The 47,155-nt window shown below is 71.0% G+C and carries 41 protein-coding genes; 20 read left to right on the top strand and 21 right to left on the bottom strand.

All coding sequences use genetic code 11. The features are described 5' to 3' along the window. Positions 1-107 precede the first annotated feature (107 nt). From katG to ACFT4A_RS38105, 5 genes are all read right to left on the bottom strand, one after another. Positions 108-2,333 (bottom strand): catalase/peroxidase HPI, encoded by a 2,226-nt coding sequence (gene katG / locus ACFT4A_RS38125; RefSeq protein ID WP_382840021.1) that lies wholly within the window; start codon positions 2,331-2,333, stop codon positions 108-110. A 51-nt stretch (positions 2,334-2,384) separates the two neighbouring features. Next, positions 2,385-2,822 (bottom strand): Fur family transcriptional regulator, encoded by a 438-nt coding sequence (locus ACFT4A_RS38120; protein WP_382840018.1) that lies wholly within the window; start codon positions 2,820-2,822, stop codon positions 2,385-2,387. A 152-nt stretch (positions 2,823-2,974) separates the two neighbouring features. Then, positions 2,975-3,940, bottom strand: coding sequence for an HpcH/HpaI aldolase/citrate lyase family protein (locus ACFT4A_RS38115; RefSeq protein ID WP_382840015.1), 966 nt, complete (start codon positions 3,938-3,940; stop codon positions 2,975-2,977). Then, the gene (locus ACFT4A_RS38110) at positions 3,930-5,150 is read right to left on the bottom strand and encodes a CaiB/BaiF CoA transferase family protein (RefSeq protein ID WP_382840012.1); all 1,221 of its coding nucleotides are present in this window, start codon (positions 5,148-5,150) and stop codon (positions 3,930-3,932) included. The genes ACFT4A_RS38115 and ACFT4A_RS38110 overlap by 11 nt, the downstream gene beginning before the upstream one ends. A gap of 119 nt (positions 5,151-5,269) precedes the next feature. Continuing rightward, positions 5,270-6,193, bottom strand: a complete 924-nt coding sequence (locus ACFT4A_RS38105) for a LysR substrate-binding domain-containing protein (protein ID WP_382840010.1) — start codon at positions 6,191-6,193, stop codon at positions 5,270-5,272. A gap of 176 nt (positions 6,194-6,369) precedes the next feature. Here ACFT4A_RS38105 and ACFT4A_RS38100 point away from each other — a divergent pair, with 176 nt between their 5' ends. Then, complete coding sequence (locus ACFT4A_RS38100; protein WP_382840008.1) at positions 6,370-7,707, top strand: CitMHS family transporter; 1,338 nt, start codon at positions 6,370-6,372, stop codon at positions 7,705-7,707. Positions 7,708-7,731: 24 nt separating this feature from the next. Here ACFT4A_RS38100 and ACFT4A_RS38095 read toward each other — a convergent pair whose 3' ends face one another. Next, entirely contained in the window at positions 7,732-8,601 is an 870-nt protein-coding gene (locus ACFT4A_RS38095; protein ID WP_382840006.1) for a hypothetical protein, read from the bottom strand. 146 nt (positions 8,602-8,747) lie between these two features. On the opposite strand from ACFT4A_RS38095, the gene ACFT4A_RS38090 reads away from it, so the two are divergent. Then, a complete protein-coding gene (locus ACFT4A_RS38090; protein ID WP_382840004.1) occupies positions 8,748-10,193 on the top strand; it encodes a glyceraldehyde-3-phosphate dehydrogenase in 1,446 nt (481 codons plus the stop codon). A gap of 65 nt (positions 10,194-10,258) precedes the next feature. On the opposite strand, the gene ACFT4A_RS38085 is transcribed toward ACFT4A_RS38090, so the two are convergent. Beyond that, on the bottom strand, positions 10,259-13,420 hold the full coding sequence (locus tag ACFT4A_RS38085; protein WP_382840002.1) for an RICIN domain-containing protein: 3,162 nt from the start codon (positions 13,418-13,420) through the stop codon (positions 10,259-10,261). 217 nt (positions 13,421-13,637) lie between these two features. Between ACFT4A_RS38085 and ACFT4A_RS38080 the strand changes: the two genes are divergently transcribed. Genes ACFT4A_RS38080 through ACFT4A_RS38065 form a run of 4 tightly spaced genes read left to right on the top strand, consistent with a single transcriptional unit; the run spans position 13,638 to position 19,185 of the window. Then, positions 13,638-15,179 (top strand): ABC transporter substrate-binding protein, encoded by a 1,542-nt coding sequence (locus ACFT4A_RS38080; protein ID WP_382840000.1) that lies wholly within the window; start codon positions 13,638-13,640, stop codon positions 15,177-15,179. 13 nt (positions 15,180-15,192) lie between these two features. Continuing rightward, positions 15,193-16,119, top strand: a complete 927-nt coding sequence (locus tag ACFT4A_RS38075; protein ID WP_382839998.1) for an ABC transporter permease — start codon at positions 15,193-15,195, stop codon at positions 16,117-16,119. Between the two features lie 14 nt (positions 16,120-16,133). Then, positions 16,134-18,179 carry a dipeptide/oligopeptide/nickel ABC transporter permease/ATP-binding protein gene (locus tag ACFT4A_RS38070; RefSeq protein ID WP_382839995.1) on the top strand — a complete coding sequence of 682 codons (2,046 nt, stop codon included), beginning with the start codon at positions 16,134-16,136 and terminating at the stop codon, positions 18,177-18,179. After that, positions 18,172-19,185 carry an ABC transporter ATP-binding protein gene (locus ACFT4A_RS38065; RefSeq protein ID WP_382839993.1) on the top strand — a complete coding sequence of 338 codons (1,014 nt, stop codon included), beginning with the start codon at positions 18,172-18,174 and terminating at the stop codon, positions 19,183-19,185. Before ACFT4A_RS38070 ends, ACFT4A_RS38065 begins: the two co-directional genes overlap by 8 nt. Before the next feature lie 9 nt (positions 19,186-19,194). Here ACFT4A_RS38065 and ACFT4A_RS38060 read toward each other — a convergent pair whose 3' ends face one another. Continuing rightward, the gene (locus tag ACFT4A_RS38060) at positions 19,195-20,346 is read right to left on the bottom strand and encodes an XRE family transcriptional regulator (protein ID WP_382839991.1); all 1,152 of its coding nucleotides are present in this window, start codon (positions 20,344-20,346) and stop codon (positions 19,195-19,197) included. A gap of 292 nt (positions 20,347-20,638) precedes the next feature. On the opposite strand from ACFT4A_RS38060, the gene ACFT4A_RS38055 reads away from it, so the two are divergent. The 5 genes from ACFT4A_RS38055 to ACFT4A_RS38035 all read left to right on the top strand — a co-directional run bounded on the left by ACFT4A_RS38055 (position 20,639) and on the right by ACFT4A_RS38035 (position 24,537). Beyond that, the gene (locus tag ACFT4A_RS38055; protein ID WP_382839989.1) at positions 20,639-20,830 is read left to right on the top strand and encodes a hypothetical protein; all 192 of its coding nucleotides are present in this window, start codon (positions 20,639-20,641) and stop codon (positions 20,828-20,830) included. Between the two features lie 107 nt (positions 20,831-20,937). Continuing rightward, the gene (locus tag ACFT4A_RS38050; RefSeq protein ID WP_382839987.1) at positions 20,938-21,501 is read left to right on the top strand and encodes a MauE/DoxX family redox-associated membrane protein; all 564 of its coding nucleotides are present in this window, start codon (positions 20,938-20,940) and stop codon (positions 21,499-21,501) included. A gap of 68 nt (positions 21,502-21,569) precedes the next feature. Next, positions 21,570-22,124, top strand: a complete 555-nt coding sequence (locus ACFT4A_RS38045; RefSeq protein ID WP_382839984.1) for a hypothetical protein — start codon at positions 21,570-21,572, stop codon at positions 22,122-22,124. Then, positions 22,121-24,034 (top strand): ABC transporter ATP-binding protein, encoded by a 1,914-nt coding sequence (locus tag ACFT4A_RS38040; RefSeq protein ID WP_382839982.1) that lies wholly within the window; start codon positions 22,121-22,123, stop codon positions 24,032-24,034. The genes ACFT4A_RS38045 and ACFT4A_RS38040 overlap by 4 nt, the downstream gene beginning before the upstream one ends. Then, positions 24,025-24,537: a S26 family signal peptidase gene (locus ACFT4A_RS38035; protein ID WP_382839980.1), complete on the top strand. Its 513-nt coding sequence runs from the start codon at positions 24,025-24,027 to the stop codon at positions 24,535-24,537. Before ACFT4A_RS38040 ends, ACFT4A_RS38035 begins: the two co-directional genes overlap by 10 nt. Positions 24,538-24,570: 33 nt before the next feature. Here ACFT4A_RS38035 and ACFT4A_RS38030 read toward each other — a convergent pair whose 3' ends face one another. The 5 genes from ACFT4A_RS38030 to ACFT4A_RS38010 all read right to left on the bottom strand — a co-directional run bounded on the left by ACFT4A_RS38030 (position 24,571) and on the right by ACFT4A_RS38010 (position 29,106). Further along, positions 24,571-24,744, bottom strand: a complete 174-nt coding sequence (locus ACFT4A_RS38030; protein ID WP_382839978.1) for a CsbD family protein — start codon at positions 24,742-24,744, stop codon at positions 24,571-24,573. A 213-nt stretch (positions 24,745-24,957) separates the two neighbouring features. Beyond that, positions 24,958-26,316, bottom strand: coding sequence for a S8 family serine peptidase (locus ACFT4A_RS38025; RefSeq protein ID WP_382839976.1), 1,359 nt, complete (start codon positions 26,314-26,316; stop codon positions 24,958-24,960). 288 nt (positions 26,317-26,604) lie between these two features. Then, positions 26,605-26,985 (bottom strand): antibiotic biosynthesis monooxygenase family protein, encoded by a 381-nt coding sequence (locus ACFT4A_RS38020; protein ID WP_382839974.1) that lies wholly within the window; start codon positions 26,983-26,985, stop codon positions 26,605-26,607. Positions 26,986-27,132: 147 nt separating this feature from the next. After that, a complete protein-coding gene (locus ACFT4A_RS38015) occupies positions 27,133-27,807 on the bottom strand; it encodes a class I SAM-dependent methyltransferase (protein WP_382839971.1) in 675 nt (224 codons plus the stop codon). Positions 27,808-27,996: 189 nt separating this feature from the next. Then, positions 27,997-29,106: a serine hydrolase domain-containing protein gene (locus ACFT4A_RS38010; RefSeq protein ID WP_382839969.1), complete on the bottom strand. Its 1,110-nt coding sequence runs from the start codon at positions 29,104-29,106 to the stop codon at positions 27,997-27,999. 172 nt (positions 29,107-29,278) lie between these two features. Between ACFT4A_RS38010 and ACFT4A_RS38005 the strand changes: the two genes are divergently transcribed. Next, the gene (locus ACFT4A_RS38005; protein ID WP_382839967.1) at positions 29,279-30,031 is read left to right on the top strand and encodes a YoaK family protein; all 753 of its coding nucleotides are present in this window, start codon (positions 29,279-29,281) and stop codon (positions 30,029-30,031) included. 42 nt (positions 30,032-30,073) lie between these two features. Here ACFT4A_RS38005 and ACFT4A_RS38000 read toward each other — a convergent pair whose 3' ends face one another. After that, on the bottom strand, positions 30,074-31,756 hold the full coding sequence (locus tag ACFT4A_RS38000; RefSeq protein ID WP_382839965.1) for a hypothetical protein: 1,683 nt from the start codon (positions 31,754-31,756) through the stop codon (positions 30,074-30,076). Between the two features lie 147 nt (positions 31,757-31,903). Here ACFT4A_RS38000 and ACFT4A_RS37995 point away from each other — a divergent pair, with 147 nt between their 5' ends. After that, positions 31,904-33,283 carry a GH1 family beta-glucosidase gene (locus tag ACFT4A_RS37995; RefSeq protein WP_382840023.1) on the top strand — a complete coding sequence of 460 codons (1,380 nt, stop codon included), beginning with the start codon at positions 31,904-31,906 and terminating at the stop codon, positions 33,281-33,283. Positions 33,284-33,419: 136 nt separating this feature from the next. Then, the gene (locus ACFT4A_RS37990; RefSeq protein ID WP_382839963.1) at positions 33,420-34,247 is read left to right on the top strand and encodes an SAM-dependent methyltransferase; all 828 of its coding nucleotides are present in this window, start codon (positions 33,420-33,422) and stop codon (positions 34,245-34,247) included. Between the two features lie 16 nt (positions 34,248-34,263). On the opposite strand, the gene ACFT4A_RS37985 is transcribed toward ACFT4A_RS37990, so the two are convergent. Together ACFT4A_RS37985 and ACFT4A_RS37980 are read right to left on the bottom strand one after the other, a co-directional pair. Next, on the bottom strand, positions 34,264-35,178 hold the full coding sequence (locus ACFT4A_RS37985; RefSeq protein ID WP_382839961.1) for a helix-turn-helix domain-containing protein: 915 nt from the start codon (positions 35,176-35,178) through the stop codon (positions 34,264-34,266). A gap of 107 nt (positions 35,179-35,285) precedes the next feature. After that, on the bottom strand, positions 35,286-35,516 hold the full coding sequence (locus tag ACFT4A_RS37980) for a DUF397 domain-containing protein (protein WP_382839959.1): 231 nt from the start codon (positions 35,514-35,516) through the stop codon (positions 35,286-35,288). A 295-nt stretch (positions 35,517-35,811) separates the two neighbouring features. On the opposite strand from ACFT4A_RS37980, the gene ACFT4A_RS37975 reads away from it, so the two are divergent. The 6 genes from ACFT4A_RS37975 to ACFT4A_RS37950 all read left to right on the top strand — a co-directional run bounded on the left by ACFT4A_RS37975 (position 35,812) and on the right by ACFT4A_RS37950 (position 42,756). Next, a complete protein-coding gene (locus tag ACFT4A_RS37975) occupies positions 35,812-36,018 on the top strand; it encodes a hypothetical protein (RefSeq protein WP_382839957.1) in 207 nt (68 codons plus the stop codon). 46 nt (positions 36,019-36,064) lie between these two features. Further along, positions 36,065-36,613, top strand: coding sequence for a hypothetical protein (locus ACFT4A_RS37970; protein WP_382839955.1), 549 nt, complete (start codon positions 36,065-36,067; stop codon positions 36,611-36,613). Positions 36,614-36,801: 188 nt separating this feature from the next. Next, entirely contained in the window at positions 36,802-39,537 is a 2,736-nt protein-coding gene (locus tag ACFT4A_RS37965) for a SpoIIE family protein phosphatase (RefSeq protein ID WP_382839953.1), read from the top strand. A 128-nt stretch (positions 39,538-39,665) separates the two neighbouring features. After that, on the top strand, positions 39,666-41,030 hold the full coding sequence (locus tag ACFT4A_RS37960) for an FAD-dependent oxidoreductase (RefSeq protein WP_382839951.1): 1,365 nt from the start codon (positions 39,666-39,668) through the stop codon (positions 41,028-41,030). Between the two features lie 148 nt (positions 41,031-41,178). Then, positions 41,179-41,673, top strand: coding sequence for a lamin tail domain-containing protein (locus ACFT4A_RS37955; protein WP_382839949.1), 495 nt, complete (start codon positions 41,179-41,181; stop codon positions 41,671-41,673). Positions 41,674-41,775: 102 nt separating this feature from the next. Beyond that, positions 41,776-42,756: an alpha/beta fold hydrolase gene (locus ACFT4A_RS37950; RefSeq protein WP_382839947.1), complete on the top strand. Its 981-nt coding sequence runs from the start codon at positions 41,776-41,778 to the stop codon at positions 42,754-42,756. Position 42,757: 1 nt separating this feature from the next. Here the strand turns inward: ACFT4A_RS37950 and ACFT4A_RS37945 are convergent, their stop codons facing one another. The 5 genes from ACFT4A_RS37945 to ACFT4A_RS37925 form a co-directional block, all read right to left on the bottom strand. Further along, a complete protein-coding gene (locus tag ACFT4A_RS37945) occupies positions 42,758-44,299 on the bottom strand; it encodes an FAD-dependent monooxygenase (RefSeq protein ID WP_382839945.1) in 1,542 nt (513 codons plus the stop codon). A 101-nt stretch (positions 44,300-44,400) separates the two neighbouring features. After that, on the bottom strand, positions 44,401-44,775 hold the full coding sequence (locus ACFT4A_RS37940; protein WP_382839943.1) for a hypothetical protein: 375 nt from the start codon (positions 44,773-44,775) through the stop codon (positions 44,401-44,403). A gap of 53 nt (positions 44,776-44,828) precedes the next feature. Further along, entirely contained in the window at positions 44,829-45,350 is a 522-nt protein-coding gene (locus tag ACFT4A_RS37935; protein WP_382839941.1) for a roadblock/LC7 domain-containing protein, read from the bottom strand. Positions 45,351-45,388: 38 nt separating this feature from the next. Continuing rightward, the gene (locus tag ACFT4A_RS37930) at positions 45,389-46,255 is read right to left on the bottom strand and encodes a hypothetical protein (protein WP_382839939.1); all 867 of its coding nucleotides are present in this window, start codon (positions 46,253-46,255) and stop codon (positions 45,389-45,391) included. Then, on the bottom strand, positions 46,252-46,656 hold the full coding sequence (locus tag ACFT4A_RS37925) for a hypothetical protein (protein WP_382839937.1): 405 nt from the start codon (positions 46,654-46,656) through the stop codon (positions 46,252-46,254). The genes ACFT4A_RS37930 and ACFT4A_RS37925 overlap by 4 nt, the downstream gene beginning before the upstream one ends. Between the last annotated feature and the right edge of the window lie 499 nt (positions 46,657-47,155).

The raw sequence follows: 47,155 nt of genomic DNA, 5'->3' as shown, positions 1-47,155 counted from the left end.
GACCTTCTTCCACAGGACCGGCGAGACCTCGTAGCCGTAGAGGCGGTCGAGGATGCGGCGGGTCTCCTGGGCCGACCGGCCCGGGGCGTTCTGTCAGGCGGGGGTGATCAGACCAGGTCGAACCGGTCCAGGTTCATGACCTTGACCCACGCGGCGACGAAGTCGTTCACGAACTTCTCCTTCGCGTCGTCGCTCGCGTAGACCTCGGCGAGCGCGCGCAGCTCGGAGTTCGAGCCGAAGACCAGGTCGGCGCGGGTGCCGGCCCACTTGACCTCGCCGGTGTCGGCGTCGCGGCCCTCGAACGTGGTCTGGTCCTCGGACGTCGACTTCCACGTGGTGCCCAGGTCGAGCAGGTTGACGAAGAAGTCGTTGGTCAGCGAACCGGGCGTCTTGGTGAAGGCACCGAGCGGGGACTGCTGGTAGCCGGCGCCCAGGACACGCAGGCCGCCGACCAGGACGGTCGTCTCGGGCGCGCTCAGGGTGAGCAGGTTCGCCCGGTCCAGCAGGAGGAACTCGGCCGGCAGGCGGTTGCCCTTGCCGTGGTAGTTGCGGAACCCGTCGGCGGTCGGCTCGAGCGCCTCGAAGGACTCGGCGTCGGTGTGCTCCTCCGTCGCGTCCACACGGCCCGCGGCGAAGGGAACCTGCACCTGGAAGCCGGCTTCCTTGGCGGCCTTCTCGACCGCGGCGGAGCCACCGAGGACGATCAGGTCGGCGAGGGAGACCTTCTTGGCACCGGCGCCGGAGTTGAACTCCTCCTGGATGCCTTCCAGGACGCGCAGGACCTGGGCGAGCTCGTCGGGCTCGTTGACCTCCCAGCCGCGCTGCGGCTGCAGGCGGATGCGGGCGCCGTTGGCACCGCCGCGCTTGTCGCTGCCGCGGAAGGTGGACGCCGAGGCCCATGCGGTGGACACCAGCTGCGAGACGGACAGGCCCGACTCGAGGAGCTTGGTCTTGAGGGTCTCGATGTCCTCGGCGCCGATGGTCTCGCCCTCGGCCTCGGGCAGCGGGTCCTGCCAGATCAGCGTCTCCTCCGGGACCTCCGGGCCGAGGTACAGGGACTTCGGGCCCATGTCACGGTGAGTCAGCTTGAACCAGGCGCGGGCGAAGGCGTCCGCGAACTCCTGCGGGTTCTCGTAGAACCGGCGGGAGATGGGCTCGTAGATCGGGTCGAAGCGCAGCGACAGGTCGGTGGTGAGCATCTTCGGGCGGTGCTTCTTCGACGAGTCGTGGGCGTCCGGGACGATCTCCGGGGCGTCCTTGGCGACCCACTGGTTGGCGCCGGCCGGGCTCTGCTCGAGCTCGTACTCGAACTCGAAGAGGTTCTTGAAGAACCCATTGCTCCACTGGGTGGGCGTGGTGGTCCAGGTGACCTCCAGGCCGGAGGTGATGGCGTCCCCGCCCTTGCCCGTGCCGTAGGTGCTGCGCCAGCCGAGACCCTGCTCCTCCATGGAGGCGGCCTCGGGGTCGGCGCCGACGTTGTCGGCGGGACCGGCACCGTGGGTCTTGCCGAAGGTGTGGCCACCGGCGATGAGGGCGACGGTCTCCTCGTCGTTCATCGCCATGCGGCCGAACGTCTCACGGATGTCGCGGGCCGCGGCGATCGGGTCCGGGTTGCCGTTCGGGCCCTCCGGGTTGACGTAGATGAGGCCCATCTGGACGGCGCCGAGCGGGTTCTCCAGCTCGCGGTCGCCGGTGTAGCGCTTGTCGTCGAGCCAGGTGGTCTCGGGGCCCCAGTAGACGTCCTCCTCGGCCTCCCAGACGTCGGCGCGGCCACCGGCGAAGCCGAAGGTCTCGAAGCCCATCTGCTCCAGGGCGACGTTGCCGGTGAGGATCAGGAGGTCGGCCCAGGAGATGGACTGGCCGTACTTCTTCTTGACCGGCCACAGCAGACGGCGGGCCTTGTCGAGGTTGCCGTTGTCCGGCCAGCTGTTGAGCGGGGCGAAGCGCTGCTGGCCGGCGCCGGCGCCGCCGCGGCCGTCGCTGATGCGGTAGGTGCCGGCGCTGTGCCAGGCCATACGGATCATCAGCGGGCCGTAGTTGCCGAAGTCGGCGGGCCACCAGTCCTGCGAGGTGGTCAGCACCTCGGCGATGTCCCGTTTGACGGCGTCCAGGTCGAGGTTCTTGAAGGCCTCGGCGTAATCGAAGTCCCCACCGAGCGGGTTGGCCACCTCGGGGTTCTTGGCAAGGATCTTCAGGTTGAGCCGCTCGGGCCACCACTGGCGGTTGCCACCGCCCTGGGTCGGGTGGAGGGCGCGACCGTGCGCGACCGGGCAGCCGCCTCCCGTCTCCTCCGACTTCGGTTCGGTGACGATCGCGTCGTGGTTCTCAGTCATGGAAATCCTTCCGGAGGGGGTGGATCACGGTGCTCGGGTGGATCACATTGCTCAGGAACTGCGTGCGGTGGAACAGGCGGGGCACAGGCCCCAGTAGATGACCTCGGCCTCGTCGACGGCGAAGCCGCGGTCGTCGGACGCGGTCAGACAAGGGGCGTGGCCGACCGCGCAGTCGACGTCAGCGACGGCCCCGCACGAGCGGCAGACGAGGTGGTGGTGGTTGTCGCCGACCCGTCCCTCGTAGAGGGCCGGGCTGTTCGGCGGGTCGAGGCGACGTATGAGTCCGGCCGCGGTGAGTGCGTGGAGTCCCTCGTACACGGCTTGGACGGAGATGTGGCCGACGCGGCCGCGGACCTCGGAGGCGATGACCTCGGCGCCGAGGTGTTCACCGTCCCGCACGGTCTCGAGCAGCGCGACGCGGGCGGCCGTCACCCGCAGGCCGGCACCGCGGAGCTCTTCGGCGGTGGTCGGGTTCCCGGATGCGGTCATGCCGGACAACCTAACGGCACAAACACGAGCGGTTCAAGAAAACGAACGGTTCAATTTTGGTGTCGTCTTCGTGAGGCCTTGTGTGGCGGGCCTCATCGCAGGGTTGTGAACTCCGTCACAGTGATTGTGCCGTGAGGTTCTGTCGGCGGATGTCAGCTGTGTGCGTGGCGTGTCAGCACCGCTCGCGCCGTCGCCGCCATGGCCTCGTCGACCATCTGGCCCTCGAAGGTGAGCGCGCCGGTGCCGGTGCGCTGGGCGGACTCCACGGCGGCGATGAGGCGGGCACAGCGGTCGAGTTCTTCGGGGGTGGGGGCGAAGACCTCGTTGATCACCGAGACGTGGGTCGGGTGGATGGCCATCATGCCGTCGTAACCGAGGGCACGGTTCTGCTCCGCGAAGGCGCGCAGGCCCGTGAGGTCCGCGATGTGCGTCCACAGTCCGGTCACGGGGTACGGCGCTCCGGCGGCGCGGACATCGAGCAGGACGCGGGAGCGCAACGCCAGTGTCTCGGTGCCCTCGGGGCTCCAGCGGTAGCCGACGGCGCGCTCCACGTCGCCTCCGGGTGCGGTCAGCGCGCCGGCGTGTGCGACCCGGCGGGCCGCGGCGGCGATGTCGTAGGCGTCGTGGAGCGCGCGGGCCGACTCCAGCAGGGGGACGAGGGCCGTCGTGCCGACGGGGAGGCCGTGTTCCTGTTCGCACCAGGTGATCAGGCGGTCGGCGAGGCGTATGTCGGCGGCGGTGCGCACTTTCGGCAGGACGATCCCGGCCGTTCCGGGGCGTACGACGGCACGCAGTTCCTCGGCGGCGGTCCAGTCGTCGAGCGGGTTGATCCGGACGAACAGGGGCATGGCGCCGACCGGTTGCGCGGCGGCCTCCGCCAAGGCCTCGGTGACCCGGGCGCGGGCGAGTGGCTTGTCGGGCGCGGGCACCGCGTCCTCCAGGTCGAGGATGACGGCGTCGGCACCGGCCGCGCGGGCCTTGGGGAGCCAGTCGGTGCGATGACCGGGGACGAAGAGGAGGGAGCGCAGAGGGGTCGTGGCGCGCAGGGGTGTCGTCGCATGCAGGGGTGCCGTGGCGCGCGCCTCGCCGCTCGCATGTGTTGCGGGGTCAGACGGCATCGTTCTTCTCCAGGGCCGCGAGTTCCTCGTCGCTGAGTCCGAGCCAGTCCCGGTACACGAGGTCGTTGTCCTGGCCGAGTGCGGGGCCGGTGCGCCAGACGCGGCCGGGGCGTTGCCGGAAGTGCGGGATGACCGCCTGCATACGCACCTCGCCCAGGTCGGGGTCGTCGACGGTGACGATGTCGTCGCGCTCGGCGTAGACGGGGTCGGCGGCGATGTCGGCCGCGTCGAACACCCGGGAGGCCACGACCTCGGCGCGGGCGAACGCCTCCAGGCACTCGGCCTCGGAGCGCTCCGCCACCCAGGCCCGCAGACCGTCGTCCAGCTCCCCGCGCCGTGCGTGCTGTTGCTCCGACGTGGCGAACTCCTCCTCCGGCAGGCCCAGCAGCCGGGCCACGTTGCGTACCGAGCGCAGGGTCGCTGACGTGACGGTGATCCACTGCTCGTCGCGGGAGCGGTAGGTGTTGATCACGGCGGCGGGGGCGACCGCCAGCTGGTTGCCGGAGCGCTGCGGCACCGTGCCCAGCTGGTCGTGGACGATGACCTGCCACTCGACGAGCCGGAAGAGGGGCTCGAACAGGGCGAGGTCGATCCACTCGCCGTCGAAGCCGGGGTCGTGATCACGCCGGTGGAGGGCGGCGAGGACGGCGTAGGCGCCCATCAGGCCGGTCACGGCGTCGCCGTGCGAGAAGCCGGTGTGGACGGGCGGGCCGTCGGGGGAACCGGTCAGGTGTACGACGCCGCTGCGGGCCTCGCCCATCTTGCCGAAGCCGGGGGCGTCGGCCTGGCTGGAGGTGGCGCCGAAGCCGGAGATCTGCAGCAGGACCGCCCGGGGGTTGATCCGGTGCACGGCCTCCCAGTCGAGACCCCAGCTGCGCAGCCGCCCGGCACGCAGGGTGACGATGACGACGTCCGCCCAGGCGACGAGGCGGTGGGCGACCGCACGGGCGGCCTCGTGGTGCAGGTCGAGGGTGACGGAGCGTTTGTTGCGACCGGCGACCTTGAACCACAGGGGAACGCCGTCGCGCCGGGGCCCCATCGCCCGGGCGGCGTCGCCGGCGCCCGGGGGTTCGACGTGCACGACGTCCGCGCCCTGGTCGGCGAGCATCGAGCCCGCGAGCGGGCCGGCCACCACATGGGCGAACTCGACCACCTTCAGCCCGCGCAACTGTCCCTGCCCGGTGGCGTTCGGCTTGTCCTTGTCCGACACGGATGCGTCCCCTCGGCTCAGCTGCTGGTTCTTCAGACTGCCGAGACGCGGAAATGCCTGTCCAGCAAAAGAACGCCATCAATCAATGCGGAAGCCGCATGAATGGGGTCCGGGACGGCTCAGGCCCAGGACACCCCGGGCGGCAGTTCCCTGCCCTGGGCGCGGAAGTCCTCGAGCGTCTCCAGGAAGCGCTCGGTGACGCGCGGGAGGGTGCGCCGGGCCCGCAGGGCGATGTCCAGGCGGCGGTCGACCACGGGGTGGACGAGCGGCCGGAAGACGAAGGGCCCGGTGCCCAGCAGGGGCAGGACCAGGGCGGGCAGCGCGCTCACGCCTAGGCCGGCGGCCACGAGCCCGCCCACGGTGGCGACGCTGCCGGCCTCCGCCGCGGGCACGGCGTGCGCGTCGACCTGGCCGAACGCGGCATCGGTCAGCCGGCGCACGCTCGAGTCGCGTCCGACGGCCAGGAACGGTTCGCGAGCCAGGTCCGCCCAGCCGACCTCGTCGTGCGCGGCGAGCGGGTGGTCCTCGCGCAGGACGGCGACGAAGCGGTCCCGGACCAGGGGGCGGTGTTCCAGCCGCTCCGGGGGCACCCCGACGGTGGTGATCGCGAAGTCCGCGTCGCCGGACAGGACGCGGTTCAGCACCGCGCGTTCCAGACCGTCCAGCAGGCGTACGGACACCCGCGGCCGGTCCTGCCGGAAGCCGGAGATGACCTGCGGGAGCAGCACCGCGGCGACGGAGGGCAGGGTGGCGACGGCGACGGTGCCGGACTCGCCGAGCAGGAAGCGGTCCAGCTCCTTCATCCCGGCCCGGTGGGCGCTGAGGATCTGCTCGGCGATCCGCAGCGCTTCCGTACCTGCGGCGGTCAACTGCACGTTGCGGGTGTCGCGTTCGAGGAGTTGGGCTCCGACCTGCCGTTCCAGGTCGGCGACCGCGCGGCTGAGGGACGACTGCGCGACGCCCAACCGGGCGGCGGCCGCGGTGAAACTCGTCGCCCGGGCGACGGCCGCGTACGCCGAGAGCTGGCGCAAGGTGGCTTCCATGGCCGGGAAGCGTACGTCAGCGCGGGGCGATTGATGCGTGGATCGCATGAACAGATCCCGGTTTGATGCTGGACATGGATCTTCCGGCGCTCGGACACTCTCGGCTATCCCCGTACGCCCCGCTCTTCGCCACCGAGAACCGCCGGGGACCGCGACCCGAGAAAGCGAGCGTCACCATGCAGGCAGCCCTGGGCTTCGCCACGATCGCCCTGTTCCTGGTGCTCACCATGACCAGACGCGTCTCGGTCCTGGTCGCGCTGGTGGTGCTCCCGGTGCTGGCGGCGCTGGCGGGCGGCTTCGCGGGTGAGCTGGGCGGGATGGTGCTCGACGGGCTGTCGAAGGTGGCGCCCACCGGCATCATGATCGCTTTCGCTGTTCTGTACTTCAGCCTCATGGTGGACGCGGGCCTGTTCGATCCGCTGATCCGCGGTCTGCTGCGGATGGCGCAGGGCGATCCGCTGCGCATCACCGTCGCCACGGCCGTCCTGACGCTGTGCGTGGCCCTGGACGGCGACGGGGCTTCGACGTTCCTCATCACCGTCTCGGCGCTGCTGCCCGTCTACCGGAAGCTGGGCATGAGTCCGCTGGTGCTGTCCGGGGTCGTCTGCCTGGGTGCGGGCGTGATGAACATGGTTCCCTGGGGCGGGCCGACGGTGCGTGCCATGGCGGCGCTGAAGCTGGAGAGTTCGGACGTCTTCACGCCGGTGCTGCCCGCGATGGGCTTCGGCATCGCGTGGGTCCTGGTGGCGGCCTGGCTGATCGGCCGCCGGGAGCGGAAGCGCCTGGGCGCGCTCGCGGTGCCGGGCCGGGAGGCCGTCGCCGACGAGCCGGTTCCCACGACCGCGACCGCGACCGGCGACGGCCCCGGCGCGGTCCGGGTGGCGGAACCGCCGCGGCTCTGGCTGACCGTCTTCAATCTGCTGCTGACCGTCGTCCTCGTCGTCTCCCTGATCCTGGAGGTCATGCCGCTGCCGGTGCTGTTCGTCCTCGGGTTCGCGGTGGCCCTCCTGGTCAACCACCCCACGTGGGAACAGCAGCAGGCGCTGCTCGACAAGCACGCGAAGAACGTCGTCCTCGTCACCACGATGATCTTCGCGGCCGGAGTGCTCACCGGTGTCCTGACCGGGACCGGGATGATCGACGCGATGGCCGAGGCGCTCGTGTCCGTGATCCCGGGCTCCCTGGGCGGCCATCTGCCGGTGCTGGTGGCCGTCACGGGCATGCCGCTGAGTCTGGTCTTCACCCCGGACGCCTACTACCTCGGGGTTCTGCCCGTCCTCGCCGAGACGGCGCACGGCTTCGGCACCGACCCGGCGGAGGTCGCCCGGGCCGCCATCCTCGGCCAGATGACGACGGGATTCCCGCTCAGCCCGCTCACCGCCTCCACCTTCATCCTGGTCGGCATGAGCGGCGTCCAGCTCGGCGAGCACCAGCGCTTCATCTTCCGCTGGGCCTTCGCCACCACGCTCGTGATGACCGCCGGCGCCCTCCTCACCGGCGCTCTTTCCCTCTGACGGAGGGTCAGGCGTTCGTGGAAGTCAGGCGTTCGTGGAGCTCAGGCGTTCGAGCTTGGCGGCGGCCGTCGCGGCCTTGCGATCGGCTTCGCGGACGCGGCGGTCGGCCGTGCGCACTCGTTCCCTGGCCGACCGCTGAGCGAAGCGGGCCTGCTCATGCTCACTCCTGGCGCGTTCCAGTTCCTCGGTGAGTTCGTCGACTCGCCGCTGCAGGCGGTCCACCTGCGCTGTCGCCTCGTCCGCGGCCCGGCCTGCGGCCGCCGCCTCGTCCCGCAGCGCCCGCCGTTCCCGCTCGGCGGTCTCGGCGTCCCGCCGGGCCTCGGCCAGCCGCCGCGTCCCGTCCGCCTTGCGGTCCGGGCGGGAAGGGGCGGCTGGGCGACGCCGGGCCCCGGCGTCCTGCGTGACAGCACGCTCCCCCACGGCCGGAAAGCCGACGGTGGCACTGAGCGGCTTGACCAGCCGGCCGCTCGCCCAGGCCTGGGCGGCTTCGGGGTCGGCCAGAACGGCGTGCAGGGTGTTCTCGACCTCGCGCAGCACGCCCTCGCCGACCGGGTGACCGGCCTCCGCGGCGAGCTGCCGGGCCTGGGCGGACAGGGCGCGGACGATCGCGTGCTGCTGCCGGCTCAGCTCGCGCAGCTGTGTGCCGTCCAGGTCGCGGTGGGCCTGCCGCAGCCCCTCCCCCAGGCGGAGCAGGGGCTCGACCTCGCCGGGGAGGCCGCGGACCAGGAGGTTGCCGACCCAGGCGGCGAGGCTGGGCTTGCGCAACGCGCCGATCCGCTCGGCGAGGTCCCGGTCACCGGCGGTACGGGCGGCGGCGACGGCCGAGGCGCGGGCCGCGGTGAACTCCTCCGGCCGCAGGGCGTACAGCTCGTCGGCCACGGCGTCGTACTCCATGAGCGTCCCTTTCGCGCGGAAGCTCCGTTTCGATCGTCTCAGGCCACGCCGTCCGGGGCTCGCGGGAGGTTCCGGAGGTACCCCGTTCATGATCGGGAAATCGACGGTTTAACATATGAGCGCCGCCTAGCTCGAAAGATGGATCTGTGACTGTCAACGACGACTCGTTCACCAACTGGAAGAACCGCGAGGAGATCGCGGAGTCGATGATCCCGATCATCGGGAAGCTGCACCGGGAGCGGGACGTGACGATCCTGCTGCACAGCCGCTCCCTGGTGAACAAGTCGGTGGTCAGCATCCTCAAGACCCACCGGTTCGCCCGGCAGATCGCCGGCGCGGAGCTCTCCGTCACCGAGACGCTGCCGTTCCTGCAGACTCTCGCCGCGCTGGACCTCGGTCCGTCGCAGATCGACATCGGCATGCTCGCCGCGACGTACCGCGAGGACGACCGCGGCCTGTCGATCGCCGAGTTCACCGCCGAGGCCGTCGCCGGTGCCACCGGGGCCAACAAGATCGAGCGCCGCGAGGGCCGTGACGTCGTCCTCTACGGGTTCGGCCGCATCGGCCGGCTCGTGGCTCGGCTGCTCATCGAGAAGTCCGGCTCGGGCAACGGTCTGCGCCTGCGGGCCATCGTCGTCCGCGGTGGAGGCGACCAGGACATCGTCAAGCGCGCCTCGCTGCTGCGCCGCGACTCGATCCACGGCCAGTTCCAGGGCACGATCACCGTCGACGAGGCGAACAGCACGATCGTCGCCAACGGCAACGAGATCAAGGTCATCTACGCGAACGACCCGTCCGAGGTCGACTACACGGCGTACGGCATCAAGGACGCCATCCTCATCGACAACACCGGCAAGTGGCGCGACCGCGAGGGCCTGTCGGAGCACCTGCGCCCGGGCATCGACAAGGTCGTGCTGACCGCGCCCGGCAAGGGCGACGTCCCGAACATCGTCCACGGCGTCAACCACGACACGATCAAGCCGGACGAGCAGATCCTGTCCTGCGCGTCGTGCACCACGAACGCGCTGGTGCCGCCGCTGAAGGCGATGGACGACGAGTTCGGGGTCCAGCGGGGCCACGTGGAGACCGTCCACTCGTTCACCAACGACCAGAACCTGCTGGACAACTACCACAAGTCCGAGCGCCGGGGCCGCAGCGCGCCGCTCAACATGGTCATCACCGAGACCGGTGCCGCCTCCGCCGTCTCCAAGGCGCTGCCCGAGCTGAAGGCGAAGATCACCGGCAGCTCCATCCGGGTGCCGGTGCCGGACGTCTCCATCGCGATCCTCAATCTGCAGCTCGCGCGGGAGACCACCCGCGAGGAGGTGCTCGACTACCTCCGTGACGTCTCCCTGACCTCGCCGCTGAAGCGCCAGATCGACTTCATCAGCGCCCCGGACGCGGTCTCCAGCGACTTCATCGGCTCGCGTCACGCCTCGATCGTCGACGCCGGCGCCACCAAGGTCGAGGGCGACAACGCGATCCTCTACCTCTGGTACGACAACGAGTTCGGCTACTCGTGCCAGGTGATCCGTGTCGTGCAGCACGTGTCCGGCGTGGAGTACCCGACGTACCCGGCTCCGGCGGTCTGATCCCCGGCCTGAAGGGTTCTTCGACGCGGGGCGTGCCAGGACGGCACGCCCCGCGTCGTCGTGTGTCAGGAGCGGGTCAGCTCGATCCGGTACTGCCGGGTCCCCGAGCCGTCCTCGCTGCTCACGGTCACGACAGCTGCCCGTGACGCCTCCTTGCGGACGGTCACGGTCGCGTACGGGTCACGGGACGTCGCGGTGATGCTCGCCCGGTCCGGGCGGTCGGAGGTCACGCGGTAGGTCGTCCGGTCCGGGTCGAAGCCGCCGACCGGCACACCGTCGACCTCGATCGCGGCGGCCCCGGCGTCCGAGGAGGTCCCCGGCGCCTTGGCGCGCAGCTCGATCTCTCCGAGGGTGATGTAGCCGCCCGGGCGGGCCGTCATGACCACGCGTACCCCGGTCACCGGGCCGGTGGCGCGCACCGGGACGTCGACCACAGGTGTGCCCTCGGTGCCTACGGCGGCCTCGTCGCTCGCGTCGGTCCAGGTGCCGTCGGCCCCGCGCACCTGCACCTTGAGGGACTGCGCGAAGCTGAGGTTGCCGCCGTCGCGGTGGAAGTGGGTGACGACCCGGGTCAGATCGCGCGCCTCGGGCAGGGTGAAGGTGATGGCGTCGGACGGGTTCTTCGTGCCTGACCTCCAGTTCGACCAGGCCTTCTCGGACGTGTTCCCGTTGCGCAGGCCCTCGGCGGAGTAGCCGCTCTCGGTGTACGTCGCGCCGGCCGTCACGCCCTCGTCGAGCGCGGAGTTCGTGTCCCGGGGTGCGGTGACCTGGACGCGTACGGCCGCCGCTGCCGTCGTTCCGCCGGGGACCTGGGCGGTGCCGCGCAGGGTGACCACCCCGGCGTCGTCGAACGCGCCGTCGGGTGCGGCGTCCCAGATGACCGGGAGGTCGGCCGTTCCGCCGTGCCGTCCGACGCCGGTGACCGTGCTGGGCAGGTCGGGGCGTCCGCCGGTGTAGGTCTTGGCGCGGGCCGGGAGCGTCGAGGCGATGGTGTCCACGGTGACGACCGCTTCGGCCCGGACGGTCCGGCCGAGCGCGTCGGTCGCCCGGCCCTTGACCCGGACGGTTCCGGGCTTGCCCCACCGTGACTCGGAGGGCAGCGTCCACCGCACGGGGAGCGATCCCCGGGCACCGTCCCGGTAGACGGGTGTCACGGTCCCGGGCAGTTCGGGCGTACGGCCGGGGACGGTGAACGCCTTGGCCTGCTGGGTATGGAGCACCGTCTCATCGGTGACTGCCCATCGCTGGTTGGCGTTGGAGGTCGGGAGGAAGGCCGATACGCGGGCGCCGTCCGCCGTCGACTGACCGACGACGTCGAGCAGTCGGCCCGTGGCGGCGTTGACGAAGGTCCAGGTGCCGTCCCCGGTGGTCGACATGATCCACTGCGCGGCCGGGGTGTCGCTCTCCTCCAGCACCGCCTCGTTGTCGCGCACGGCGAGTCGCGTGCCCGTGGCGGCGTTGACGAGGGCGTAACGCTCACGATTGCCGTCGCCCCTGGTCAGCTGCTTCACGGACCACAGCTGGGACTTGGCGGCCGGGTCGGGCGTACGGACGACGACGCCGTTGCCTTCGGCGGACGGGGCCAGGGACTTGCCGCTCTGGGCTCCCGCGAGGCGGTAGACGTGGCCGGGCTGGACGAGTGCGGCGTCCTTGTCGGTACCCGAGACACCATCGACGAGGAAGCTCGTGACCGACTTCGCGGGGACGGTCAGCGTGGCGGCATCGTCCTTCACCTTCACCGGTGTGCCGCGGACCAGGGCGCCGTCGGCGCTGGTCACGACGGGCGTCACCTTGGCGCCGGGTGCGACGCGTCCGAAGCGCGAGAGGTCCAGGGTCACGGCGCGCGGGGCCGTTCCACTGTTGACGTGCACGACGGTCGCTCCGCGGCCGGACTTGCGTACGGCGGCGACGCTGGAGGGGTCGTCGGCCTTCACGAAGTGGTCGCCGGGGCGGATGTGGTGGGTGAAGTTGCGCAGGGTGTGGAACTTGGTGTTGGCCCGGATCGGGCAGCGCTCCAGGGTGTCCTGCGCCGTGCAGTTGAACGGGATGTGGATGCTGCCCCAGTTCTTGCCCGCCTGTGCCTGGGGGATGGAGTCCTCCACGGGCTGCCACAACACCCAGGCGGACGGCTCCAGTTCGCGGATGTCCTCGACGACCCGGGTGGCGATGCCGAGCCCCGGTTCCATGCCGGTGAAGTCGGTGCCGGTCCCCCAGGTGCCCTCCACCTCGCTCATCCAGAACGGCCGGTCGGCGGCCTTGGCGCTGTCGCGGGCGCTGGTGCGCATGCCGGTGCCGTAGGTGTGCACGTTGAGCTGGTCGACGGCCGCCCGGGCGGAGCTGTCGTAGGCGTTCCAGTTGCGGACGAAGGTGCTCGGATTGGTCTCGTCCATGGCGGAGACGGTGGCGCGGGTCTGCGCCTTGTCGAGGGCGCGGCGCACCGCCAGGACGACCTTCTGCTGGAGTTCCGGGCCGGCGTGGGCGCCCTCCTGGCGGCCGCCGGTGGGTTGTCCGTCGGGGCCGATCTGGGTGCCCCAGTAGTTGGTGTTGGGCTCGTTGAGCGGGGCGAGGGTGTCGAACTTGATGCGGTGCTTCTTCTCCAGTCGCTCCGTCACCTTGACCAGGTAGGCGGCGAAGTCGTCGACGCGATCCGGTCGTATCTGGTCGGTGTTGGCGTCGAAGCCGCCCGAGACGTAGCCGCTGACGGTCTGGAACCAGGGCGGCGAGTTGCTGAATGCCTCCCACTTGGTCACCTTGTTCTTGACCCGGTCCACCCACCAGCGCTGCCCGGGGTCGGCGGACCAGTCCCAGTGGTCGGGGTCGTCGGGGTTCCACCAGTCGGTGTCCTCCCTGGTGGTGCCCGCCGGGGCCTTCCAGAAGCCGTCCATCGTCGCGCCGGTCTTCATGTAGTCCTTGCGGACGTCGGGCGCGTTGCCACCGCCGATGTTGTAGCGCGCGATGTTGAGGCGGAGGCCGTCCTCGCCGAACAGCATGTCGGCGAGCTTCTGGCGGATGGGTTCCGGGTAGCGGCCCGTGATGTTGGCGAACCAGACGAGGCTCGTCCCCCACCCTTCGAACTCCTGCTGCCGGTAGGACGGGTCGATCCGTACCGTGACCGCGCTGCCGGGCGGTTCGGCGGCAGCGGCGGGAGGCGCGGTCACGAGTCCCGCGCCGAGGACGAGCGGGACGGCGACCGCCAGGGCCGGGGCGAGGCGATGTCTGCTGGACATGGATTCCCTTCGGGAGTGAACAGAACCGCGCAGAACCAATCGAGTTTCCCGAATGTTTTAGGACGGCAATCAACACGTCAAGAGGTGGGGCGAGTTGGGAACCGACGCACACCCCTTGACGCGTTCCGCCTCGCCACCCCAATAATGACCATCCATACGCCGTCCACATATCTAAACGACGTTCTCTGTTGTGTACGCGAGCGAGTACGGAGGCGCAGTGACCGGTTTATGCACCACCCGCAGTCGTCCGATCGCCGCCTCCCTCGCCGCCCTGCTCGCCGTCTCCGGCTGCTCGGTGGCCGGTGCCGACCCCATCGGCGGCGGTCCGGGAACCCTGCGCATCGTCCTGCCCGAGGAACCGCCGACTCTCGAACCCTGTGACGCCTCGCTGACCGCGACGGGCCGGGCCACCCGGGCCAACATCACGGAGGCGCTCACCGAGCGCGAACCGTCCACCGGACGCCTGGAACCCGCCCTCGCCACCAAGTGGACCCGGGATGCGGCCACTTCGTGGACCTTCACCCTCCGCAAGGGTGTCACCTTCCACGACGGGACGCCCTTCACGGCGGCCGCCGCCGCGTTCTCCATCCAGCGCGCCACGGATTCCGGCATCGACTGCAACGTCGACGGCTACATCTTCGCGGACAGCGAGCTGACCGCCACACCCGTCGACGACACCACGCTACGGGTCACCACTTCGAAACCCGACCCGATCCTGCCGCTGCGCCTGTCCTTCGTCGAGATCGTGCCGACGAGCACCGACCCCGACTCCCGGGTGCGCGAGCCGGTCGGCACGGGGCCCTACCGCATCGACGACTGGAACCAGGGCCGTCACCTGCGGCTGAAACGCTTCCCCGGCTACTGGGGGAAGGCTCCCGAGTTCGCCGCGGCCACCTACGTCTGGCGCGCCGAGGGCAGTGTGCGCGCGGCCATGGTGACCAACAACGAGGCGGATGTCGCGATCGGGCTCGCCCCCGAGGACGGGGCCGGTGACCGCGCGGTCGAGTTCGCCACCAACGAGGTGTCGTACCTGCGGATGGACGCCACCGAGCCGCCCCTGGACGACATCCGGATCCGACAGGCCGTCAACTACGCGATCGACCGTGAGGGCCTGGTCACCGCTGTCTTCGCGGGCCGGCCGACCGGGCAGCTCGTGTCGAAGGGCGTCACCGGCTACAACCCGGGCATCAAGCCATGGCCGTACGACCCGGAACGGGCCCGACGACTCGTCGCCGAGGCCCGCGCCGACGGAGTCCGCACCGACGCCACCCTCACCCTCATCGGCCGCAACGGCATCTACCCGAAGGCCGCCGAGGCGATGGAGGTCGTCCAGGACGGGCTGATCAAGGCCGGGCTGAAGGTCAGGATCAAGATGCTCGACGTCAACGCCTGGCTGGAGTACCTGCTGCGTCCCTTCCCCGCCGGCGACACCGGACCCACCCTGCTCCAGGCCCAGCACGGCAACCAGGCGGGCGACGCCGCCTTCACGATGGGGCAGATCTACGGCAGTGAGGGCGCCCAGAGCAGCTACGGCACCGAGGCGCTCGACACGCTCATCGAGGAGGCGCAGCTCGCCTCGGGCGGGAAACGGCAGAAGGCGTTCGCGGACGCGTTCACCCATCAGAACGACGAGGTCGTCCGGGACGCCGTCATGGCCAACATGACCGGACTGCTGGCCCTCTCCCCCAAGGTCCGCTACCGGCCCGACTCGGCCACCAACGACGAGATGCGGCTCGCCGACATGCGCCGCGCGGACTGAGGGAGGACCTCACGTGCTGACCTTGCTGCGCCGCCGCGCGGTCTCCAGTGTCGTCCCGCTGCTCGTGGTGGTCCTCGGAGTCTTCTTCCTGGCCCGCCTCACCGGGGACCCCGCCAACCTGTATCTGCCGCTGAGCGCGACGCCCGAGATGCGGGCCGAGTTCGCCGCCCGCAACGGCCTGGACGACCCGCTGATCACCCAGTTCGGCGACTATCTCGCCCAGGTCGCCCACCTCGACTTCGGCGAGTCGCTGCGCACCGCCCAGCCGGCGGGCGAGGCCGTCCTGCGGGCCTTCCCCGCGACACTCCAGCTGGCCGGCTGGACGATGCTGCTCGCCATCGTGGGCGCGGTGGTCATCGGCAGTCTGGCGGCCTACCGCCCGAACTCGGCGACCGACCGGATCGCGAGCTTCCTGTCCTCCACGGCCGCCAGCGTGCCCGACTTCTGGATCGCCATCATGGGGGTGCTGGTCTTCGCGGTCACCCTGGGCTGGCTGCCCACCTCCGGCACGAGCGGCGCGGCGGCGTGGGTGCTGCCCGTGGCCACGCTGTTCATCCGCCCGTTCGGCGTGCTGGTCCAGGTGGTGCGCGGCGCCATGGTCTCGGCGCTGTCCGCCCCGTATGTGAAGGTGGCGCGCGGCAAGGGGGCCTCCGAACTCCGGGTGGTCTTCGGGCACGCTCTGCGCAACGCCGCCGCACCGGCACTGACCGTCGCGGGCGATCTGGCCGTGGGGCTGGTCAACGGGGCGGTCGTCGTCGAGACGATCTTCGGCTGGCCCGGCATCGGCAAGCTCATGATCGACTCGGTGCTGCAGCGCGACTTCGCGGTGCTTCAGGCGGCCGTGCTCCTGACCGCCCTGGCGATCTTCGCCCTCAACATCCTGGTCGACCTCTGCCACGCGCTCCTCGACCCGCGGGTACGGCAGCGGGCGGCGGCATGAGCCAAGGACGGGACATGCTTCAGAAGGCCACATCCCAGACGGACGCCACGACCGTACGGCGACGGTGGTTCGCCCTGCTGCTCCGGGACCGGTTCGCCTGCGCGGCGGCCCTGCTCCTGCTCCTGGTCGCGCTGAGCGCCGTACTGGGGCCGCTCCTGGCCGGGGACCTGGCGACGCGCCAGAACCTCCGTGCCCCGGGCCGGCCGCCCTTCAGCCTCGACCACGGCTGGGCCTTCGTCCTCGGCAGCGACTCCCTCGGCCGACCCGTCGCCGCGCGGCTGCTGGCCGCGGCCGGGACGACCCTGGCCGTGGCCGTGCCCGCGGTGCTGTGCTCACTGGTCATCGGCTCGGTGTGGGGCATGTGGGCGGGCTATCACGGCGGTTGGCGCGAGAGCGTGTCGCTGCGGGTGGCCGACGTCATCCTCAGCTTCCCCTCGCTGCTGCTGGCCGTGGTCGTGCTGTACGTGTTCTCGCCGAGTGCCGCGAGCATCGTGCTGGTGCTGGCCGTCGCCCGGATCCCCGTGTATCTGCGCACCGCCCGGGCCGAGGCCGCGGAGTTGCGCAGCCGGCTGTTCATGGACGCGGCCCGGACATTCGGCACGGGCAGCTGGGCGGCCATCCGACGTCATGTCGCGCCGAGCGTGCTGCCCACGCTGCTCACCGTCGCCGCGCTCGACTTCTGCTTCGTGATGCTGGCCGAGTCCTCACTGAGCTTTCTGGGCATCGGCATCCAACCGCCGGACGTGAGCTGGGGGTTGATGGTCGCCCAGGGGCGGCAGGAGTTGCAGAGCGCGTGGTGGATCGCGCTCTTTCCGGGGCTCGCGATCGTCGTCACGACCGTGTCGGCCACTGTTCTCGCCTCCTGGGCCAGGCTGACGACGGATCCGGGGCAGCGGTGGCGGCAGGGACTCCGGCGGCGTTCCCGGGGGCCGCGTACGGCGAGCGGGGACGGCAAGGGTTCGGTGACGGGGAGCGCGGCCGGTGTCGGCGACCGTGCGGCGGGTGTGAGCGGTGCGGTGCCCGCCGACCCCTCCACGGGCACGGCCGCCCCGGTGGACAGCGACCGCTCCGAGGGCTTGTCTCCGGGCGGCGTCCTGGTCGTGGACGACCTGTCGGTCGACGTGCACACCGCGGCCGGGCCGGTGCATGTCGTCCGCGGCGTGAGCTTCGCCGTGCGGTCGGGCGAGACGCTGGCGCTGCTGGGCGAGTCGGGGTGTGGCAAGAGCATGACCGCACACGCCGTCGCCGGTCTGCTCGACCCGGTCGCCGAGGTGGTGGGCGGGCAGGTCAGGCTCGACGGCGAGGATCTGCTCGGGCTCGGAGCACGGGCCAGGCGCCGGCTGGCCGGCCCGGGCCTGGCCATGGTCTTCCAGGACGCGCTCAGTGCCCTCAACCCCGTCCACACGGTCGGAGTTCAGCTGGCCGAGCCGTTCCGCATCCACGAGGGCTTGTCCCGGCGCGCGGCGCGGGCCAGGGCGGTGGAACTGATGGAACGCGTCGGAATCCCGGAGGCCCGCTCCCGGGCGGACGCCTATCCGCACCAGTTCTCGGGAGGCATGCGGCAGCGCCTGCTGATCGCGACGGCGGTCGCCCTGCGGCCGAAGGTCCTGATCGCCGACGAGCCCACGACGGCCCTGGACGTGACCGTGCAGGCGCAGATCATGGACCTGCTCGGCGAGTTGCGGGGCGAGCAACGGACGGCGCTCGTCCTCATCACACACGACCTCGGGCTCGCCGCCGAGCACGCGGACCGGGTCGCCGTCATGTACGCCGGAACGGTGGTGGAGACCGGGCCGGTGGCCGAGGTGTTCGGCCGACCCCACCACCCCTACACCCGGGGCCTGTTGGATTCGGTTCCGGCCGAGCAGCACCGGGGATCCCGCCTGACGTCGATTCCCGGGAGCCCGCCGGACCCGGCCGCGGTGCCGGCCGGCTGTGCCTTCCGTACGCGCTGTCCCCTGGCCCGGGAGCGGTGCGTGACCCACCGTCCGGCGCTGACCGGCACCGCAGCCGGCCGGGCCGCCGCCTGCCACTTCGGGAAGGAACTGGCCGATGCCTGAACGCGGGACCCTGCTGGAGGCCGCCGGTCTGGCCAAGAGCTTCACCGTCCGGCGGACCGTGCGCGGCGGCACCCGGCTACGGGCCCTGGACGGGGTGGACCTGGCCCTCGGGCGCGGGGAGACCCTGGGCCTCGTCGGCGAGTCCGGTTGCGGCAAGTCCACGCTGGCCAGACTCCTCCTGCGGCTGGAGCGTCCCGACGCGGGCACCGTGCGGTACGGGGGCGTCGACCCGTTCGCGCTGTCGGGTGCGGAACTGCTCGCCTGGCGGCGGAAGGTGCAGATGGTCTTCCAGGATCCGTTCGGTTCGCTCAACCCCCGCCTCAGCGCGGCGGACCTCATCGGGGAGCCCTGGCTGACCCATCGCGCCCTCGTCCCCCGTTCGCGGCGGGCGGCGCGCGTCGCCGAGCTGCTGGAGATGGTCGGCCTGCGCGCGTCGGACGCGGCCCGCCACCCGCACGAGTTCTCCGGCGGTCAGCGGCAGCGGATCGGCATCGCCCGGGCCCTGGCGCTGGAACCCGAAGTGATCGTCTGCGACGAACCCGTCTCCGCGCTGGACCTGTCGGTCCAGGCGCAGGTGCTCAACCTCCTGTGCGACCTGCGGGACGAGCTGGGGCTGTCGTACGTGTTCATCTCGCACGACCTGTCCGTGGTGCGGCACCTCGCCGACCGGGTCGCCGTGATGTACCTCGGCAGGATCGTGGAGACGGGCCCGACGGAGGAGGTCTACGAGCGGCCGCGCCACCCGTACACGGAGGCGCTGCTGTCGGCGGCCCCTACGCCTGTGGCCAGCGGCGATCGCCGTCGGGAACGCATCGTGCTCACCGGCGAGATCCCGTCTCCTGCCGACCCGCCGTCCGGTTGCCGGTTCCGGACCCGGTGCCCTCGAGTGCGGGACCTGTGCGCGGAAGCCGTACCCGAACCTCCGCCGGGTGCGCCCCTCCACGGTGCGGCATGCCACTTCCCGCTGGAGGAGACAGCCGAGGGGACGCCCGCGGTCACGGCTTGACGGGTGGTGTCATTCGACGGCGTCCACCAAGAACTCCTGGTCCCGAGCCCCCGTGCACCGCTGCTGGGCGATCTCGGCGCCCGCCGCACGGTCGTCGGCGCCGTTGATCCCGAGGCACATCCCGTTCTGCACGACGTGGATCCGATAGCCGTCGGCCTCGGAGCCTCCGGCGGGGTCGAGGAAGAAATGCTGACTGGTGCGGTCCGCCGAGCAGCTCTCCCAGGGCCAGGGTTCGAGCAGTCCCTCGACGACATGGCCGCTGCCCAGCGCGGTGAGACAGCCGTCGCCGTACACCGGGTGGCGCCACTGGATGTAGTACGAGCCCGTCTTGCCGACCGACACCAGTGACAGGTCGGGTGGTGTGGCGTCGGCACAGGGGCGTTGGACGGCGACCTGGCTCCGGTAGCGCCCCTTGCGGTCGTGGCCTTCGGTGACGCACAGCTTGGGGGCCAGGGCCGGGCGGATCCGGGATGGTCCCGGTGGCGGGCCTTCGACGTCGGTGGTCGAGGAGGGGACCGCGGAAGGGTCCAGGCGTGGTCCGGCACCGGCCGCGCGCGTTCCCGTGCCCCGGTCGCTCCTCTCGCCGGGCAGCAGCGCCCAGGCTCCTGCGGCGGCGAGCAGGAGCGCGGCGACGACGGAGGCGGCCAGGGCTCGTCGGTTCTTGATAAGGACGGCGACGGGGGTGGCGACCGCACGCACGGCCTGGGGGCCGGTGGGGTGTTCCGTCGTCGAGGCGGGTGTCGGACCGGGGGTCGGGGCGTCGGCGGCGTGTGCCGGGTGACCGTCCGTGTGCGTCGGGCTGTCCTGCCCGGGTGTCTGTTCATCGTGCGCGAGCGTCGACCGGTCGTCCACGGGCGTGGCCGCGTCGTCCGCTCCCGACGGCTCGGCGACGGCCAGCCGGTCTCTGGCCTCCAGCCAGACGGCGGGATCCTCGTTTCCTCCGCACGCCCGGACGAACGCGACGACCACCTCGGCACGCGGTAGCGAGTCCCGGCGCAGCGCGTCGGCCGCGGTGCTCCGCGCGAGCACATCACCGCGCCGTTCCGCGTTCGCTTCCAACTGCCGGTAGGTCAGGCCGGCCTGTTCCTTGAGCCGTCGCAGGCAGGCCACGAACTCCGCGGCGCTGCGCGCCTCGTGCGGCAACGGACGCTGTCTCCCCATGCCCGGCCATCCTCGTCGTGCCTCTGGCACCGGACAATCCGGAATTCTGCCAATCCACGTCCCATCGCTCCGGTGTTCCGGACACCGCCGCGACGGGACCGGACAGGACCCGGACAGCGCCGCTACCAGCCCGGACAGCGCCGCCGCGTCCGGGACAGCCGAAGTCCCTGGTGCGCGGAATGCCCGTCCGCCCAGGCTGGGTTCCCTGCCCGGTCGAGCCCGTCCGAGCCCGACCGGCCGGATCAACCGCCCCGAGCATCACGGGGATCACCTGACGAAAGGACATCGCCCGATGAAGTCGATTCGCACTCTCGCCGACCGGATGCTGGAGCGCCTGCTGCCGCGGGAGACCGCCGGGGCGTGCGAGTGGTGGTACCGCTGCATCCGCAACCAGCCCTGTTCTTCCCACAACCAGTACACGCAGCGTGTCTGGTCGTGCGATCTGAACCGCCGCGAGTTCGTGCGGTGCGGCTGCACGTCGTAAGGCCGGTCCTGTCCCAGGCGGCCGGGCCTCTGGTGGGGGGCGGGGCCCGGCCGCCGATCTCCCGTCTCCGACCTCTGATCTCCGGTCTTCCCTCGCGAGGAGCATCCGTGACCTTCCTTTCGGTGACATGCCAGGCCCTGCTCGCGCTGGTCTTCGCGATCGCCTGTGCGAGCAAGGCGCACGGCCGGGCGTCGTTCGCGGGGTTCACGGACGCCGTCGTGGCACTGGGGCGCGTGTCCCGCCCCTGGGCGACCTGGGTGGCGGCCGGGATCATCGCCCTGGAGGGAGCGACCGCGCTGTTGCTCCTCATGCCGGGGTGGGGCGGCGCGGGCCTGTGGGTGGCAGCGGTCCTGCTGACCGGCTTCACGTACAGCGTCGTCCGCGCTGTGCGAGACGGCACCGCGGTCGCGTGCCGCTGCTTCGGGGCGTCCGGCGATCACGCACCGGGGCCGGCCCAACTCGTCCGCAACGCCCTGCTGCTCGCCGCCGTCGCGTTGGCCGTGCCGGGGGTACCGGGCGCCGGATCCCTGTCCTGGCAGGGCTGGTTCGCGGCCTGGCTGATCGGCGCCGTGTGTGCCGTGGTGGTGGTGACCGGGGACGAAGTGGTCGCGCTGTTGCGTCCCGCGCATCAGGTCCCTGTCCCCGCCGCCCGTCCGTACGAAGCCCTCTGATCCACGGTGGTTCGCCGAGTCACCGAGTCGCCGAAGTCTTCTGATCCGCCTATCCGGAGAGGCCCGTCATGGTCTACCTGGCCGTCGCCCTCGTGGCTGTCGCCGCCCTGTGCGTCTGGGATCTGTTGCTGACCCTCGCCGTCCTTCGCAGACTCCGCGACCGGCCCGACAGCACCATGGGGGCGGACACGGGCGGCATCCCCGTGGGAGCGACCGTGGGTTCCTTCGCCACGCGCTGCGTGGAGGCCGCCCCGCTCACCGAGAGGGACCTCGCCGAAGGGGCCCTGGTGGCGTTCTTCACCACCGGCTGCGCGCCGTGCCGGAACAAGCTGCCCGCCTTCGTCGAGGAGGCCGGGACGATGGGCGGCCGTAGCCAGGTGATCGCCGTCGTCGTGTCGCCCGGTGCCACGCCGGACGAGACGGCGGAGGCCGAAGGGATGGCCCGCCGGCTCGCCCCCGTCGCACGGGTACTGGTGGAGGAACCCGACGGCCCCTGCACCGCCGCCTTCGGCGTCACGGCCTTTCCCTCCCGGTTCGCCGTCTCGGCTTCGGGCGGAACGGCGCCCACCGTGCTGGCCGTGGGCAACGCGGCGCTCGCCGCCTCGCCGGTCGGGTCGGCATGAGCGGCACTCCCGCCGGCGCCGCCCGTACGTCCGCCCGCCCCGGCAGCGCTCCCGCCACTCCCGGCGTCCGGGACCTGGGCCGGGCCTTGTGCCTGGCACTCCGGCTCGCCTTCCGCTCGTCCCCGTGGGTGCTGGCGAGCCATCTCGCCGTGACCCTGGTGTCGGCGGCCGCCCCCGTCGTGGCCACCTGGCTGGTCAAGGACATCCTCGACACGCTCACCTCCGGAGCGTCGGGAACCTCCTCCGTCGGCATCGCCGCTCCGGCGGCCACCCTGGCCGCCGTCAGCACGGTGGCCGCCGTGGCCCCTCAGCTCACCGGCTATCTGCGCGCCGGGATGACGCGCGCGACCAGCCTGCGCGCCCACGAGGACCTGCACGCGGCGGTCGACACCTTCACGGGGCTGCGCCGGTTCGAACACCCCGAGTTCCTGGACCAGTTGCGGCTGGCTCAGCAGGCGGGGGGACTCGCCCCCTCCCAGGTGGTCGAAGGGGCGGCCGGTCTGACCCGCAGCGCCGTGCTGCTGGCCGGGTTCGTCGGTTCCCTCGCGGTCCTCGACCCCTTCCTGGCCGCCGTGGTGTCCCTCTCCGGCCTTCCGGTGCTCTGGGCGGAGATCACGCTCAGTCGCAGTCGCGCCCGCACGTTCTGGGACATCAGCCCCTCCGAGCGCCGGGAGATCTTCTACGCGACCCTGCTCACCAGCGTCGAAGCCGCCAAGGAGATCCGGCTCTACGGCGCCGGGGGCTTTCTGCGGGGCCGGATGATGGGCGAGCGCCGTGCGGCCGACGCCCTGCGGGAACGCATGGACCGCAGTGAACTGCGCATCCAGTCGACTCTCCAGACCGCCGCCGCCGTCCTCGCCGGGGCCGGCCTGCTGTGGGCGGTCGGGGCCGCGTCGCGCGGGGCGATGACCGTCGGCGACGTCTCGATGCTGCTGGCCGCGATCCCCGCCGTGCAGAGCGGCATCGGCGGACTGGCCGGTGAACTGGGCCAGGCACACCACTCGCTGGTGATGTTCGACCACTATGTCACCATCGTCCGGCTCGGACCCGATCTCCCCGCTCCGCATCGGCCCCGCCCGGCGGGCCCGCTGCGCGAGGCGATCGAGATCCAGGACGTCTGGTTCCGCTACGAGGACGAACTTCCCTGGGTGCTGCGGGGCGTGGACCTGCGTATCGAACGCGGCACGGCACTCGCCCTCGCGGGCGTCAACGGCTCCGGAAAGTCCACGCTGGTCAAGCTCCTGTGCCGGTTCTACGACCCCACCCGCGGACGCATCCTGTGGGACGGCACCGACCTGCGCGACATCCCGGCGGCCGAACTGCGCGCACGCATCGCCGCCACGTTCCAGGACCCGATGCGCTACGACCTCACGGCCCGGGAGAACATCGCCATCAGCGAGCTGACCGCGCTCGAGGCACCCCGGCGCTGCGAGGAGGCGGCGCGGCTGGCCGGAATGCACGAGGATCTCGCCCGGCTGCCGGGCGGCTACGCGACCATGCTGAGCCGGACCTTCCGCTCCGGCGAGGGCGACGGCAGCGGGAGCGGGGTCCAGTTGTCCGGCGGACAGTGGCAACGGATGGGCCTCGCCCGGTCGTTCCTGCGTACGGACGCGGATCTGCTGATCCTGGACGAGCCCAGTTCGGGCCTCGACCCGGCGGCCGAGTACGAGATTCACGCCCGGCTGCGCGAACGCCGTACCGGGCGGACCAGCGTGCTGATCTCCCACCGGCTCGGCGCGGTCAAGGACGCCGACGTCATCGCCGTCCTGGAGGACGGGCAGGTCCGCGAGCTCGGCGACCACCGGCGGCTCCTCGCCCGCGGCGGCACCTACCACCGGCTGTTCACACTCCAGTCCAGCGGCTACCGGGACGAAGCGGAACCGGCCGAGACGGAGGAGGCATGCCCGTGATGCCGATGAGCCCGGGTCCGGCGGGTCCGGCAGCACTGGTCCTGACGGTCGGAGTGCTCGCCCTCGTCCTGCGCAGGAGCTGTGTCCTGCTCGATGTCAGCGGGGGCAGCATGCGTCCGGCCTTCGCGGACGGGGACCGGCTGCTGGCCGCCAGGCTTCCGGTACGCCTGGTGCGCGTCATGTCCCTGATGCGGGTGGTACGACGCGGAACGGTGGTGGCGATCAGACTGAAGCCGGCGCCCGGCCATCGCACCGCCGATTCCGCATCACCCACGTGCATGATCAAGCGGGTCGCTGCCCTTCCGGGCGAAGCGGTTCCGGTGCCGGACGCGGGGACGGGCAGAGTGCCCGCCGGACACGTCTACGTACTGGGCGACCACCGCGCCACCAGCTGGGATTCGCGGCAGGTCGGGCCGATTCCGTACGAGCGGCTCACGGCCGTGATCGTCTGCCGGGTCCGCCGCGGTGACGCGAGCACCGCGGGGCTCCCGACGGGCACGTGACGGGGGCCCTGCCGCAGCAGGGCCCCGACGCGTTCAGTGTTTGAAGACGTCCTTGCTCTTCTCCTTGGCCTGCCGGGCGTCTCCCTTGGACTGCTCGGCCCGGCCCTCGGCCGTCAGCCGCTCGTTACCCACCGCACGGCCGATCGTCTCCTTGGCCTTTCCCTTGGCCTGCTCGGCCTTCGCCTTGGACTTCTGCTCTCCAGCCACGATTCGCTCACTCCAAGTCGTGTTCGACTCCGGGGTCACCTCCCGAGTGACCTCGGGAGGGACGGTCAAACGTGAGTGAGACTGGATGGGGCGCAGACGTGCAGGTCGATCAGGCCGTAGTCGGTATGGACCTCGTCCGTAGCCCCCGGCGGGAGGTGGACGGTGAAGAGAACGCCGGGTGCGTCGGGGGCCTTGGATCTCCTCCGGGGTTGCTTACCGGAACCCGTTCTTCCTGCGGCGGCGCAGAGCGTCAACGATGCCGGGTGCGCTGACGATGCCGTAGCCGTGGTTGTAGTCGAACCCGGCGGCGCCTCGGTCATCGGCCGTGCGTCGCAAGAGGGTGCGCATCTGGCTCGGCGACAGGGAGCCCACGGGCCACTGGGAGCGGATGGCCGCGACCACACCAGCGGCAACCGGACAGGCAGCCGAGGTGCCGCTGTCCGGCTTCTGGGGGCCGAAGGCATGGGAGCCGTCGAAGTGGGTGTAGGCACAGATGTCCGGCTTGCGGTGGCTCAGCCGGCCGGGCCCCTGGGACGAGTAGCCGACACGGTCACGGCGGGTGTCGACTCCGCCGACACACAGGGCGCGCGGGTGAGAGTTGGCGCCGACGATCGGCCGGTCGGGGAACCGGCATTGGGGCTGCGGGCAGTCGCGACCGCAGTTGCCCGCAGCGAAAAGGACGTCTGCTCCGGCGCTGTCCAGAGCGGTGACCATGAGGTTGAAGGGGTGCGCGGGGTTGTCCGAGTAGTTGCCCGGGTGGCCAGGGGGGAAGTCCAATTCGGGGGAGAAGGAGGCGAAGCTGTAGTTCACGACCAGAGCCCTGCGGTCCGGGTCCATGGCCTCCAGCAGGCCCCACAGGTGGGAAGAGGCGGCAACGGAGTCCGACAGCAGTCCGCTGATCAAGGTCGCACCTGGGTGCAGCGAACGCATCACCGGCAGGTCGAGCAAGGTGGCCTTGGGTGCGGCGATGAGGGCGTCGAAGGCACACATCGTGCCGTGGCCGACGTCGAAGTGGCCGGGTTGGCCGACCACACTTGCGGGATTCCAGCTGCGTGCCGCGTCGATGGGGACGGGACGGCCCAGTTCCTCCTTGAGGTGCTGGGCGTTGATGCCCCCGTCCAGGACGGCCACGGGGACGTTCTCGCCCTCCAGCCCCTCGGCTCCGAGTTCGGCGAGGTGGTTCTCGACGTCCTTCCAGTTGCCTACCGGGGAGTCGCCTTCGCAGGTGGGCGTGGTGGTGATGACCGGATCGGCATAGACGCCGATGATGTCCGGACGCGCCACGGCGAGCATCCCCAGCCGGCTTGCGGTGTCGTAGTCCTGGATCGTTCCACGAACCAGGACGCCGGCGTCTTCGGCCCTCATGGAGAAGGTGAGTGGCTGCTCGAGCGAGAGCGGGTCCCGGCTCTCACCGACCGGACGCGGCCTGGGGGCCGCCACGGGAGCAAAGGTCGGGTCGAGATCGACGCCAGGTACCCGGCCCGCGACCTCATCCGCCGTGACCGTGACACGTGGATCGATGACGGCGGCGACCGCGTCGCGTTCCGGTCGCATCTGGATGAGGACGCGCATGCACTACTCCTCTGCGAGGCCGAGTGTCCCTGGTCCCCGCCTTGCAGGCGCGGTTTCCGATGGGCGCGGCGTTCATGGAACGGGCAAGGCGGCCCACGCCACCGTGCCACCGCTCGCACGACTCAGCGCATGCGTACGAGAGCAGGTGGGACACCTCGCGACCGCCCACCACATGCTCTCCGGCTGTGCGCAGCCGGGCATCTCCATACCGCCATACGGCCGAGCGCCCGGCGCTGGACCCTGCTCGGGCCGGCCGGCGCGGACGGTCGCTGAGGTGACGTCGGTCGGTCAGCCCGCTGTCGGGTTCTGCGGGACCTCCGCTCGTGTGAATCCGTGACTCCGCTCCACTTTCGCCACATGCAGCGTGTAGCTCTGGTACCACTGGGCTTGCCCGCGCTTCTGCGCCGCGCGGTGCTCGGTGTTGCTCCGCCACTCCGTGAGGGCGTGGGCGTCGCGGAAGTATCCGACGGTGATGCCCAGCCCGCCGGGAGTCTGCGCGTGGTCCATCCCCAGGAACCCGGGGACGTCCTTCACCAGGTCTTCCATGCGTGCGGCGGTTTCGCTGTAGCCGCTCTGGTCCTGGGTTCGCACGGTGGTGAAGACAGCCACGTAGTAGGGGGGTTCATAGGCCTCAACAGGCGTGACAGGCTCTTCGGAGTGACCGCTCATGGCGCCAATGTAGGGCCCTTCCTGAACGGGATCCGGCTCTTGAGCAGAGCTGTCCGAGCTGACGTTCTCCGGGCGGTCCGACCGCGGGCGCACCCTTTCGCATCCGCCCCGGAGCGATGCCGGCCGTTCCGGGAACGGGTGCATGGCTCAGGCCCGACGAACCGCGTACCCCAGATACGTCACCACCGGGCTGCTCTCCGGCTCGAGCACCATGTCGACGAGTTCCGGCAGCTGATCGTCGGTCAGTGTGCCACGCCTGCGCCCGTGCGTCGCGCGCACCAGGCCGCGTACGTCGCGTGGCTTGAACGCCGAGACGTCCTGCGCGGACAGCCCGGCGCGGTCGAGGGCCTCGGCAAGCTCCCCCGGGCGGCGCAACCGGTGCGCGGCGTAGCGGCCCCGGGGCATGATCCGTGTTCCTGGGAAGGCTTGGAAGGCACCGAGGTAGATGAGGCGGGACACGGGGGTGCGGTTCACCGTGTCGTAGACGAAGGCCGCGCCGGGGCGCAGCACGCGTGCCGCCTCCCTGAGGACCGCGTCCGGCCGTCCGGTGATCTCGAGGGTGTCGGCGCAGTACACGAGGTCGAAGGAGTCGGCGTGGACGTCGAGTTGCTCCGCGGGCGTCGTCAGGTATGTGACGCCCAGCCCGTCGTCCGCGTCCATGGCCAGGGCTGTCGCGGCGGGGGACGGATCGGCGGCGACGACCTCGAATCCGAGCCGGGCCAGGCCGCGGGCCGGCAGGCCGCGCCCGCTGCCGACGACGAGCGCCCGGCTTCCGGCCGCCGCGAGGTTCAGTTCCCCGAGTACGCGCCGCAGGTACTCCATCCGTACGGACTGGAAGGTCAGGGCCCGGATGTGGCGGCCGTCGACGGCGGTGGGTCCGGCCGAGTCGAGTGCGATGTGCGGGGCGGCGGTGCGTATGGCAAGCTCCCTCGACGCTCAAGGTCAGGTTCCCTGAGCGAACGTAACATCGACGGATTCCTCGCCGCGCGAGGAGTACGTGGCCACGGAGACTCACCCGGTCGCCCTGCCCGGCTGAGGCGCACAGGGCGGCACCGCCGACGACACCTCGGCCAGGAGCCGCTCCACCTCGCTCCCCCAGCGTGAGGCGATCACCAGGTCGCGGGCGGGGTCCACCCACAGCAGGTGGTTGCCGCCGTTGCCGCGGGCGCAGCGGCCTGTGCGCGGGGCCCGGGGCCAAACCGTGCCGTGGTCGTTGAGCCACCAGGACAGGCCGTACTCGGGCTTGACCGGGCAGGGCGTCCACAACTCCTCGATCCAGCGCCGCGACAAGACCTGACGCCCGTCCCACCGCCCGCCCCGCAGACAGAGGAGGCCGATGCGGGCCAGGTCCAGGGCGCTGATCCACAGTCCGCCGCCCCAGTGCGCGCCGCCGGAGACCACCGGCACCTCCGCGTCGTCGAGGGTGATCACCGCGTGGTCGTAGCCGTGCCAGGACCAGCCGTCGGAGGCGCCGACCGGGGCCATGACGCGCTCGCGCAGCACGTCCGGCAGGGGGCGGCGGAGCAGGACCGTGAGCGCAAGCGCGGCCAGGTTGACGCGCACGTCGTTGTAGGCCCAGCCCGCGCCGGGGAGTCCGCCCGCCGACTCGGTTCCCTCGCGGGTGCTCTGTGCGTCCACCCAGGTCGGCTTGGACCACAGCTCGCCCTCCCACTGGCTGGTCTGGTCCAGCAGGTGGCGCCAGGTGACCGCCCGCCCGTGGGGGGTGTCGAACTCGGGCAGGTCCACGGTCTTCGACACCGGCTCGTCCAGGCGCAGCGCCCCCTCGTCGTGGGCGATGCCCGCCACCAGCGACAGCACGCTCTTGGTGGCGCTGTAGGCCATCTCGGGGCGCGTGGGGTCGCCCCAGGAGGCGAGGACCGTGCCGCCCCGGACCACGACACCGCCGGCTCCCTGCCCGTCGAGGAGCGGGCCGATGACCTCGCGGTGCGACGCGTCGGACACCTGGGCGGCGAGGTACGACGCCATGTCGTCGACGCCCGCCACCGGCCGCTCCGCCTGTGCGCGCACGGCCCGCGCGAGTGCCGCCGCGTCCACTCCCTCCCAGGGGTCCCCGGTCCGGTCGCCGTTCTCCAGGACCTCTCCGTCGTATCGCGCTGTCACCGCGTCCACGCCCCCTCTTCCGCCGTCCGTCGGCACATCTGTCGTCTGTCCGGCCGCCGCGCACGCCGATCGGACGACCGCCTCGGGCCACAGTAGGCCGGGCGTAGCCTTCGGCGGCGTGTCCGGGCGGCGGTGCGAGGGGAGGGCCGTCAGCGCTGCTCACACTGGGCGAATGTCCGACGCGTCCGAAGCCCTGGAGGACGATGCCCGGCAGGTGGCCGTCATGACCGTCCTCACCCTGCTGGCCGGTGCCGTCGACGCCGTCAGCTTTCTGACGATGGGGGAGGTGTTCTGCTCGCTGGTGACCGGCAACGTGCTCTTCCTGTCCTTCGCGCTCGCCGGTGAGGGTGACGTCCCGGTGGCGCGGCCCGCCATCGCGATCGGCGCGTTCTTGGCCGGGGCGGCGACCGCGGCCGTCGTGCTGAAGCGGCTCGCGGAGCGGGGCAGGGCGTGGTTCCCGGCCGGGCTCGTCAGCGAGGCCGTGCTGCTGGTGTGCGCCGGGGCGCTGACCCTGTGGCAGCACGGCACCGAGGCGGCCGCCGACGCCGGTTCCGATCATGGCGTCGTCACCCTCGTCGCACTGGCCATGGGGGTGCGTACGTCGACCGTGCTGCGGGTCCACGTGCCGGGGATGCCGACGCTGCTGAGCCAGACCGCGATCACCGAACTCATCAACGACGTGCTGAAGCGCCCTCGGGCGGCGCTGCTCGGGATGTCGGCCCGGCAGCGGCTGGCCCGGACGCGGTGGACGGCCACGGCGGGCGGGATCTTCGTCGGCGGGGTGCTGGGCACACTGCTGCTGGTGCCACTGGGCACCGGGCGGGCGCTGCTCGTCATCGCCGCGGTGGTGCTGCTCCTCGCGGCGGCCACGCTGGCCGTGCCGCGGTCGGAGGAAGGGACGGGGCAGGACCTCAAGGGTCCTTAGACGCCCGGTGGACGCCCGGTGACCGCGGCGTCTCGGCTCACGTCAGTGGCAGCACGCGTCGTCCTTCTGAGGGTCGGGCCCCGTGTCCAGGCGGCAGAAGCAGGACGCCTCGACGGGGACGTCGGCCAGGGCGGTCGCCATCTTCAGTTGCTGGGCGACGAGGGCCGCCTCGCCGGTCTTGCCCGTCCGGAGCAGGCATTCGTGGAAGCCGTGCAAGGACCAGACGTTGCCGGGGTGCTGGAGGGCTCGGGGCAGGGTGGCGTCGAGGCCGAGGTCCGCGCGGTAGACGGCCTCGGCCTCGGCCACGCGGCCCTGTTCCAGGAGCAGTGCGCCGTAGGCGTGGCGGGTGGGCTGCATCCAGCCCCATGGCTCGTCGTAGGGGAGGTTGTCGTCCAGTTCGATGGATCGCTCCAGGGCGGCGAAGGCGACGTCGTGGTTGCCCCTGCGGTATTCGAGTTCTCCGTCGAGCATGGCCGACGCGATGGCGAGGATGTCGTGGCAGGTGTTGTTGAACAGCATCCGCGTCTCGGGCACCCGGCTCACCGCCTCGCGAAAGAGCTCACGCTCGGCCTCCGCGGGGCCGATCTCGCCGGTGGCCGAGAGGGCGACGCCGCGGGCGTAGTGCCGCATGGCGGTGGTCACCGAGTAGAGCTCGGGGTCCGCGGGGGCGGGCAGGGCGAGGATTTCGGTCCAGCGGCCGAAGCGGATCAGCACGTGGACGCGCATGGCCAGGAAGCCTTCGAGCCAGTCGGCCATCGGGGGGCTCGGCACGCGGAGCAGGTCTTCGGGGACGGCCGCTTCGAGCTGAGCGGCGGTGTCGAGGGCGACCTGCGCCTGGCCGAGGAACATGGCCCCGTAGATCTTGAAGTGGTAGTTGTGCGCCCGGTAGAGGGTGTAGAAGTTCATCGCGCCGACGCGCCGGTGGTACTTCTCGTCGACGGCGATCGCGTCGCTGTTCGCCGCGACGACCCGACGGTAGTCGCCGCACAGGACGTCGAGGTGCGAGGGCATGTGGTGCAGGTGCCCGGCGTCGGGCACGATGCCGCGCAGGCGGTCGGCGACGGTGAGGGCCTGCTCCGGCGTCGGGGACATCTCCATCAGGTGGATGTACAGGTGCAGCACCCCTGGATGCCCCACTCCGGCTTCCGTGGCGAGGGCGCCGTCGAGGACGGCCTTGGCCTCCATGGTCCGGGCGCCTTCGGCCGGCTGCCCGGTCCTCAGGTCCCACAGCTGCCACGGGGTGAGGTTCATCAGGGCGTCGGCGTGGAGGGTGGCGATGTCCGGGTCGTGGGGTGCCAGTTCACAGACCGTGCGCATCGCGTTCGCGTAGGGCTCGTTCCAGACCGAGCAGTCCTCGACGGCTTCCGACTGGGGATAGCGGGCACGCAGCGCGGTGATCAGGGCCTGTTCGACCGGGGTGGCCTGAACGGCCTTGTCGTGAGCCCGTTCGACGGCGGTGTGGGTGCGTTCGACGGTCCGTACCAACTCGTCGTCGTCGAAGAATTCCCAGGGCTTGTTGTAGTTCGGACCGAGCGCGTAGGCGATCCCCCAATACGCCATCGCGCACTCCGGGTCGGCCTCGGCGGCCTTTTCGAAGCAGGCGACGGCCTCCTCGTGGTGGAAGGCGTACGTCCACAGCAGACCGCGATCGAACCAGAGCTGAGCTGCGGAAGAGGACGTGGTGACGGGTCGGCTGTAGGTGCCGAGGTCGTAGTAGTCGTCCATGGTCATCTCCTGGAATATCGGCCCGATCCGGTGAGAATAGCGGCCGCGCACATCCTCTCGCCCCTCTGCCAATTCCGCCTATTACCAGATCACCTTTTCGGATTTCGGTAAAGTGCACGGATGCAGCTTCCGGCGCACATGACTGGCATGACTGGCTTCCCGAGTTTTCCGCCCGGCTTCGTGTTCGGGGCCGCTACCGCCTCGTATCAGATCGAGGGTGCGGCGCGGGAGGACGGCCGTGGGCCGTCGATCTGGGACACCTACTGCCACACCCCCGGCCTGGTGGCGAACGGGGACAGCGGTGATGTCGCCTGTGATCACTACCATCGGTATCCGCAGGACGTGGCGCTGCTGCGCGATCTGGGCGTGAACTCCTACCGGTTCTCGATCGCCTGGCCGCGCATCGTCCCGGACGGCTCCGGTCCGGTGAATCCCAAGGGGCTCGACTTCTACTCGCGACTGGTCGACGCACTGCTCGCGGCCGGCATCGAGCCCGCGGCCACGCTCTATCACTGGGATCTGCCCCAGGCACTGGAGGACCGCGGCGGCTGGCGGGTACGGGAGACGGCAGAGCGGTTCGGCGAGTACGCGGCCGTCGCCGCCGAGCGTCTGGGCGACCGGGTGCCGCGCTGGATCACCCTCAACGAACCGTGGTGCAGTGCCTTCCTCGGCTACTCGGTCGGCCGGCACGCCCCGGGTGCCCGCGAGGGCCGGGGCGCGCTGGCCGCGGCCCATCACCTGCTCGTCGGGCACGGCCTGGCCGTACAGGCGTTGCGGGCGGCCGGCGTACGCGAGACGGGCATCACCCTCAACCTCGACCACGTCCTCCCCGCCACCGACTCCCCTGCCGACCGGTCGGCCGTCATCCGCGCCGACACCTTGCACAACCTGGTGTGGACCGAGCCGATCCTCGCGGGCCGCTACCCGGCCGCCGAGGAGGAGACCTGGGGCGAGTTGATCACCGGCCAGGACTTCCGGCGGGACGGCGACCTGCAGTTGATCTCCCAGCCGCTGGACTTCGTCGGCATCAACTACTACCGGCCGATCGTCGTCGCCGACGCCCCGTACCGCGAGAGCGACCCGGCGCCGCGCGTGGCGACCGACAACCGCTACGAGGAGGTACGACTGCCCGGGGTACGGCACACCGCGATGGGCTGGCCCGTCGCACCCGGCACCTTCACGGATCTGCTGGTGGGACTGAAGGAGCGCTACGGCGATGCCCTCCCGCCGCTCCACATCACCGAGAACGGCTCGGCGGAGGACGACGAGGTGAGTGCCGACGGGGCCGTCCACGACAGCGACCGAGTCGCCTACCTGCGCGACCATCTCACCGCGCTGCGGGCCGCGATGGACGCCGGCGTGGACGTCCGCGGCTACTACGTGTGGTCCCTGCTCGACAACTTCGAGTGGGCCTTCGGCTACGACAAGCGCTTCGGCATCGTCCGCGTCGACTACGCCACGCAGCGGCGGACGCCGAAGGACAGCTACCACTGGTACCGGGCCATGATCGCCGCACAGCGGCCGTGACGGCCCGGCCGGAGAAAATCATCTTGTCGTTCGATCGGGGCATGTGCGCAAGAGGCTGGCACCGCCCAACTCCCGCTCCCTAGGATGTACTTCCTGTCCAGCCAGTCCGTTGGCGCGGCGCCTTGCAGGGGGAACGATGCAGTCCGAGAAGCAGTTGTCCACCGAGATCAACGCGAACGTGCCGACGGCAGCGCGCATGTACGACCACTACCTGGGCGGCAAGGACAACTACGCGGCGGACCGTGCCGCGTGCGAGGAACTCGACAAGGTCGTGCCCAGCACGCGCCATCTGGCCCTCAACAACCGGCGTTTCCTCCAGCGCGTCGTGCGGACGCTGTCGGAGGAGCACGGCATCCGGCAGTACCTGGACCACGGCTCAGGCCTGCCGACGCAGGACAACGTGCACCAGGTCGCCCAGCGCATCGACCCCACCACGCACGTGGTGTACGTCGACAACGACCCGATGGTGCTGGTCCACGGCCGTGCGCTGCTGGAGCAGGACGAGCGCACCACCGTGATCCACGCGGACATGCGCGAGACCGACCTGATCTTCGACCACCCCGACACCAAGCGGCTGATCGACTTCTCCGAGCCGGTGTGCGTGCTCTTCAACTCGGTGTTCCACTGCATCCCCGACAGCGACACCGACGGGCCGCTCGCGGTGGCCCGCCGTGTCCGGGAGCGGCTCGCGCCCGGCAGTTTCCTGGTGATGTGCCAGCTGGTCAGCGAGGATGCCGAAGTCCGGGACTTCGTCACGAACTTCATGGACCAGGCCACCCAGGGGCACTGGGGCCGCGTGCGTGAGCCGAAGGACGTCGAGACGTACTTCGAGGACCTGGAGATCCTGCGGCCGGGCCTCGTGGAGGTGTCCACCTGGCGTCCGGACACGGAGGTGGCGCCGCGTCAGCTGACCCACGAGTGGATCGAGTTCGGCGGCGTGGGACGGATTCCGCTGGAGAAGTAGCTGGAGCACCCGCACCTCACGGGTAGCGCTGCTCCATCGCCTGACGCAGCAGTTCCAGGGAGTCACGGGGCTTGAGCGCCTCGTCCGCGAGCCGGTCCAGCGCGATCCGGTACTCCTCCGTCTCGTCGCGGTCCTCGAGGAAGTTCGCGCTCTTGATGTGCTCCAGGTAGACCACGTCGGGCAGATCGAGGCCGCCGAAGCGCAGATACGTGACCGGGATGGCCGGCGCCGAGGCGTTGGTGACGCTGAGCGGCACGATCTGCAGCGTCACATTCGGCCGCTCGGCCATCTCGACGAGGTGCGCGAGCTGTTCCCGCATCACGTCGGTACTGCCCAGGACGCGCAGCAGCACGGACTCGTCGATCATCGCCCACAGTTGCGGGGCCTCCTGCCGCAGCAGCAACCGGGCCCGGTGCCTGCGCAGTTCGACGCGCCGCTCCACCTCGCCGGCCGGGGCGTTGGGCAGGCCGCGCTCCACCACGGCCCTGGTGTAGGCGGGTGTCTGCAACAGGCCCGGCACGTACTGGATCTCGAAGGTACGGATGGTGGCGGCGGCCTCCTGGAGTCCGACCAGCCGGTCGAACCACTCGGGCATCAGCCGCTTGTCGTACCGCTGCCACCAGCCCGGCTCACCGGCCCGCTGCAGCAGCTTGAGCAGCACCGACACCTCGTAGTCGTCGGTGCGGTACAGCTGCAGCAGGGCGCGGACGTCGTTCTCCGTAGGCGGGCGGCGGCCCTTGCCCGACTCGATGCGGGACAGCTTCGCGGGGCTGAACCCGACGGCGCGTGCCGCTTGGTCCTGGGCGAGCCCGGCGTCCTCTCGGAAGCCGGCCAGCTGCACACCGACCAGCATCTTCAGCAGAGTCGGCGCCGGCTCGGGCCTGTCCAGGTAGGGTTCCAGACGGGAGATGCGATGCGACGCGGCGGACATCCTGACTCCCAGCAGACCGGCACAAGGGCGACTAACACTATCGCACCCGGCCGGGCGTCTCCGCATCGGTCCGTAAGCACCCCGCAGAAGTAGGGAGTTGGGCTCCGCTACAGCAGGTGGTCGAACTCGCCGTCCTTGGCACCGGCCACAAACGCCGCCACCTCCGCAGCCGTGTAGACGAGCGCGGGCCCGTCGGGGTCACGGGAGTTGCGCATCGCGATCCCACCGTCGACGAGCGGGGCGACCTCGACGCAGTTGCCCTCGGCATTGCTGTGCCGGCTCTTGATCCAGCAGGCGTCCAACATGCTCGCCCGCACTCCGTTCTGCACTGGTGGCACCGCAGTCTCCTTGCTGTTCTCGTACCCCGCCGCGCACGGCGTGCCCGGCCGTCCAGCCGAGACCGGCCGCATTCCTCGGCCTCGCTCGCCCCGGCTTGCGTACCCACAACGGCTTGATTTTCACGCAATTTCTCGTGCAATTGCACGCGAGCGCCGTCAGCGTGGATAATAGCTGCGGCGTCAACCCCTGTGCTGACGCCGCGTTCTGACGTCGCATCGGGGAGATGCCGTGTCCTCACCTGCGCAGCACGTGCTCCGGCCGCCGAGTGGGGCCGGGGCACAGGCGAGCACCTCGATGCGGGAGACGAGACAGCGGCCCTCCGGCGCCCCGTCTCCCTCGGCCGCCCCGCAGATCCGGTCGCTCGACCACTGCCGCGAGGGTCTGCATCCCGCCCACCTGCCGGAGCACGGCCGGGTCCTGTGCGTCGTCGACGCCCTGTCCGAGGAGTGGGGCCGGACGCCCCGACCTCCGGCGGGCAAGACGATCCGGGCCAGGTCGTAGACCTGACCACCCCTCTGACACGACTGCCGCGGAAAGGCCCCACGCCATGCGCAGCGCTTCGACGGAACACCCGAGCAGCGAGCGCCCCCCACAGCGCCCCGACCTCCCGACCGGGGTGGCCCGGGCCACGCCGCTCACGGCACTGGACCGCGTGCCGTGGGGCGACATCCAGGACTCCACCGGTTCGGCGGCGGCCATCCCCCTCCTGCTCAACGGCATCGCCTGGGGCGACCCCGACACCGCAAGGTCCGCACTCGACGACCTGCGGAAACGGATCTGCCAGTTCGGCTTCGTCGTGGAGCAGGCCACCGCCGCCACGGTTCCGTTCCTGTGGGAGCTGGCGAAGCTGCCGCAGGTGACCTGCCGCGCCCAGATCATCCAGCTGCTCAAGAACATCGCCGACGCCCGGCAGTGGGAGAGCACCGCCGCCGTCTATCCGAAGCTGCTGAACCATCGGGAGAACCCGGTGGTGTGGGAGCGTGCGGCGCGCCAGGCGGTGCGTGCCCGGCGCGGCGAGCTGGGCCGGCTGATGGACGACGAGGACACGGAGATCGCCCGGGCCACGAACGAACTCGCGCGTTCCCTGGGAACCTGAGCCCCGAGGTCCAAGCCGCGGAGATTTTGCGGAAGGTTTCCGATCGGGCCAAAGTGAGGGTACGCGCCCGGCCGCGGACGGGTCCCGGGCGCTCATGGCGCCGGGAGACGTGACGAAACCGTGAGGGCCCGCTGTCACCATGGGTGATGCCCCTCGCCTCGTGGGGCCCGGCAGTGTAGACATGGCACATGGTCCGACTCTTGGGTCGATCCGGGACTCGATCGCCCCTGCGGCCCGGCGCTGCGCCGTCCGCACGGCAGCGGTGGGAGGCGGGTTCGTCGCGGTGGCATCCGACGGCGGGGCTGCGATCGGCCGTGGGCGGACGCAGCGTCGCCGGACAGGTGTTCCTGCTCGTCGTGGTGATCGTGCTGCTGCTGGTGGTGGCCGCGGTGGTGGCGCTGGTCCTGCAGGTACGGCACGACACGACCCAGGAGGCCCGTAACCGCTCGCTCGCCGTCGCGGAGACCTTCGCCAACGCGCCGGGCACCGTCGAGGCGCTGGAGAGTTCCGATCCCACAGCGGTGCTCCAGCCGCGTGCCGAGGCCGCCCGCGAGCAGTCGAAGGTCGATTTCGTCGTCGTCATGAACACCGACGGCATCCGCTACACCCACCCCAAGCCGGACCGCATCGGGAAGAAGTTCGTCGGGACCATCGCGCCCGCGCTGGCCGGGGAGTCGGTGACCGAGGAGATCCGGGGCACCATCGGCCACCTCGTACAGGCCGTGGTGCCGGTGAAGGACCCGGACGGCAAGGTCGTGGGCCTGGTGTCGGCGGGCATCACCACCGAGAACGTGGGCGGCACCGCCGACCGTCAGCTGCCGCTCGTGCTGGCCGCCGCCGCGGTGGCCCTCGCCCTGGCGACGGCGGGCGCCGCGCTGGTGAGCCGGCGGCTGCTGCGCCAGACCCACGGGCTCGGGCCGCACGAGATGACCCGGATGTACGAACACCACGACGCCGTGCTGCACGCCGTCCGCGAGGGCGTGCTCATCCTCGACGGCTCGGGCACCCTGCTGCTCGCCAACGACGAGGCGCACCGCCTGCTCGGACTGCCCGCCGACGCCGAGGGCCGGCACATCCTCGGTCTGGGGCTCGACCCCGGCACCGCCGATCTGCTGGCCTCAGGGCGCGTCGCCACGGACGAGGTGCACCTCGTCGGGGACCGGCTCCTGGCCGTCAACCAGCGGACCACGGAGAGCGCGGGCGGCCCGCCCGGCAGCGTCGCCACGCTGCGCGACTCCACGGAGCTGCGCGCCCTGTCGGGCCGGGCCGAGACCGCGCGCGAACGGCTCAACATGCTGTACGACGCCGGTGTGGGCATCGGGACGAGCCTGGACGTGACCCGTACCGCCGAGGAGCTGACCGAGCTGGCCGTGCCCCGGTTCGCCGACTTCGTCACCGTGGACCTGTTCGACGCGGTGCTGGGCGGCGGGCAGCCGGACGCGGCGGCCGCACTGAGCCGTACGGCGCTGAGCGGGATCCGCAAGGACGCTCCGCTCTACCCCATCGGCGAGCGGATCAGGTTCGTCGACTCCTCTCCGCAGGGCCACAGCCTCGACACCGGGCGGGCCGTCCTGGAACCCCGGCTGGGTGAGGCACCCGGCTGGCAGGCACAGGATCTCGAGCGTTCCGCGCAGATCGTGGAGTACGGCATCCACTCCCTGATCACCGTGCCGCTGCGGGCCGGCGCCCTGGTGCTGGGCGTGGTCAGCTTCTGGCGCTTCGAGAAGCCGGAGCCCTTCGACACGGACGAGCTGGCCCTGGCGGAGGAGCTGGTCGCGCGGGCCGCCGTCTCGATCGACAACGCGCGCCGCTACACCCGCGAGCACAGCATGGCCGTGACGCTCCAGCGGAGCCTGCTCCCCCGGAACCTGCCCGAGCAGGGGGCTCTGGAGATCGCCTACCGCTATCTGCCGGCACAGGCCGGGGTGGGCGGCGACTGGTTCGACGTACTGCCGCTGTCGGGGGCCCGCGTCGCGCTCGTGGTCGGGGACGTCGTCGGCCACGGGCTGTACGCCGCGGCCACGATGGGGCGGCTGCGGACCGCCGTGCACAACTTCTCCTCCCTCGACCTCCCGCCGGACGAACTCATCGCCCTGCTGGACGAGTTGGTCGGCCGCATCGACCAGGACGAGACCGAGGAGGACGGCAGCGCCCCGGTCACCGGCGCGACCTGCCTGTACGCCGTCTACGACCCGGTCTCCCGGCGCTGTACCGTCGCGCGGGCCGGGCATCCCCCGCCGGCGCTGATCCATCCGGACGGCAGTGTCGAGTTCCCGGAGGTGCCCGCCGGTCCCCCGCTCGGGCTCGGCGGTCTGCCGTTCGAGACGGCGGAGCTGGAGCTGGCGGAGGGCAGCCGGCTCGTGCTGTACACCGACGGGCTGGTCGAGGACCGTGAGCGGGACATAGACGTCGGCCTGGACATGCTGCGCGAGGCACTGAGCCGGGCCGGTGAGTCACCGGAGGACACCTGCCGGGTCGTGCTCGACTCGCAGCTCACGGCCCGGTCCAGCGACGACATCGCCCTGCTCGTCGCACGCACCCGGGCGCTCGCCACCGACCAGGTCGCCGAGTGGCCGGTACCGGCCGACCCGGCGGCGGTGGGCGAGGTACGGGCTGCGGTCACCCGGCAGCTGACCGAGTGGGGACTGGACGAGCTGTCGTTCACCACCGAACTCATCCTGAGCGAGCTGGTCACCAACGCGATCCGGTACGGTGACGGCCCCATCCACGTGCGGGTGCTGCGCGACCGCAACCTGATCTGCGAGGTGTTCGACAGCAGCAGCACCTCACCGCATCTGCGGTACGCGACGATGACGGACGAGGGCGGCCGGGGCCTGTTCCTCGTCGCCCAGCTCGCGGAACGCTGGGGGACGCGCTATCTGCCCGCCGGGAAGGTCATCTGGGCGGAGCAGCCGCTGCCATAAGCGGCACTTGGAGGTGCTCATAAAGTTGGCTTATGAGCTCATAGACCGGACCCGCGTACCGACTTAGGCATGCCTTAGTTTAGGCTTCCCGACGAGATCGCTTGTCGCCGCTCGAAGGGAACCTGACCATGCCCCGCCCCCTGCGGGTAGCCATCGTCGGATCCGGCCCCGCCGGGATCTACGCCGCTGACGCCCTGCTCAAGTCCGAGGTGGCCGCCGACCCCGGTGTGTCCATCGACATCTTCGAGCGCATGCCGGCGCCGTTCGGCCTGATCCGCTACGGCGTGGCGCCCGACCACCCGCGGATCAAAGGCATCATCACGGCCCTGCACCAGGTCCTCGACAAGCCGCAGATCCGGCTCTTCGGCAACGTGGACTACCCGTCCGACATCAGCCTGGACGACCTGCGCGCGTTCTACGACGGTGTGATCTTCGCCACCGGCGCGACGGCCGACCGCGCGCTGCCCCTGCCCGGCATCGAGCTCGACGGCTCGTACGGCGCCGCGGACTTCGTGTCCTGGTACGACGGCCACCCGGACGTGCCGCGCACCTGGCCGCTGGAGGCGGAGAAGGTCGCCGTGCTCGGCGTCGGCAACGTCGCCCTCGACATCGCGCGTGTCCTGGCCAAGACGGCGGACGAGCTGCTGCCGACGGAGATCCCCGCGAACGTCTACGAGGGTCTGAAGTCCAACCGGGCCAAGGAGATCCACGTGTTCGGCCGCCGAGGCCCGGCGCAGGCGAAGTTCAGCCCGATGGAGCTGCGGGAGCTGGACCACTCCCCCAACATCGAGGTCATCGTCGACCCCGAGGACATCGACTACGACGAGGGCTCGATCGCCACTCGGCGCGGCAACAAGCAGGCCGACATGGTCGCCAAGACCCTGGAGAACTGGGCGATCCGCGACGCCGGCGACCGGCCCCACAAACTCTTCCTGCACTTCTTCGAGTCGCCGGTCGAGGTTCTCGGCGAGGACGGCAAGGTCGTCGGTCTGCGCACCGAGCGCACGGAGCTCGACGGCACGGGCAACGTCAAGGGCACCGGCACCTTCAACACCTGGGACATCGGCGCGGTCTACCGCGCGGTGGGCTACCTGTCCGACAAACTCCCCAAGCTGCCCTGGGACATCGACTCCGGCACCGTGCCCGACGAGGGCGGCCGGGTCATGCAGGAGTCCGGCGAGCACCTGCAGTCCACGTACGTCACCGGCTGGATCCGGCGCGGCCCCGTGGGCCTCATCGGGCACACCAAGGGCGACGCCAACGAGACGGTGTCCAACCTGCTGGACGACTACGCGAACGGCCGGCTGCAGACGCCCGCCACCCCCGCCCCCGAGGCCGTGGACGCGTTCCTCGCCGAGCGGAACGTCCGCTTCACCACCTGGGAGGGCTGGTACAAGCTGGACGCTGCGGAGAAGGCGCTGGGCGAGCCGGAAGGCCGCGAGCGCGTGAAGCTCGTCGAGCGCGAGGACATGCTGCGGGCGAGCGGCGCCTGACGCCCGTCCTGTAGGCCTGTGGGGCGGGTCCGGTGGCAATGTCACCGGACCCGCCCTTATGCGTGCTTGAAGCGTGTACGATCCGCATGCTTCACCGAATCATCACGCGACCTTCACAAGAGGGTCTTGCAAGGGGGGACGAACGTCCATGCACATACGCCTTGTCGCCACCACGGTGGCCGTTGCCGGAGCCCTGACCGCCCTGACGGCGGTTCCGGCCCAGGCCGCCGAGTACAGCTCCGCACTGAAGATCCGCGGCATCCAGTACGACGCTCCGGGACGCGACTCAAACAGCTGCTCGACGGGGAACACCGACGAGGAGTACCTGACGATCGAGAACTACTCGCGGTCGACGACCGTGAACCTCAAGGGGTACGTCGTCAAGGACGCCGCCGGCAACAAGTTCACCTTCACCGCCGGCCACACGCTGCAGCCCGGTGACCATGTGAAGCTGCGCGGCGGCCACGGGTCCGACTCCGACACGAAGAACGTCGTCTACCGCGACAACTGCAACTTCATGTGGAACAACGACAAGGACACGATCTACGTGTACAAGCCGTCCGGCAGCCGTGCCGACGTGCACTCGTACACCAAGAGCGGCTCCGACAAGGACGGCAACGGGTACATCACGTACCACGGCTGACCTGGCATGAAACTGAGGCCTGTTGCCGTTCCGGCAACAGGCCTCACGTTCTTCCCGCCGGGCGCAGCATGATCAAGGGAGCCGAGTCCCCCGGGAGGATCCATGCCGCAGACGTCCGCCACCGGCCCGACCCACCGTCTGGTGCCGTCACCGGCCGGTCGCACACACCTCGTGGAGCAGGGAGACGGACCGCTTGTTCTGCTGCTCCACGGGTTCCCCGAGTCCTGGTACGCGTGGCGCCACCAGCTGCCGGCGCTCGCCGCCGCCGGCTATCGCGCGGTGGCTGTCGACGTCCGCGGCTACGGGCGCTCGTCCCGGCCCGCGGCGGTGGAGTCGTACCGGATGCGGGAGCTGGTGGAGGACAACGTCGCCGTGGTGCGGGCACTGGGCGAGCGGTCCGCGGTGGTCGTCGGACACGACTGGGGTGCGAGCATCGCCGCGACCTCCGCGCTGCTCCGGCCCGAGGTGTTCCGCGCGGTGGGGCTCCTGAGCGTGCCCTACACCCCGCCCGGCGGCCAGAGGCCCGGCGAGGTCTTCGCCCGGATGGGCGGCGACGAGGAGTTCTACGTCTCCTACTTCCAGGAGCCCGGCCGGGCCGAGGCCGAGATCGAGCCGGATGTGCGCGGCTGGCTGGCGGGCTTCTACGCCGCCCTGTCCGCCGACACGATGCCCGAAGCCGACGCTCCTGACCCGCACTTCGTCGGCCGCGGAGGAAGGCTGCGCGACCGCTTCCCCGCCGGCCCGCTGCCGCACTGGCTGGACGAGGCCGACCTCGACGTCTACGCCGGGGAATTCGAGCGTACGGGGATGACCGGCGCCCTGAACCGCTACCGCAACATGGACCGCGACTGGGAGGACCTGGCCGACTTCGCCGGCGCACCCGTCACCCAGCCGTCCCTGTTCATCGGCGGCAGCCTGGACGCGTCCACGACCTGGCTGGCCGACGCGATCGAGGCCTACCCGACCACTCTGCCCGGCCTGACGACCTCTCACATCCTGAAGGACTGCGGCCACTTCCTTCAGCAGGAACGGCCCGACGAGACCAACCGGCTCCTGATCGAGTGGCTCGCGGGTCTTCGCTGACCTAGAGAGCCAGGCCCGGCAGCCAGCGCTCGAGGTAGGTGCGCAGACCGGTCAGGTCGTTGCCGCGCGCCACGTAACCCACGTATCCGTCGGGGCGTACGAGGGCATGGGTGACGTCCGGCCAGGGGCTGTCCGTGCCCAGGTGGTGCACGCTGAGCAGGTCGTGACGTCCGCGCGGCGGCAATGCCGAGGGCCAGAGGTCGGCAGGGCCGGTGAGCAGGAGGTGGTAGCCCCGTGCGGAGGTGCGCTGGTGCAGTCCGGGTGGGACATCGGGGAGCCGGTCCCCCGCCTGGGGGCCCTGTCGTGGTCGGTGCGGTCCGGTGGTGGAGGCAGGTCCCCGGCGGTAGTGGATGCCGAGTTCGGAGACCGTACGGAAGAGTCGTGCGCGGGGGCCGGTCGTGCGCAGCAGCAGCGGGGCCAGGCGCGGGGCGAGACGTGTGCGGGCGAGCCGGAGGGCCGGGTTGCCGCTCGTGCCGACGGTGAACGCGCGGTCGGTGAGCCTGCGCACGCCGTTGCCGACCGGGGCCCGTTCCGCCTCGTACGTCTCCAGCAACTCCTCGGGCGCCGCGCCCCGGCAGACGTGGGCGAGCTTCCAGCCCAGGTTGAGCGCGTCCTGGATGCCGGTGTTCATGCCCTGTCCCCCGGCCGGGCTGTGGATGTGCGCCGCGTCCCCGGCGAGGAAGAACGGGCCGTGGCGGTAGTGGGTGGCGCCGCGGTTGTGGAGGCGGAAGGCGGTCATCCAGACCGGATCGCGCAGGAGCAGCCGGTGGTCGTCATGGCCGGCGCGGTCGGTGGTCCAGTCGTCGGCGAGCTGCTGGAGGAGGCTCAGTGTCACCTCTCCCCCGCGGGAACCCGGCGGGCGCATCGCGATCATCCGCCAGGTGGCCGGTGTGCCGAGCGGGAAGAAGAACAGCATCCCGGCCGCGGTCATGTACGTGTGCGCGGCGCCCGGCTCCAGCCCGTCGACCTCGAGATCGGCCAGAAGGAACGTCTGCGGATAGGCGTGCCCCTCGAAGGCGATGCCCGCCTGGGTGCGCACGGTGCTGTGCGCCCCGTCGCAGCCGACGACGTAGCGGGCCCGCAGGGTCTCCTCATTGCCGTGCGGGCACCGGAGTCGGCAGCTGACGTACTCGCCCTCCCGCTCGGTGCTCACCAGTTCCGTGCCCCGCTCCACCTTCACGTCCCGGGCGGCCAGCCGGGCCGTCAGGACGGCTTCGGTCTCCGACTGCGGGAGGAAGAGCAGGAAGGGGTACGGGGTGTCCTCGCAGCCGACGTCGAACACCGGCACCTGGAGCTCCCGTCGGGGCAGATGCAGGTGCAGCCGGACCGCCGTACTGCCCCGGTCGACCAAATCGTCCGTCACGCCGAATCCGGCCAGCATCTCCAGAGTTCGGGGCTGGATGGCCGGCGCGCGTGACTCCCGGGCACGGTCCGGTGAGCGGTCCACGATCCGGAACGGGGTGTCGTACGCGCGCAGTTGCGTCGCGAGCGCGAGTCCGGTCGGGCCCGCGCCCACCACCAGCACGTCCAGGGGTGCCGTCATGGCCTCCACGGTAGTCGGGACCGTACGGCAAGGCCGGGGCCCTCCGCCGTGTTGCTCGCGGAGGGCCCCGACCGGTCGAGCGGGCTCACGACGGTGCCGTCTCAGACCTCCAGATCGGTCTCGATCCGGCGGAGCTGGTGGCGGGCCATCGCCAGGTTGGCCCGGCTCCCCTCGAGCACCAGGTAGAGGAACAGTCCACTGCCTCCGCGCCCCTTGATCAGGCGGATGAGGTGGTACTGGGTGTTCAGAGTGATCAGGATGTCCTCGATCTCCTCCTTCAGGCCGAGGAGTTCCATGGTGCGCAGCTTGGCCCGTACGACGTCGGTGTTGCCGGCTGCGGCGACTTCGAGATTGAAGTCCTTGGTGCTGCCGAGCGTGCCGAGAGCCATGCCGCTGGTGTAGTCGACGAGTGCGGCGGCCGTGGCTCCGTCGATGGAGCTCAGGCATTCCTTCAGCGCGGTCTCCGTGTTCGCCATAAGTCAGTTCCTTTCGATCGGTGTTGCTTCGTCGGTCCAGAGGTTCGGATGGCTCAGATGCCGGTCTGCGGGCGTGGCTGGTGGGTGGGCCGCTGCGGTGTGCGGACCGGGAGGGTGCCGATGGGGCGGGCCGTGACCGGGAGCGCCGCGGCGCGGTGTTCGGCGGGCGCGGGCCGGTCGGCGTGGCGGCCGGTGCCCGGTCCTACGCGTGTGGCCACCAGGTCCGCGATCCGGGCGCCGCTGCGGCGGCCCTCCAGGTGGAGGCGGCCGACATTGACGCGGTCCTCGGCGAGGAGGGTGAGAACGGCGGTGGCTCCGGCCGCGTAGGTCGCGACGTAGCCCCGGGAGCCGCGTACCAGCAGTTCGCGGAAGTCGCCGCGGCCGGAGGCGTCGGTCATGCGGTACGCGACACCGAGGGCGGCGGCGGTGAGTGCGGCGAGTCCCTCCGGCTCGGTCTCCGGCACGTCATGGGCGAGGACGAGTCCGTCGACGGTGGCCGCGAGGGAGCCCGTCAGCCGGGGTATGCGGGTGCGGAGCCGACGCAGTTCGTCCAGGACGTCGGTCTCGACGGCCATGAGCATTCTCCTTTCGGCACGCTGTCTTCGCGCGCGGATCACAGTGCCTCCAAGGCGTGCAGGAGCCGTCGCAGCAATGCGGTTTCGGGCTCGTCCGGCGCCACCGGACGAGGGGCGGGGCCAGGCTCGGCGGACGCGGGGGCGGGGAACGGGGAGGGAGCGGGGGCGGCTGTGGCTGGGGCCGCGGCTGTGGCTGGGGCTGTGGTTGTGGCCGCGGCTGGGACTGTGGCTACGGGGACGACCATCCCGGCGGCGGCCAGGCGGCGGAGTTCCACGAGCGTATGGAAGGTGCGACAGGCGAGGGCCGTGGCGATCTGGGCGGCGGTGCGGACGCCGTCGACCTGGGCGAGGGTGCGGCTGCGGCGGGCCGGCAGGTCCGAGGGGGCGGCGTCGGGCACCCGGGCGAGCGGGGCGAGGTCGACGCCGGGTTCGGGCCATATCCGGTGCAGCAGTTCGCGGCGGCGTCTCGACTCGCGCAGGACCGCGTCCACCGGTACGGAGCGGACCGCGCCGAGCCAGTGCGCGACTCCGGGGCGGAAGCGGAGTGCCGGTCCGTCGTGGGCGAGGACGAAGTACGCCGCGTCGAACAGGGCGCCCAGGTGACACAGTTCCAGCGCGCCGGCGGCGAGGTGGCCGCTGTCGACCAACTGCCTGCCGACCCGGCAACGGCGGCCGGCCTGGTCGATCGCCGCCCACCAGCCGTCCGCGGCGAGCGCACCGCTGTGGGTGAGCAGGTCGCCGAGGGCGGGTGTGACGGCGGATTCGACATGGACGACGTGTCCCGAGGCCAGGTAGACGATGCCCGACTCGGTGGACAGGGCGCCGCTCGCACCCTGCTCGGCAAGGGTGCCGAGCAGGGCCGAGGCCGGTTCGTCCGTGCGTGAGGTGCGGATGGTCATGGTCATCCGAGCACCAGTCGGTCCGCCATCTCGGCCAGCCGGATGCGGGCCAGAGCCAGGTTGCCGTCACTTCGGTCGAGCCATAAGTGCAGGAACACGGTGCTGTCGAACGTCGTGCTGACGAACCTGAGCAGGTGGTACGAGTCGGCGTTCGTGATGATCAAATCCTGTACGGGTGGTTCTTTGCCGGACACCTCTCCCTCATCGCCGCCGGCCGGCGCGAGGAGGCCGCTCTCCGTGGCGAGTCGGGCGAGTTCGGCGGTCTCAGCCGCCGTTGCCTCCAGGTCACCGCCCGGTGCGTCACCCACGGCGCCCAGGGCGAGACCACTGATCCAGTCGACCACCGATGCCCCTCGCGCGCCGGGCAACCGCATGGCCTCCAGCAGACTCTCGTCAATTCCGGGCACGCCGAATCCCCCTCCCCTGCACGGCCGTTCCCGCGAACGTGAGCACGACACTACGGTGTGTGCTCGGTGCAGGTGAACGCTTTGGCATTTTCCAAAGGAATGTGCAGTGGAGTGGACAGAGGGGCATGCGGGATCGATCCGAAGCGAGCAGGAGGCGTCCCGCCGCGCTCCGGGACTCTCCATCAGTGTCTTGGCCTGGGCTCCAGGGGGTCGGCCCCTGCGTCCCGCACTCCGCAGCGAGTCGCATGTTCGGGCAGCTTCCGCAGGGTGCCTCAGGACTCATGCTGACCACTTGCTGACTTTTCTGACGGGTAATCAGGTCGACTTGGGGCCCCCACCCGCCCCGAAGGCACTGACCGCGTCGGTACCGAGCGAGACCCACCCCGGCTACCGGGCCTGCGTCACCTAGTACTCCAGCAGCGTTTCGCTATCTGGCCTGGTCAGAGGCATCGTCGGGAGTGTACTTGGCTGCTGGCATGTCAGGGGCGGTCTTGCCGGA

The organism is Streptomyces sp. NPDC057099 (assembly GCF_042671245.1).
Lineage (GTDB): Bacteria > Actinomycetota > Actinomycetes > Streptomycetales > Streptomycetaceae > Streptomyces > Streptomyces purpurascens.
This window is presented reverse-complemented; position numbering and strand designations above follow the sequence as displayed.

Bases quoted from the DNA above. Each gene is read 5' to 3' on its own strand.
- katG (WP_382840021.1), bottom strand. From the start codon at position 2,333: ATGACTGAGAACCACGACGCGATCGTCACCGAACCGAAGTCGGAGGAG.
- ACFT4A_RS38120 (WP_382840018.1), bottom strand. From the start codon at position 2,822: ATGACCGCATCCGGGAACCCGACCACCGCCGAAGAGCTCCGCGGTGCC.
- ACFT4A_RS38115 (WP_382840015.1), bottom strand. From the start codon at position 3,940: ATGCCGTCTGACCCCGCAACACATGCGAGCGGCGAGGCGCGCGCCACG.
- ACFT4A_RS38105 (WP_382840010.1), bottom strand. From the start codon at position 6,193: ATGGAAGCCACCTTGCGCCAGCTCTCGGCGTACGCGGCCGTCGCCCGG.
- ACFT4A_RS38100 (WP_382840008.1), top strand. From the start codon at position 6,370: ATGCAGGCAGCCCTGGGCTTCGCCACGATCGCCCTGTTCCTGGTGCTC.
- ACFT4A_RS38095 (WP_382840006.1), bottom strand. From the start codon at position 8,601: ATGGAGTACGACGCCGTGGCCGACGAGCTGTACGCCCTGCGGCCGGAG.
- ACFT4A_RS38085 (WP_382840002.1), bottom strand. From the start codon at position 13,420: ATGTCCAGCAGACATCGCCTCGCCCCGGCCCTGGCGGTCGCCGTCCCG.
- ACFT4A_RS38070 (WP_382839995.1), top strand. From the start codon at position 16,134: ATGCTTCAGAAGGCCACATCCCAGACGGACGCCACGACCGTACGGCGA.
- ACFT4A_RS38065 (WP_382839993.1), top strand. From the start codon at position 18,172: ATGCCTGAACGCGGGACCCTGCTGGAGGCCGCCGGTCTGGCCAAGAGC.
- ACFT4A_RS38060 (WP_382839991.1), bottom strand. From the start codon at position 20,346: ATGGGGAGACAGCGTCCGTTGCCGCACGAGGCGCGCAGCGCCGCGGAG.
- ACFT4A_RS38055 (WP_382839989.1), top strand. From the start codon at position 20,639: ATGAAGTCGATTCGCACTCTCGCCGACCGGATGCTGGAGCGCCTGCTG.
- ACFT4A_RS38045 (WP_382839984.1), top strand. From the start codon at position 21,570: ATGGTCTACCTGGCCGTCGCCCTCGTGGCTGTCGCCGCCCTGTGCGTC.
- ACFT4A_RS38040 (WP_382839982.1), top strand. From the start codon at position 22,121: ATGAGCGGCACTCCCGCCGGCGCCGCCCGTACGTCCGCCCGCCCCGGC.
- ACFT4A_RS38035 (WP_382839980.1), top strand. From the start codon at position 24,025: ATGCCCGTGATGCCGATGAGCCCGGGTCCGGCGGGTCCGGCAGCACTG.
- ACFT4A_RS38025 (WP_382839976.1), bottom strand. From the start codon at position 26,316: ATGCGCGTCCTCATCCAGATGCGACCGGAACGCGACGCGGTCGCCGCC.
- ACFT4A_RS38020 (WP_382839974.1), bottom strand. From the start codon at position 26,985: ATGAGCGGTCACTCCGAAGAGCCTGTCACGCCTGTTGAGGCCTATGAA.
- ACFT4A_RS38015 (WP_382839971.1), bottom strand. From the start codon at position 27,807: ATGGAGTACCTGCGGCGCGTACTCGGGGAACTGAACCTCGCGGCGGCC.
- ACFT4A_RS38005 (WP_382839967.1), top strand. From the start codon at position 29,279: ATGTCCGACGCGTCCGAAGCCCTGGAGGACGATGCCCGGCAGGTGGCC.
- ACFT4A_RS38000 (WP_382839965.1), bottom strand. From the start codon at position 31,756: ATGGACGACTACTACGACCTCGGCACCTACAGCCGACCCGTCACCACG.
- ACFT4A_RS37995 (WP_382840023.1), top strand. From the start codon at position 31,904: ATGACTGGCTTCCCGAGTTTTCCGCCCGGCTTCGTGTTCGGGGCCGCT.
- ACFT4A_RS37990 (WP_382839963.1), top strand. From the start codon at position 33,420: ATGCAGTCCGAGAAGCAGTTGTCCACCGAGATCAACGCGAACGTGCCG.
- ACFT4A_RS37985 (WP_382839961.1), bottom strand. From the start codon at position 35,178: ATGTCCGCCGCGTCGCATCGCATCTCCCGTCTGGAACCCTACCTGGAC.
- ACFT4A_RS37975 (WP_382839957.1), top strand. From the start codon at position 35,812: ATGCGGGAGACGAGACAGCGGCCCTCCGGCGCCCCGTCTCCCTCGGCC.
- ACFT4A_RS37970 (WP_382839955.1), top strand. From the start codon at position 36,065: ATGCGCAGCGCTTCGACGGAACACCCGAGCAGCGAGCGCCCCCCACAG.
- ACFT4A_RS37965 (WP_382839953.1), top strand. From the start codon at position 36,802: ATGGTCCGACTCTTGGGTCGATCCGGGACTCGATCGCCCCTGCGGCCC.
- ACFT4A_RS37960 (WP_382839951.1), top strand. From the start codon at position 39,666: ATGCCCCGCCCCCTGCGGGTAGCCATCGTCGGATCCGGCCCCGCCGGG.
- ACFT4A_RS37955 (WP_382839949.1), top strand. From the start codon at position 41,179: ATGCACATACGCCTTGTCGCCACCACGGTGGCCGTTGCCGGAGCCCTG.
- ACFT4A_RS37950 (WP_382839947.1), top strand. From the start codon at position 41,776: ATGCCGCAGACGTCCGCCACCGGCCCGACCCACCGTCTGGTGCCGTCA.
- ACFT4A_RS37945 (WP_382839945.1), bottom strand. From the start codon at position 44,299: ATGACGGCACCCCTGGACGTGCTGGTGGTGGGCGCGGGCCCGACCGGA.
- ACFT4A_RS37940 (WP_382839943.1), bottom strand. From the start codon at position 44,775: ATGGCGAACACGGAGACCGCGCTGAAGGAATGCCTGAGCTCCATCGAC.
- ACFT4A_RS37935 (WP_382839941.1), bottom strand. From the start codon at position 45,350: ATGGCCGTCGAGACCGACGTCCTGGACGAACTGCGTCGGCTCCGCACC.
- ACFT4A_RS37930 (WP_382839939.1), bottom strand. From the start codon at position 46,255: ATGACCATGACCATCCGCACCTCACGCACGGACGAACCGGCCTCGGCC.